33 protein-coding genes, 1 other RNA gene and 1 pseudogene (1 of these 35 cut by a window edge) are annotated in these 44,032 nt (G+C 40.4%); 7 read left to right on the forward strand and 28 right to left on the reverse strand.

What is annotated here, in order from left to right; translation table 11 throughout:
* Positions 1-506, forward strand: partial view of an NCS2 family permease gene (locus VCHSUH04_RS01455; RefSeq protein WP_105085030.1) — the end only. Its footprint begins 862 nt before the window's first position; only the last 506 of its 1,368 coding nucleotides appear in the window; its start codon lies off the left edge, out of view; its stop codon occupies positions 504-506.
* Positions 507-854: 348 nt separating this feature from the next.
* Positions 855-1,969, forward strand: a pseudogene (locus VCHSUH04_RS01460) (IS1249 family transposase).
* Between the two features lie 89 nt (positions 1,970-2,058).
* On the opposite strand, the gene VCHSUH04_RS01465 reads toward VCHSUH04_RS01460, so the two are convergent.
* From VCHSUH04_RS01465 to VCHSUH04_RS01480, 4 genes are all read right to left on the reverse strand, one after another.
* Positions 2,059-3,387, reverse strand: coding sequence for a hypothetical protein (locus VCHSUH04_RS01465; RefSeq protein WP_105085031.1), 1,329 nt, complete (start codon positions 3,385-3,387; stop codon positions 2,059-2,061).
* 67 nt (positions 3,388-3,454) lie between these two features.
* Entirely contained in the window at positions 3,455-4,120 is a 666-nt protein-coding gene (locus tag VCHSUH04_RS01470; RefSeq protein WP_199176410.1) for a hypothetical protein, read from the reverse strand.
* 89 nt (positions 4,121-4,209) lie between these two features.
* Positions 4,210-4,971 (reverse strand): hypothetical protein, encoded by a 762-nt coding sequence (locus VCHSUH04_RS01475; RefSeq protein ID WP_105085033.1) that lies wholly within the window; start codon positions 4,969-4,971, stop codon positions 4,210-4,212.
* Between the two features lie 233 nt (positions 4,972-5,204).
* Positions 5,205-5,717, reverse strand: coding sequence for a pyridoxamine 5'-phosphate oxidase family protein (locus VCHSUH04_RS01480; RefSeq protein ID WP_105085034.1), 513 nt, complete (start codon positions 5,715-5,717; stop codon positions 5,205-5,207).
* Between the two features lie 289 nt (positions 5,718-6,006).
* Between VCHSUH04_RS01480 and VCHSUH04_RS01485 the strand changes: the two genes are divergently transcribed.
* Positions 6,007-7,449: an amino acid permease gene (locus VCHSUH04_RS01485; protein ID WP_105085035.1), complete on the forward strand. Its 1,443-nt coding sequence runs from the start codon at positions 6,007-6,009 to the stop codon at positions 7,447-7,449.
* Between the two features lie 35 nt (positions 7,450-7,484).
* Here VCHSUH04_RS01485 and VCHSUH04_RS01490 read toward each other — a convergent pair whose 3' ends face one another.
* The 14 genes from VCHSUH04_RS01490 to VCHSUH04_RS01555 all read right to left on the reverse strand — a co-directional run bounded on the left by VCHSUH04_RS01490 (position 7,485) and on the right by VCHSUH04_RS01555 (position 26,927).
* A complete protein-coding gene (locus VCHSUH04_RS01490; RefSeq protein WP_105085036.1) occupies positions 7,485-8,057 on the reverse strand; it encodes an immunity protein YezG family protein in 573 nt (190 codons plus the stop codon).
* Positions 8,058-8,317: 260 nt separating this feature from the next.
* On the reverse strand, positions 8,318-9,442 hold the full coding sequence (locus VCHSUH04_RS01495; protein ID WP_105085037.1) for a cation diffusion facilitator family transporter: 1,125 nt from the start codon (positions 9,440-9,442) through the stop codon (positions 8,318-8,320).
* A gap of 200 nt (positions 9,443-9,642) precedes the next feature.
* Positions 9,643-10,701: an RluA family pseudouridine synthase gene (locus VCHSUH04_RS01500; RefSeq protein WP_105085038.1), complete on the reverse strand. Its 1,059-nt coding sequence runs from the start codon at positions 10,699-10,701 to the stop codon at positions 9,643-9,645.
* A complete protein-coding gene (locus tag VCHSUH04_RS01505; protein ID WP_105085039.1) occupies positions 10,701-13,289 on the reverse strand; it encodes a 3'-5' exonuclease in 2,589 nt (862 codons plus the stop codon). The genes VCHSUH04_RS01500 and VCHSUH04_RS01505 overlap by 1 nt, the downstream gene beginning before the upstream one ends.
* A gap of 9 nt (positions 13,290-13,298) precedes the next feature.
* Positions 13,299-13,553, reverse strand: a complete 255-nt coding sequence (locus VCHSUH04_RS01510) for a hypothetical protein (RefSeq protein WP_105085040.1) — start codon at positions 13,551-13,553, stop codon at positions 13,299-13,301.
* A 1-nt stretch (position 13,554) separates the two neighbouring features.
* Entirely contained in the window at positions 13,555-14,151 is a 597-nt protein-coding gene (gene recR, locus VCHSUH04_RS01515) for a recombination mediator RecR (protein WP_004694915.1), read from the reverse strand.
* Complete coding sequence (locus VCHSUH04_RS01520; protein ID WP_008602262.1) at positions 14,152-14,481, reverse strand: YbaB/EbfC family nucleoid-associated protein; 330 nt, start codon at positions 14,479-14,481, stop codon at positions 14,152-14,154.
* Between the two features lie 50 nt (positions 14,482-14,531).
* Positions 14,532-17,276 carry a DNA polymerase III subunit gamma/tau gene (gene dnaX, locus VCHSUH04_RS01525; RefSeq protein WP_105085041.1) on the reverse strand — a complete coding sequence of 915 codons (2,745 nt, stop codon included), beginning with the start codon at positions 17,274-17,276 and terminating at the stop codon, positions 14,532-14,534.
* A 167-nt stretch (positions 17,277-17,443) separates the two neighbouring features.
* An RNA gene (gene ffs / locus VCHSUH04_RS01530) (signal recognition particle sRNA small type) lies at positions 17,444-17,543 on the reverse strand.
* Positions 17,544-17,654: 111 nt separating this feature from the next.
* On the reverse strand, positions 17,655-22,238 hold the full coding sequence (gene gltB, locus VCHSUH04_RS01535) for a glutamate synthase large subunit (RefSeq protein WP_105085042.1): 4,584 nt from the start codon (positions 22,236-22,238) through the stop codon (positions 17,655-17,657).
* Between the two features lie 297 nt (positions 22,239-22,535).
* Entirely contained in the window at positions 22,536-23,405 is an 870-nt protein-coding gene (locus tag VCHSUH04_RS01540; protein ID WP_105085043.1) for an RluA family pseudouridine synthase, read from the reverse strand.
* Between the two features lies 1 nt (position 23,406).
* Positions 23,407-24,600 carry an enhanced intracellular survival protein Eis gene (eis, locus tag VCHSUH04_RS01545; protein ID WP_105085044.1) on the reverse strand — a complete coding sequence of 398 codons (1,194 nt, stop codon included), beginning with the start codon at positions 24,598-24,600 and terminating at the stop codon, positions 23,407-23,409.
* A 155-nt stretch (positions 24,601-24,755) separates the two neighbouring features.
* Positions 24,756-25,691 (reverse strand): DUF2156 domain-containing protein, encoded by a 936-nt coding sequence (locus tag VCHSUH04_RS01550; protein WP_199176412.1) that lies wholly within the window; start codon positions 25,689-25,691, stop codon positions 24,756-24,758.
* A gap of 99 nt (positions 25,692-25,790) precedes the next feature.
* Entirely contained in the window at positions 25,791-26,927 is a 1,137-nt protein-coding gene (locus VCHSUH04_RS01555) for an efflux RND transporter periplasmic adaptor subunit (RefSeq protein WP_369819970.1), read from the reverse strand.
* A gap of 93 nt (positions 26,928-27,020) precedes the next feature.
* Here VCHSUH04_RS01555 and VCHSUH04_RS01560 point away from each other — a divergent pair, with 93 nt between their 5' ends.
* Positions 27,021-27,872: an aldo/keto reductase gene (locus VCHSUH04_RS01560; RefSeq protein ID WP_105085047.1), complete on the forward strand. Its 852-nt coding sequence runs from the start codon at positions 27,021-27,023 to the stop codon at positions 27,870-27,872.
* 79 nt (positions 27,873-27,951) lie between these two features.
* On the opposite strand, the gene VCHSUH04_RS01565 is transcribed toward VCHSUH04_RS01560, so the two are convergent.
* The 3 genes from VCHSUH04_RS01565 to VCHSUH04_RS01575 all read right to left on the reverse strand — a co-directional run bounded on the left by VCHSUH04_RS01565 (position 27,952) and on the right by VCHSUH04_RS01575 (position 30,404).
* On the reverse strand, positions 27,952-28,290 hold the full coding sequence (locus tag VCHSUH04_RS01565) for a branched-chain amino acid transporter permease (protein WP_105085048.1): 339 nt from the start codon (positions 28,288-28,290) through the stop codon (positions 27,952-27,954).
* Positions 28,283-28,948, reverse strand: a complete 666-nt coding sequence (locus VCHSUH04_RS01570) for an AzlC family ABC transporter permease (RefSeq protein WP_369819972.1) — start codon at positions 28,946-28,948, stop codon at positions 28,283-28,285. Before VCHSUH04_RS01570 ends, VCHSUH04_RS01565 begins: the two co-directional genes overlap by 8 nt.
* A 289-nt stretch (positions 28,949-29,237) precedes the next feature.
* The gene (locus VCHSUH04_RS01575; protein WP_105085050.1) at positions 29,238-30,404 is read right to left on the reverse strand and encodes an iron-containing alcohol dehydrogenase; all 1,167 of its coding nucleotides are present in this window, start codon (positions 30,402-30,404) and stop codon (positions 29,238-29,240) included.
* A 253-nt stretch (positions 30,405-30,657) separates the two neighbouring features.
* On the opposite strand from VCHSUH04_RS01575, the gene VCHSUH04_RS01580 reads away from it, so the two are divergent.
* Positions 30,658-31,476 carry a MetQ/NlpA family ABC transporter substrate-binding protein gene (locus tag VCHSUH04_RS01580; protein WP_060924464.1) on the forward strand — a complete coding sequence of 273 codons (819 nt, stop codon included), beginning with the start codon at positions 30,658-30,660 and terminating at the stop codon, positions 31,474-31,476.
* 119 nt (positions 31,477-31,595) lie between these two features.
* On the opposite strand, the gene VCHSUH04_RS01585 is transcribed toward VCHSUH04_RS01580, so the two are convergent.
* The 6 genes from VCHSUH04_RS01585 to VCHSUH04_RS01610 all read right to left on the reverse strand — a co-directional run bounded on the left by VCHSUH04_RS01585 (position 31,596) and on the right by VCHSUH04_RS01610 (position 39,668).
* Positions 31,596-32,411, reverse strand: coding sequence for a nitroreductase family protein (locus VCHSUH04_RS01585; RefSeq protein ID WP_105085051.1), 816 nt, complete (start codon positions 32,409-32,411; stop codon positions 31,596-31,598).
* An 848-nt stretch (positions 32,412-33,259) separates the two neighbouring features.
* A complete protein-coding gene (locus tag VCHSUH04_RS01590) occupies positions 33,260-34,813 on the reverse strand; it encodes a nitrite/sulfite reductase (RefSeq protein ID WP_105085052.1) in 1,554 nt (517 codons plus the stop codon).
* A gap of 262 nt (positions 34,814-35,075) precedes the next feature.
* Positions 35,076-36,467 carry a cation:dicarboxylate symporter family transporter gene (locus VCHSUH04_RS01595; protein ID WP_105085053.1) on the reverse strand — a complete coding sequence of 464 codons (1,392 nt, stop codon included), beginning with the start codon at positions 36,465-36,467 and terminating at the stop codon, positions 35,076-35,078.
* 277 nt (positions 36,468-36,744) lie between these two features.
* Positions 36,745-37,473, reverse strand: a complete 729-nt coding sequence (locus VCHSUH04_RS01600) for a lactate utilization protein C (protein WP_105085054.1) — start codon at positions 37,471-37,473, stop codon at positions 36,745-36,747.
* Positions 37,473-38,918, reverse strand: a complete 1,446-nt coding sequence (locus VCHSUH04_RS01605; RefSeq protein WP_038124682.1) for a LutB/LldF family L-lactate oxidation iron-sulfur protein — start codon at positions 38,916-38,918, stop codon at positions 37,473-37,475. The genes VCHSUH04_RS01600 and VCHSUH04_RS01605 overlap by 1 nt, the downstream gene beginning before the upstream one ends.
* A gap of 12 nt (positions 38,919-38,930) precedes the next feature.
* On the reverse strand, positions 38,931-39,668 hold the full coding sequence (locus tag VCHSUH04_RS01610) for a (Fe-S)-binding protein (protein ID WP_105085055.1): 738 nt from the start codon (positions 39,666-39,668) through the stop codon (positions 38,931-38,933).
* Between the two features lie 525 nt (positions 39,669-40,193).
* Here VCHSUH04_RS01610 and VCHSUH04_RS01615 point away from each other — a divergent pair.
* A complete protein-coding gene (locus VCHSUH04_RS01615; protein WP_233188222.1) occupies positions 40,194-42,071 on the forward strand; it encodes an S-layer homology domain-containing protein in 1,878 nt (625 codons plus the stop codon).
* 178 nt (positions 42,072-42,249) lie between these two features.
* The gene (locus tag VCHSUH04_RS01620; RefSeq protein WP_105085056.1) at positions 42,250-43,626 is read left to right on the forward strand and encodes an S-layer homology domain-containing protein; all 1,377 of its coding nucleotides are present in this window, start codon (positions 42,250-42,252) and stop codon (positions 43,624-43,626) included.
* A 168-nt stretch (positions 43,627-43,794) separates the two neighbouring features.
* Here VCHSUH04_RS01620 and tnpA read toward each other — a convergent pair.
* A partial coding sequence (gene tnpA / locus VCHSUH04_RS01625) for an IS200/IS605 family transposase (RefSeq protein WP_146104557.1) occupies positions 43,795-44,032 on the reverse strand: 238 nt, incomplete at its 5' end.

The raw sequence follows: 44,032 nt of genomic DNA on the forward strand, positions 1-44,032 counted from the left end.
CAACAGAGGCGAAAATTGCGGATCCTAAATCTGGAAAATTCCCAGGTCTTGGTAAAGCCATGACTGTCGATGCTATCGGTGTTAGTGCTGGTGCATTGCTCGGTACGTCTACGATTACTGCCTTTGTTGAAAGTGCGGCAGGTGTAGGCGCTGGTGGCCGTACAGGCTTAACAGCTGTCACAACAGGCGTATTATTCTTGATCTGCTTGTTCTTGGCTCCAATCGTATCCTTGGTACCAAATGCAGCAACATCTCCTGTTCTCATCATCGTTGGCGCCCTCATGTTAGGCGCTATCAGAAATATCGACTTCGATGATTGGACAGAAGGCTTCCCAGCATACCTAGTTATCGTTTTGATGCCTTTCACATATAGCATCGCTAACGGTATCTCTGCAGGTCTCGTTGCATACCCTATACTCAAGATCATTTCTGGTCGTGCAAAAGAGGTTAACTGGATTATGTACGTATTGGCGGTACTCGTTATCATCCGCTACGTATTCTTCTAATTAACGTATGGCCCATAATTATGCTATTAGTGAACGCTAAGTTATATTAAATGGCTATAAATTCAATACTGTACTAAGAACTAAGTATATGTAAATTACATATACTAAAAGAACCTATCTCCAAAGATATAAAAAAATATCTAGGAGATAGGGCTTATAGGACAAAAAGTGTGTGTAAAAACCCTTATAACACTAGATATTTACTAGTGTTATAAGGGTTTAATCTTTTTCTGGAGAAGTTTGAGGGTGGACAAAAAGTGTGGGTGAAAACATCAATTAACCCTTGTAATTACTGACTAAAATGATGTTATATCTTCCTATATATAAACAAATATGGAGGAAGAGTTTATGCGACAAATAAAATGTCCTGATTGTAATGAAAAATGTATTAAACATGGTGTTTTAAAATCTGGTTCTCAGCGTTGGTTTTGCAAACATTGTAAGGTGGCATTTACCGTTAAAATTAATAATTTAAGTAAAGAGTTAAACCTATTCTTGAATTGGTTATTTAGTACCGATATTCAAGCTGATATGCCTGGTAAAGGTCGTACATTTAGGCGTAAAACCGTTAAATTTTGGTCCATATGGCCATTGCCACCAAAAGTGGAAGAAGTACATGATGTGGTATATCTTGATGGAATTTACTTATCTAGGAATTTATGTGTGTTGATTTGTTGCAATGATACTCATGTTCTAGGATGGTATGTCTGCCGTTATGAGCATGCTAGAGCTTGGCAGTGCTTAATGGAACGGATTGTTGAACCTAAAGTCGTTGTGTCTGATGGTGCTAATGGTTTACCTAAAGCATTACGAAAAGTTTGGCCTCATAGTAGCCACCAAAGATGCCTATTTCATATTTTTTGTCAGGTTAGACGATATACGACAAGTAGACCTAAAACGTTAGCTGGGAAGGACCTTTATAGTCTTGCCAAAGCTTTATTTAATGTGAAAACAATGGATCAAGCCTTTATATGGATTAATGAGCTTTCAGCGTGGCGCATGACATATTCTGATTTTTTACGAGAAATGACGATTGATGAATTTGGAAACAAACGCTCTACACATGAGCGTTTGCTTAAAGCTGAATCATCATTATGGCGCCTGATTAGGCAACAAACTTTATTTACATTTTTGGAATGCATTGATATTACAGTACCTACAACAAATAATCGTATTGAAGGTGGAGTAAATGCTCAACTAAGAAGCATGTTACGGGCTCATAGGGGTCTTTCACTTGAAAGAAGACTAAAAGCGGTCTATTGGTGGTGCTATATGCACTCACCAAGACCGCTTTCTATTTCAGATATATTAAATTGTATGCCTACAGATGAATCGATTGCTGCTATCTACAAAACGGTTATCTGAATTATTGCCAAATAGATCGTTCAATCCCTCAATGGGGTGATGCTCCTGTTTGGAATGAGCTACATATGTCTACAGATTTTCCAACTTATTGGGATTAGTCACACACACTTTTTGTCCTATAACCCGAGATAGGTCCTTTTTTTATGTACTCTTTTCTTAGGAAAAACTAATACCAGGTACTAACGAATTATTTTACACCGATTAAATCTGTACGATTTGGATCGATATCTTTTAACGGCACTACATGATCTCTATAAAAGTCTGCTTCAGATGCTTTCACAGGCACTTGGAAGAACAAGAAATACGCCATATTATCCTTGTACCACGTAACACTGCGCACTAAGCCCTTATCTACATCACCTGTATAGTGAACGTCGCCTATTGGAGTAGAGTCAGTCCACTGTACGTCATGATACTCCAATGGAATATATTCTTCAGGCCAAACCGTATCCATAGAGTAACTCATGCGGAAGACCATAGTATGAGTTACCCAACGGCCACTGCGTTCTTGGTACTCTTCACCTTGCTTCCAATATACAGTTTCTAATACATCATTATCATAAAAATGTGTAGCATAGTATGTATAGCCAAACGGTAAATAACTTGGTACAGACACGTCATAAGACACCTTATGAGATGCATTAATTACACCGCTAGGTAAACCGATGGATTTGCTCGTAAGTATAGGCCACACAGAATTCGTATGTGTACGCACTGGTAAAGGAATCGATTCATAAGGAGGCCAATCTACTTTAACATTTTGTTTACCCTGTTCTTCAACATTTTGTTTAATAGGTTCTTCAATATTTTGTTTATCATTTCGATCACCACGTAATCGAGTATCATCAGCGGCTACGTTGCTCAAAGGACCTACAGAGTCTACAATTTTGCTTACAAAGTTTGGGTTTCTTGATGAAGCAAAGTAGAGCATATGAACTTTATTATCTTTTTCCCAGTAAGCAATTTGAATAGCGTCTTTTCTAGAGCCTAACGTATATACAGAAATCCCATTAGGGGTAATAAAGCTAACTGCATCCTTAGCTTTATAATTTGTCTTTTCTAATATAGGTGTTACCACTGTATCGATAGCCCACCCCATACGATATACAATATCTGTATTAGAGAAGGTTAATTTCGGACCATATTCTCCATCACGGCCCGTTTCTGTATATACGATTTCTAATACATCATGGTCTTTGGCCTTTACATCCCGTACTGCATAGTCTTTAGGCATATAAGATGGCACTTGTAATGGATAACCAAACTCCTGCACGGCACTCTCAATATTAGTTTCAACTATATCATAATCATCAACTTGATCATACCAGCGATAACGATCCATAAGTTTTTGATTATCATCGATAGTTTTCTGATTATCTACATCTCGTTCAACAGGAACAGTGTTACCATTTTTATCGATTAACGGGTATGTAGCACTCACTGGCTGTCCCCCAAACATACTGACTGCTGTAGCCATCGTGGCACATAAAATGGCAGCTCTTATTATTTTCTTCATATTCTCTCCTCTTTGAGCGGTTACACACGTTTCCGCTTTATTTCAAGTCAATCACTACGTAATCTATCTATATTTTTACAGGCTCCACATGTTCCTTATAGAATTCAGCATCCACAGCTTTCACAGGTTCTAAGAACAATAAGGAGTATGCCATACCGTCCTTTGTCCACGTAATGCTGCGGATCAGTTGTGCTGCTGGATCACCGGTATAAAAGACTTCACCGGATTCACCTTGTTCAGACCATTCAAAGTCCTTATACTCAGCAGGAACATACGGCACATCTTTTACATCGTTCACGGAATAGCCCATTCTATAAACAAAAATACTAGCGAGATTTTTCTTACCAGCTCGATATGTTTGGGAATTTTTTATAAAATATACAACCTCTAATACATCATTTTTGTCTTGCCGCACTGTATAGATTTCATAACCATAAGGGATATAGCTAGGGGCCTTAACCTCATATGGAAGCTTCTGTGCTGCCTCTCTTAGATGTCCGTTAAAAGTATGCGCCTTTTGTGTATTCTCTATAGGCCACTCATGAAAGTGCCACTGTAAACTGTCAGTTCTAGGCTCTACATTTTTAAAATTATGTCCTAGCTTAAGTGTATTAGTAAATACAGACTGATTTGTAGTATCAGGAGTATCTACAGTTTCTGCTGTTGCCATTCCTACAGATAGTAACCCAGCAGCAATAACAGCTAAAACGGACTTATACATTATTTTTCTCATATTATTTCCTCGTTAAGCAGTTAGAAATTTCACCGCTATTACATAATATATTGTTCTAGATACGGTTTGTATAATATCCAGCTTATCTGCTAAGGAATCATTCGTTCTCTATCATATTCAGCTCTTGTTTTGTTTGAAATCTTCGTAACCGGATAGTTTCCTAATAATTCATAATGTGAGCTATCTATATTTTTTACAGGCACCACATGTTCCTTATAGAATTCAGCATCAACTGCTTTCACAGGTTCTAAGAAGAATAAGGAGTACGCCATGCCGCCTTCCGTCCACGTAATGCTACGGATTAGTTGTACGCCTGGCTTACCTGTATAATACACCTTGCCAGATTCACCTTGTTCAGACCATTCATAGTCCTTGTACTCTGCAGGAATATACGCTGTATCTCTTACGGTATCCAAGGAATATCCCATTCGATAAGCCATAACATTAGTAATAAATTTATTCCCATCCTGGTAGATAGGCCCGCCTCTTTTGTAATATACAACCTCTAAGACATCATTTTGATCGTGACGCGCTGTATAAAGCTGATATCCAAAAGGTATATAACTAGGTACTTCAGCCTCATAAGGCAATTTCTGAATAGCCTCTGCTACCCCCTTAAAGTTACGAGCACTGTCTTGAGTCATCATAGGCCAGCCTACTAATTGCATTCTTGGTATTTGTATAATTGCAGAAGCATTATTCATGTTTGGCGTAATATTTTTAGACTTAGATACGGTCTCAGAATTATTATTAGATACAGACTGATCAACAGTATCTGCGGATACATAGCTTATAGATACTAAACCAACAGCTATAGCAGCTAAAATAGATTTACATATTAATTTTTTCATATTCTCTCCACTTATAACAATTTATAATATGCTCCACACATATAATGATATATTTTCTTATTTATATCAGAAATACCATTTCTATTCTGTTGCCCATGCTACATCATAAAACTTTTATAAAACCTATCCTGAAAGTAAGTTCTCTTAATTAGAGAGCTATATTGTATTTATTTTACATAAAAAAATCCTACTGAACACTATATGATAATAGAGTTCAATAGGATGTTGTATCGTTATTTAGTTAATGGAGGCATAATAACATCTTGCTCAAATTGTCTTCTTCTTTTTGCAGTATAATCTACCACTTTAATTTGAACTACACCTACAGAGTTTACCATGGCTTCCGTAAAAGTAAACTCCCGAGTTGTCTGATGTTTCATCAATACTTGTAAACCATGAGTCTTTTCATCAATAGCCTCTAAATAGGTAGCCTCTCCTCGCCCCATCACACTAGAGTATACCGAGCTATATTTACATGGTATATCTCCACCTGAAACGAGGGCTTCATCACTACCATCAATTTCAATAAATACATGTGGATTCGCTTGAATCAAACTAAACTTTTTCCCCTCATAATGGCCATGTACATAGATATAAAGTACCTCATCTATAAATTCATATCCAAAATGTAGGGGTACTACATAAGGGTAATCACCATCCATCATGCCTAGGTGAATAATACGAGTACTATTTAAAATGCCCTTAATTTCATCTATATCTGTAACTATGCGATCTTGTCGTCTCATAATAATAGCCTCCACGATTTTAGTAAAAGATAATCTATGTATTATTATAGCAAATTTTTTAAACCTTTTAAGGCATAGTATCCTTTTAAAAATTATGAATAATTTCTCTTTTATTCGTATATTAATAATACTTTTCTTTCTATATGTCTACTGTATAAATACATTTGACTTTTTACAATAGATACTGTATTATAAGAAAATAGTTTTATAGATTCTATAGATTATAAAAGCTATGGTAATCCATGGCTTTTTATATTTGTAGATGGTTTGTAGAAAAGAGGTCTTTACTATGTCTGATACGCATCAGTTAAAACGGGGCCTTAAGAACCGGCACGTACAGTTGCTCGCCATCGGCGGTGCCATCGGTACAGGCTTGTTCTTAGGCTCCGGCCGTGCCATTCACTTGGCAGGTCCATCCATTATTTTCGCCTACCTTATTACAGGTATTATCTGTTTCTTCATCATGAGAGCATTAGGTGAATTATTATTGTCTAACTTGAACCACCACTCTTTTATCGATTTCGTAGAAGATTATTTAGGTGATCGAGCAGCCTTTATCACAGGATGGACATACTGGTTCTGTTGGCTTTCACTAGCCATGGCCGATTTAACAGCCGTAGGCCTCTATATGCAGTTCTGGATACCGTGGCTGCCTCAATGGATACCCGCCCTTGTCGTCTTAGTGGCATTGCTATTAATGAACTTAACAGCCGTAAAGTACTTCGGTGAAATGGAATTCTGGTTTGCCTTGATTAAGGTAATTGCTATCATCTCCCTCATTATCATCGGTATCATCATGATTGTCACAGGTTTTACTACAGATGCAGGCGTTGCCGCCTTTAGTAATATGTGGAATTATGGGGGCTGGTTCCCGAACGGAACGATGGGCTTTATCTTATCATTCCAAATGGTTGTTTTCGCTTTCACAGGTATCGAGCTCGTAGGTTTAACAGCTGGGGAAACAGAGGATCCTGAAAAGGTTATCCCTATGGCGATTAACAACATTCCATTGCGTATTATTTTGTTCTATGTGGGCTCTTTGGCCATCATCATGAGCATTTATCCTTGGACAGCCGTTAACCCATCTGCTAGCCCATTTGTGGCCGTATTTACAGCAGTTGGTATTGCAGCCGCTGCAGGTATCGTAAACTTCGTAGTTCTTACATCTGCTGCATCTGCTACAAACTCTGGTATCTTTAGTACAGGCCGTATGATTTACGCCCTTGCAAAACGCGGTCATGCGCCAAGCTCTATGCGTCGCTTAACACACAGCAGCGTACCATATCAAGCAACAATCTTCTCTGCTGCTGTACTATTGATTACAGTTGTACTCAACTATGTAATGCCAGAAGCAGTATTCGTTATGATTACATCTATCTCTACATTCTGCTTCATCTTTATTTGGGCGATGATGGTTATTTGTCACCTTAAATACCGCAAGAAAAATCCTGAATTAGCAGCACAATCTAAATTCAAAATGCCTCTATACCCAGTGATGAATTACATTATCCTTGCGTTCTTTGTTTTCATTCTAGGTATTCTCGCCTTAAACGAAGATACTCGAATTGCCCTCTTGTTTACACCAATTTGGTTCGTTATTCTCTGGGCCTTCTACTCCATGCTTAATACAGATGATGAAGACGCTCTCAGTGAGGAACTTATCGAGATGGCTGGTGTAAAAGAAATTTACAAAAAACCTAAAAAAGAAGATTCTGACGATTACATAATCTAACACAAAAAGCCCGTGCTATGGCACGGGCTCTTTTCTTACTTCATAGTAGGGAAGTTTTGTTGTTCATACTGTTGTTGATAAGCAGGTAGATTACTCGTATCTTCGCCATAATTAAAGATCGTCTTCGTACGATATCCGCCTTGGGTAATGATAAGATCAATGGAGGATGGTACCTCTTGACCATTTTGTTGTAAATGCTTTACTAATTCTTGTAGCGCTTCAACTTGTCGCAATGAGCCAGTCATATATTTACCTTTGGATAGACCTGTATTTCTAATGACTTGACCATTATATACTTGACCATTTTTATCTGTGTAATAGAATCGTACAGCTGATTTATCTCCTGTAGGTACCGCTTTAATATAGATGGTTTTCCAATTTTTCTTAACCATCACTCTTGTAGCATCTGCTAACTTGTTAGATAAACGTTGTGTTTCTTTATTTGCAGATTTAGATACACCATTGACTTGCTGAATTTCATCATTCATAGGCATATCAATAAGTGCCATATTAGGATCTTGTTGTACCTTCTTCGCATCTGCAGGCTGAACCGCCAACACACCAACGGCCGCCATTACAGCTAACGTTGTAAGAGCAAATTTCTTCATTATATCTCTCCTCAGGCAGGATTCCCTAAACAAATTATATTTTATACAATACATTATACGCATTAGGCTATTTATTATCAAGCCTATCTTATTTTTCAGGACCATTATTCTTAATTATTTGATTCCATCCCAACATAAAATCACCTCTCTCTTATGTATAGTATAACTAAATCTCTAACCTAATAAAAGAAAAGGCTTCAACCAATGCTCGACAAAGCTTATTCTGTCGATGATTGATTGAAGCCTTTATTTTTATACTATTAGTTACTAAAGTCAGTATCTACAATAGCAAATTGTGTATATTCAGGGCAGCGTTTTTGCATTTCTGCTTTAATTTTTTCTAATGTACCATGTGGATCTTCTTCGTCAAAGTCAAAGATAATATCGTAGTAGATAACTTTCTTTTCTTCGTGTACATAAAAGGCATGTATTTGTACTACATGTGTATATAGACTCACAACTTGGTCGAGTGCTTGTCTTATTTCAAGCACTTCTACACTAGGTTGGTTTTCAGCATATACGCCAACGGTCATAGCAATACCAAATTTTTTATAGAGATGAACAGCGATACCTTTTGTCAAAGGATGAATATCTGCCATAGTCATCGTATCCGGTACAGTAATATGAACGGAGCCAATTGTTTCACCAGGACCGTAGCTATTTAATACTAAGTCATATACACCGCCCACATTTGGATGTTGAGCGATAGTTTCTTTAATTTCACGAACTAAGTTATCATCTGCACGAACACCAAGCAAGTGATTATACATTTCTTTTAAAATGTCATAAGCAGCTTTCAAAATTAAAACTGAAATCGCTGCGCCCACATAACCTTGGATATCAAAGTTAAAGAAGAATACTAAGCCCGCAGATATCAAGGTAGCAAAGGTGATTACCGCATCAAAGAGCGCATCGATACCAGATGCTACAAGAGCATCAGATTTGTATTTCTCACCTTGCGCCTTAATATAACGGCCCATTACAACTTTCACCACAATAGCAACAGCGATAATGACCAAGCTTGGAACATCAAAGGTAGATACCTCAGGGTGAAGAATTTTATCAATAGATTCCTTGAGGGATCCAATGCCTGCACCTAGAATGATAAAAGCAATGGCCATGGTAGTCATATATTCGATACGACCGTGACCAAATGGATGCTCCTTATCGGCACCCTTAGCGGCTAATTTTGTACCAACGATGGTCAATACAGAGGACAAAACGTCTGTTAAGTTGTTTACCGCATCAAGGATGATAGCGATGGAGTTAGACGCAAGGCCTACAATCATTTTAAAGATAACAAGAACAACGTTACCTATAATACCTTTTATACTAGCAAGCGTAATCCCCCGATTACGTGCTGCACCATTTTCTTGCAAAATCATATTATACTACACCTCTTACATTCATTTCACTAAGCTATAAATCGAAGCCTATCGATTTATTTATATTCCTATTATAGCTTATCGATTATCATTTGTCATTATATTTTTTGAAAAATTTTTATAAAATCATTGATATTACTAAGTTATCAATAATTCTCATTTCTCAATTAGAATGTTTGATGTATTGTGACTTCACAATTTTATGAGGTAACCGTAATACGCTCGCCTGTGCGCATGTGTGTAAATACAACCTTTTGGGCACGCAATTGGAATGGCTGCCCTGTTCGTTGTGCACCATATAAGGTGTCCCCCACAAGAGGGTGACCTATATGGCTAAAAGCCACACGAATTTGATGTGTTTTTCCTGTGTACAAACGGACTAAAACCTCTGTATATCCACATTCTTGGGAGTTATACACAGATTTATCCACATTTCGACTACTTTTATCCACATCTGATAGTTCTATATCCACATTTTTTGATGCTATATCCACAGAATTTTGGGACTTATTCACAGAGTTATCCACAGTCTGTGATTGATGTCTACATAGGACGGAATAATCGGTACGAGTCTCTTTCCCCTTAGGATTTACTTCGTAATGAATCCCATCAGCACTGCGTTCCATAGGTAATACCAAGGAATCCTTGTCAGCTTCTACGATGCCTTCTACAATAGCCATATACCACTTTTCAAAGGTATTGTCATCCATTTGCTGTTGATAAAGACTTTGGGCTAAGCCACTTTTAGCAATCACAATACAGCCCGTCGTATCTCTATCTAAGCGATTCAAGAAGCGTACCTTCCGCTTAATGCCATGTTCTTTAAAGTAATAGGCCACACCATTGGCAAGGGATACTTGGTCTTTAGAGTTTACCGTCACACCAACCGACTTATCCACAATGAGGAGATCGTCATCTTCATATAAGATAGGTAGATCCATTTCTATGGGTTCGTAATCTATTTTTTCCTTCGCCATGGCAATCCAAATCTCGTCACCTTCGGAGATAACATCCTTTGGCGTCGCCTTATGTCCGTTGATATGGATTAGCTTTTCCTCAAATAGCTTTACAAGAGACTTCCGTGGATATCTCGTATCAAGGACTTCGCCTAGCGAGATAGACACAGTATCACTCATTTTGACCGCTTCTTGTTTCTTAGACGGCTGTACTACAGCAAGCTTGTTAGTATGTACAGCCTCTAAATCCGCAGCAGTTACAGTCCACAAAATATCGTCGGGACGATGTGTTTTTCTCGCCATTAGTATCTCCTTTCTACGAGCTCATTGTCTCGTGGCATATAGTTTAGTAGCGAGCTTGGTTGAACAGCTCGGCCACGTATATTCGTTTGTTCAAAGGTAATGGTCAGCTCTTGCTTAGGACGCGTAATAGCCACGTAGAACAAGCGTTTTTCTTCGTCTTCACGGCCTTCTGCAATGGCAAATGGGCTTGGGAATGTACCTTCGTTGAGGCCTGCTAGGAATACATGGTCAAACTCGCTCCCCTTTGCTTGATGAATAGTAATGATTGGAATTCGATCCTCATTGCGCACCTGTTGAGCTGGCTCACCTGCGGTAAGGGCCGCCATCTGCAAGATTTGATTTAATCTCGCTAAACCAGCTGGTCCTTCATAGGCAGCATCTAGTTTTTCCATAATGCGATACAAATCGCGTATATGCTCTACCTTTGCCGCTTCTCCATGAGATTTATAGTATTCTAGAACCCCCATTTGGTTCATAATGTACGCCAATAACTTCGTTGGCAGCTCCGTATAGGCCTTTCTACGTAACGTCGCCATTTGGGACGCAATGTTAGTGAAAGCCGCTTTATACTTATTGATTGCCACCATGCGACCAGTCGTTGTAGGCACGATATTTTCTTTTACTGCATAGATTAAAAGCTGTGCAGTGGCTAAGATATCGTCCATCGCATTGTGCGTAGGCTCATGATTGATAGGAAACTCTGACGCAAGGAAGCCCAATTTATGATTCGGCAAATTAGGATAGAATCTGCGATAGATGTCGAGTGTATCATAAATAGCCTTGAACTCTGGATTACCTAAATTATGGCGTGCCAATTCATTAGTAAAGATGGTTACGTCATAATTTACATTGTGGCCTACAATAATAGCATTCTTGGAGAATTCCTTAAAGGCTTGTAGCACTGTAGCTGGCTCTTCGCCGTGTTCATGTAAATACGCATCAGAGAAGCCGTGTACCTCTTCGGATTGTCCCACAGGTACGCCAGGGTTGATAAAACGTTCAAAGGTCTCTAAGACCTGCCCATTTTCATCGATGCGGATAGCCGCAATTTGAATAATCCGATCCTGGGACGTATCGGTGCCCGTACTTTCTACGTCGTACACTACGACCTCATGATTTTCTAAGCCACTGACGAGCTTGGCATAAGGCTCGGCTTCAAAGATAGGCATATCCATAAAGTCCGTCAACTTTAGGCCAACTTGACGCGTCTCAGGACTTTCAATAGCGGCGATACGCGCGTCACCGATGCCCGCAACATAGCGTTTTATAATACGCTTAGCGCTGACGGAGTCATTCGGATTCATAAGCAATTTAAAGTAAGCCATAACGTCTTTGATTTCTTGACGTCTAAAGAATTTAAACTCGTCAATAATCATAAAGTGACGGCGCTCCTCTTCAGGTTTTTCATTGTTAAGGCGTTCAAAGGAGTCGCTCAGCCGTTGCGCCTTTTTATTATCTCGTACGAGAACACCAATATTGGCATTCTTTGGCAAGGCGCAGATAGCTTCATAAATATATCGGCCCTCAAGATAACTATTTTTACAGCCTTTAATGAGAACAGGCTTGCCCTTTCTTTCACTATTGGCGCGAGGCAATTCAGTATAGATAGATCCTACGAGATCAGGGAACATATTTTGCAATGTTTTAAACGCCATCGTGAAGAGTGTCCAGTTAGAGCGGTAGTTTTCGTAGAAAATGATTTTTAGAGGCTTAAAGTCCGAATCAAACTGCTTGAGCAAGCGGAATGGATCAGACCCGCGCCATTCGTATATGGTTTGGAAATAGTCCCCACATAATAGGACGTGATTACCTTCCCAAAGCATTTCTAATACCTTGTACTCTAGTACGCCTGTATCTTGCATTTCATCTACAGAAATATAGTTGTAACGGCTACGCCAACGCTCCCGAACTACAGAATCTTGAAATAGACGATGAACACCGCAAATAAGATCTGTAAAATCTAGCCCATGTACAGAGGCTAAGCTTTCATCATAAGCGGCAATCCATTCGTGACCATGGTTCAAAAAGTCATGGAGCTCACTATAAAGAACATTGCCAAAGCTAGAGAACTGTTGCTCAATAGCAGGACGCTGTTCCTTTTGCAAACGATCAATAGTTCGTTTATAATCACCTACAAGGTCATCGGAATAGAACCCATATAAGGAACGATATTCTTTCACCATGGCGATGATGTTGGCAAAGGACATTTCTCGCAATTTTCCTGGACGATATGGTTCAGACAATTCCTTGCAATCCTCTTCATCAAAGATCGTTACATCCGTATACAAGGTTTCATTGCGCTTCCCCTCTTGTTGGAGCACGAAAAAGCAAAAGCTGTGGAACGTACTAACCTCCACAGCCTTTGCAGGACTGCCTACGAGCGATTGAATGCGGTCTTTCATCTCGTTTGCCGCCTTGTTCGTAAAGGTCATGCACAAGATATTCTCCGCCTTCGCATAGCCGCCCTCGATGAGGTGAGCCACTCGATAAGCAAGTGTATTCGTTTTTCCCGTCCCAGCGGACGCTAACAAGAGGATATTCTGTTCAACTTCATCAATAACGCGTTGTTGTTCACGATTGATAAGCATGAGGTCCTCCTATTTTAAAAAGCCGTACCATCCGGCAGCAATGAGCATTGGAATAGGGCCTAGAATTGCTGTTAAAGCCCATACGCCCAAACCAATATCCATAGGAATATTAAGGATATGAACGCATACTAAATACGTCAAAATACCAGTTACTGCATTCATAAATACTCGTTTAAGAGTAAAAAAGGCTACTTTGAAAGCAATGTAGGCTACAGCAACGGATACAACCGCCGAAATAATCGGTGATGCTAATAAAGCTCCCATATTATCCTTTCATTTCTTGGCGGTTCACTACAGCACCGCCTAACGTTAATTCATCGGCATATTCGATATCGCCACCTACAGGAACACCGCGGGCAATGCGCGTTACCTTAATGCCACTTGGACTTAATAAACGCGCCAAATAGAGAGCTGTCGCCTCCCCTTCTACATCTGGGTCAGTAGCGAGGATAACCTCTTGTACGACACCATCCCGAAGGCGGGCAATCAATTCTTTTACGCGAATATCGTCAGCACCGATGCCCTCCATAGGGGATAAAGCGCCTTCCAATACGTGATATAAGCCCTTATAGTCACCACTGCGCTCGATAGCAATCACATCGCGAGATGTTTCAACGACCATAATCGTCGTTTGATCGCGATTCGGATTGCTACAGAATTCACAAGGGTCTTGAGCTGATAAGTTAAAGCAAATAGAACAGTGACGCGTAGCCCCCTTCGCTTCTACGATGGTTTCCACGAGACGGTCTACCTCTTCCTTCGGCATTTCTACCAAATGATAGGCCAAGCGTCTAGCCGACTTGGAGCCGATTCCCGGCAAGCGGCGCAACTGCTCTACGAGCCGTTCTAAAGCGTTTGTCATTTAGAATAAACCTGTTGGCAAGTTAAGACCACCAGTTACTTTGCCCATTTCTTGAGCCAAGAGGTCGTCTACTTTTTTGCTAGCTTCGTTTACAGCAGCCATCACTAAATCTTCTAACATTTCTACGTCTTCAGGATCAACTGCCGTTGGGTTCAATTTTAAAGACTCGATGATTTTTTCACCGTTCATCACAACTGTTACAGCACCGCCACCAACGGAAGCCTCTACTGTACGAGTTTTCAATTCTTCTTGCATTTTCTTCATATCTGCTTGCATTTTTTGAACTTTTTTCATCATGCCAGCCATATTGCCCATACCTTTACCAAACATTGTAATTCCTCCTTTTAGGATCTACGTCCTATACTAATATTCTAATTGATTTATTCTTCAATGACCTCGACGATGATGTCGTGATCTTCAGATAGTTTCTCTAATGTTTCTGCCAAGAGAGGATTGTGTCGTTCCTCTTCTGTCATATGCTCTGGATCCCATGCATATTCACGAGCTACCGTCACGCTATCGATAGGCGCAACTTCAATAGGTGCTTGTGAAAGCATTGCATGTTCATCACTTTGATAAGGGGTTCCCTGTTGCTGTTCGCCCCCATTAGACTTTGGGACAGCTTCCACCTCAATATGTGCACCGCTATCCATAGGGCGTTCTAAGACTTCCCCATCTTCACTGATAACAGTGACACTATCTAATGGATGTGGTGGCATATCATCTAAAGATGATACGTAAGCTTCCTCCATATCGTCTACAGGTACATCGTCAAAGGAATGAACTGGAATATCATCGCCTTCCATAGAACCTGCTAGAGACTCGATAGGGATTTCTCCATCTGGAACTGGTACAGACGGACTGCCATCAAAGGATGTAATCGGTACATTTCCACCAGTTGGTGATGTTTCTACTCCGACCTCACTCGTATCAGCACCTGTTGAGGCACTTACAGCAGCACCGCCCGTTTTCTTAGCTAGGAATGCTAATGCTGCAGCCTTTGCCGCATCTACCGCTCCGGAATCAGGCTTACTTGGTTGCTCATCAGTTGTAGGTCCAACTTGAGTCCTCTTTCCGTTCACCTCTTGTGCATAGCTAGCACCTTGCGAAGAGGACGAATTTGTTAAGTCCATCTGTGTCAGCTGTGCTCCAGATGTTGTACGTACATCAACCATTGGTTCTGGTGGACGTTGCGGCGCTTTCACTTGGTGCTGCGTCGTACTACCAGAGGCCTTTTTATAGTCTTTGTAAACTTGTGTAAGGGCATCAACGATTTCTACATGTACTGGATAGCCTAGCGTATAGGTGAAAGCATCTGCCGCTTCGGCTAAGTTGACTTCGTTGGTCATTACATTGAGGTGCAATGTATTTTTAAAGGCCATTACCGCTTTGCTTTGGTCTACGTATACAAGCTGACCTTGGCCAATTACGGTAGAGGTCATATTGCGATTGCTGTCCTTCAAGTATTTAATGACATTAGACTGTACATTACGATACTCTTGAGCAGACAAGATTTGATCACTAATGATAGCCTGTGTGCTAATACCTTTTTTACCACGACCTTTGGCTTGATTTCTAGCAGGTCGTTGTGGTCCGCCTCCTGTATTTGGTGGTGGCGCCATACCAACACCGCCCATCGGCGGAGGAGCCATGCCCACTCCATTCATAGGAGGAGGTGTGCTACCAGGAGCTCCCAGCGGTGGAGGCGTCATGCCTACATTAGTAGGCGGCGGTGTCATACCTACATTAGTAGGCGGTGGCATCATTCCTACCCCACTTGGAGGTGGTACTGTACCAACAGTAGTATCTTGATTACTACTCATGGGAGCACTCTGTATAGTAGCAGTATGATCTACAGGAACAAAGCTATTGGCATAACCACTTGGCGGTCCAAAGGAATTAGCACCGTAAACAGGTGCATTTGCGACAGCTGGACCTCGTTGTTCTAATTGAGCCATGCGGTTCAATAAATCGTTTCGTTCAGATCGTTCTGAAGACTCTAATGCATACACACGGTCTTCCAAGCTTTCATCAACAGAACCTAATTTAGCACATAAAACGAGTAAGCCCATTTCGATGATGGTTCGTGGATTATCCACCTGTTTTGCATCATTCATGATGGATTGTGCACTGCGCACATACTGGTTAAGCTCATTAAAATCGATGCTTTCAGCTTGAGCTAGGAATTCATCCTTAAAGGCATCGTATACCTTGAGCTCGTCCGCATCAGGTGCTACCTTGCCTACAAGCAAGGCCCGCACGTGCTGGATGAGGGCTTCTATAATCTGTGTCGCATCACGACCTTCAGCTAAGGCATCGTGAATATAGGACAACAATTTAGGACCGTCACCGTTGCGTAACGCATCGAGGAAGTGAATAATCCATTCCTTACTGACAAGACCAATCAGTTCTTCTACTACTTGCGGCGTAATAGAGCCTGTCGCCATACCGGCACATTGGTCTAAAATACTCAAGGCATCACGCAAACCGCCGTCTGCATGAACCGCAATGAGCTGTGCTGCTGCAGGATCTAAGCCAAATCCTTCCTTTTCTGCTACATAGGATAAACGTTGTGCAATATCGTCTGACGTAATCCTTCTGAAGGTATAGCGCTGACAACGAGACACGATAGTAACAGGTAACTTTTCAATTTCTGTAGTAGCGAAGATAAACATAACGTGAGCTGGTGGCTCTTCGATAGTTTTTAAAAGCGCATTCCACGCTTCGGTCGTAAGCATGTGGGCTTCGTCGATGATGAATACCTTTTTACGGCCCTCAACAGGCATGAATTTGACGCTTTCACGAAGGGCACGCACCTCATCGATACCACGATTAGATGCGGCGTCGATTTCAAGAACGTCCATGGACTGGCCGCTCAAAATCGATTTACAAGCACTACACTCGTTACAAGGATGATCCGTTGGCCCATGCTCGCAGTTGATAGCGCGCGCGAAAATCTTGGCCATACTCGTCTTACCAGTCCCTCGCGGGCCGGCAAACAAATACGCATGAGCCACCTTATCCTCACGAATAGCGCGCATCAATGTATCCGACACCTGATGCTGACCAACCACATCGGTAAACGTCTGCGGACGGTACTTACGATATAACGCAATATATGCCATTGGAACACCCCCTTTTTCCGAAAATTACAATACTTTATTATACCATATTCACGGAAATCTTACTCATTTTATAGAGTTCTATCATTAATTTATACAACCCATTTCCCTCTATCGATTAGACATAAAAAAAGCGGCCCCACAGGCCGCCTTGCAATATTCGATCACGACAGCCCCCGGGTTCCCCGTGGCACATGAAGGTTACCGCTTAGTGCTGCTACCTCTCAGTCCTGACACGATTCACAGGCCCCCATTGCACGGGCCCGAGAACTGCCATGATCCAATATTGCAATACAAATATTATACATGAAAATACCTCTATAGTCAAAGTTATAGAGGCATTTCATATGTCTTATCTAAAGGATACAGTTAGATGAGAAATTATTTTGCATATTTTTCTTTGAATGCAGCTAATTGTGCTTCTTCCAAGGATAAACCTTGTTCTTTATAGCGTTCAATAGCAGCATGCATTTCTTCGTATGCTACAGGTACAACTTTTGTAAATCTGTTTACAAAGTTATTCCAGTTTTCAAGGATGTGACGGCCTTTAGCGGAATTAGTGTGCAATACATGTTGTTCTACTAATTCTTTAATGCGTTTAAGGTCATCATTATTAGCAGGACGTAATTCTACGAGGCCTGTATTTACATAGCGTTCATCGCAATCGAGGATGTATGCATAGCCACCAGACATACCTGCTGCGAAGTTACGGCCGATTTTACCAAGTACGAGTACTTCGCCACCAGTCATGTATTCACAACCATGGTCGCCTACACCTTCCACAACAGCAGTAATACCACTGTTACGAACGGCGAAACGTTCACCAGCTACACCGTTGATGTAGGATGTACCAGAAGTAGCACCATAGAAAGCAACGTTACCGATAAGGATGTTTTCGTCCGCTTCGAAAATGGATTTCTTAGGCGGATATACAGTGATTGTACCACCGGACAAACCTTTACCGAGGTAATCGTTCGCATCCCCTTCAAGTTCTAATGTCATGCCTTTAGGAATGAAAGCACCGAAGGATTGGCCTGCAGAACCTTCAAAGTTCAACTTGATTGTGTTATCTGGCAAGCCGCTTTCACCATAACGACGTGTCACCTCAGAACCAACCAATGTACCTACAACACGGTTAATGTTGTTGATAGCCAATTTAGCGCGAATTGGTTTTTGGTCCTCAATGGCAGGACGGCACATACGCAAGAGCTTGGACATATCCAATGTGCGTTCCAATTCATGATCTTGGTCAATCATGTGCATATGACCTACAGATGCATCGATATATGGGTGGAACAATACGCGTTTAAGGTCAACGCGAGACAATTTGAAGTTATCGTCTTGAGATTTTTGACGAACAAGGTCGATACGACCTACAAGTTCAGCTACGGAGCGAATTCCTAAGCGAGCCATAATTTCACGCAACTCACGAGCGATGAAGATCATCAAGTTTTCTACGTACTCAGGTTTACCTGTGAAACGAGCGCGCAATTTTTCATCTTGTGTCGCTACGCCATAAGGGCATGTGTTGAGGTTACATACACGAGCCATTTTACAGCCTACAGCAACGAGTGGCAATGTACCGAAACCGAATAACTCAGCGCCAAGCATAGCTGCTACAGCTACGTCGAAACCAGTCATCAACTTGGAGTCTACTTCCAATTTAACGCGGTCACGCAATCTGTTGAGCATCAATGTTTGATGTGTTTCGGACAAGCCTAATTCCCAAGGCACACCAGCGTGTTTTACAGATGTACGGCCTGCCGCACCTGTACCACCATCGTAGCCAGAGATTAAGATATTATCTGCTTTTGCTTTTGCCACACCAGCAGCGATAGTACCAACGCCAGCTTCAGATGTTAATTTAACGGAAATACGAGCATCTTTGTTAACGCATTTCAAATCGTAAATCAACTCAGCCAAGTCTTCGATGGAGTAAATATCATGATGTGGTGGTGGAGATACGAGTTCAACCCCTGGAGTGGAGTGACGAGCTTTCCCGATTTCAGGATATACTTTCTTACCTGGTAATTGACCACCTTCGCCTGGTTTAGCACCTTGAGCACATTTAATTTGCAATTCTTTTGCGTGGATGAGGTAGTTCGCAGTTACACCGAAACGACCAGAGGCGATCTGTTTTACTTCGGAGTTCATGCTGTCCCCATTTGGCAATGGTTTGAAGCGGGCTACATCTTCGCCACCTTCACCAGAGTTAGATGTGGAACCAAGACGGTTCATTGCGATAGCAATCGTTTCATGAGCCTCTTTACTGATGGCACCATAACTCATAGCACCCGCTTTAAAGCGTTTTACAATGGATTCTTCAGGTTCAACCTCTTCGATAGGAATACCGCCGCCTACTGGGTAGTTCAATTCCATTAAGGAACGCAATGTTACATGATAATCGTTGCGAATCGCTTTAGAGTATTCTTTATATTTTGCGTAATCACCGTTGATAAGAGATTCTTGTAAAAGATCAATTGTTTTAGGGTTGAACAAATGCTCTTCCCCATCTTTTACAGGACCATACCAACCACCTGGTTCAAGCACAGATTCGTCAGATTTGAAAGCACGGTCATAACGAGCCAACGCTTCATTGGCAACGCCTACAAGACCAATACCGCCAATACGAGTTGGTGTATTTACAAAGAACTTATTAATAAAGTTGGTGTTCAAGCCCAAAGCTTCGAAGATTTGGGCACCATGGTAGGAACGAACTGTGGAAATACCCATTTTGGACATAACCTTCATAATACCGCCTACAGCTGCTTTAATGTAATTCTTTTCTGCTTGTTCAGGTGTAATATCACCAAGACGTTTACGAGCTTGTAAATCGCGTACAGTTTCAAGAGCCAAGTAAGGATTGATAGCTGTTACACCATAACCGATCAATGTACAGAAATGATGTACTTCGCGAGGTTCACCAGATTCGAGGATAAGACCAATTTCTGTGCGCAATACTTTTCTAATTAAGTGATTATGAACAGCTGCTACAGCTAGCAACGCTGGAATTGGTGCATGATTTTCATCGACTCCACGGTCAGATAAAATCAATACATTTTGCTCTGTACGTGCTGCTTCTTCTGCTTTTTCGCACAATTCATTCAATGCATCACGCAAGCCATCCGCACCCTTAGTTGGATCGAAGAGGATTGGCAATGTAACAGATTTCATTCGACGGCAGTCAAGAGCCTTAATGGACGCCAATTCTTGGTTAGTAAGGATTGGTGTACGCATAGACAATGCATAGGTACCAGCTTTGTTAGGGTCTGTTAAGTTACCAGAGTTACCAAGCATAACGCGTGTAGATGTAACCATTTCCTCACGAATGGAGTCGATTGGAGGATTTGTTACTTGCGCGAACATTTGCTTGAAGTAGCTGTATAACAATTGTGGTTTATCGGACAAGATAGCAAGTGGAGCATCGGCACCCATTGCACCTACAGGGTCTTTACCATCTTTTGCCATAGGTACGATCATACGTACAAGGTCTTCTTGAGTATAACCAAAGGCTTGTTGCTTTTTGAACAAATCTTCTACTTTTGGAATATCACTTTCATCAGCTTGAGTAATTTCAGACAAGTGGATAACATGTTCTTTTACCCATTCATCATATGGCAATTCAGTAGCAACCCGTTGTTTGATTTCTTCGTCGGAAATAATGCGTTGTTCCTCTGTATCGATGAGAAGCATTTTGCCTGGTTCCAAACGACCTTTAGCACGAATATTTTCAGCGTTTTCGTTTACTACACCCACTTCAGAGGCCATGATAACGCGATCATCAGTTGTTACATAGTAACGAGCAGGACGCAAACCATTACGGTCAAGTACGCCACCGATAACAGTACCATCAGTGAAGCCCATTGCAGCTGGACCATCCCATGGTTCCATCATGAAGCTATTGAACTCATAGAAGTCATGTTTTTCTTGGCTCATGAGATTATTGCGTTCCCAAGGTTCAGGAATCATCATCATAATAGCATGAGGCAAGGAACGTCCTGTCATGTGCAAGAATTCCAAAGTATTATCGAACATAGCGGAGTCAGAACCGCTGTCATCTACTACAGGGAATACTTTTTTAATATTTGGGAATAATGGAGATTCTGCCTTACCTTCACGAGCATTGATCCAGTTTACGTTACCACGGATCGTATTGATTTCACCATTATGCACTAAGAAACGGTTAGGATGCGCCCGAGCCCAGCTTGGGAATGTATTCGTACTGAAACGGGAGTGAACCATAGCCAATGCAGATGTAAAGTCAAGGTCACTCAAATCAAGGTAGAAGTCACGCAACTGACCAGGTGTTAACATACCTTTATATACAATTGTTTTAGAGGACAAAGATGCAATATAGAAGTCGCTAGATAATTCTTTGCTCAACGGAATGATCCGTTTTTCCGCCAATTTACGGATGATGTACAATTTACGTTCGAAGTCTTTATTATTCGTTACATCTGGACCTTTACCGATGAGGATTTGAATCATCCACGGACGAATGGCAGCAGCTTCATGACCAACTTTAGTACCATCAACTGGTACTTCACGCCAACCTAGAACTACTTGACCCTCTTCGCGAACAACCTCTTCAAAAATGCGTTTTTGCTCGTTACGGAGGCTTTCATATTTGTGGGCGAATACCATACCTACGCCGTACTCTCCAGCTGCAGGTAGATTGATACCAAGCACTTCGCATTCGCGTTTGAAGAACTCATGAGGAATTTGTACCAAAATGCCGGCACCATCTCCTGTGTCCTTATCGGCACCTGCACCACCGCGGTGCTCAAGACGCTCTAAAATACGCAAACCATCATCGATAATATCATGGGATTTTTTACCTTTAATATTAACAACAAAGCCCATGCCGCACGCATCCTTTTCAAATTGGCTGCTGTACATACCATTGGCTTCTAGTCTAGCTTGATCTAGACGTTGTTGCTCAATTGTGCTCTGATTCATATCCATAACGTGCACTCCTTCATATCACTTGATCACCCCAAGCGCAGCGGCATCGTTCCGTTCGGGCTTGGTGAAAGTATAAACTATAAACTACCTCTAAAGAATCCATTCTGTAGTGATATTATCGGCTGTGACCGTCCATAACCTCATCTAAGTTTTAAATTCTATAGAATTTTTGTCTATACATAGTATACTCCTGTCCACTGTGAATTGAAAATACAAAAAAAACATAGTCTATGACTTTAAGTCATAGACTATGCATTTTTATCACTATTGTTTTTTGTATACACAAATACACAATCACTACTTCTCACGACCAAAGTTGTCCCCTACTTCACAGGTTACAGTAATAGCCTCGTCCTTACCATAGGGTACAAAGGTGATTTCTGACGCATGTAAGCATTGACGTGTATAGGGTTTATTGCGTGTCCCATACATGGCATCTCCCACAATAGGATGACCAATGTGTTCCATGTGCACGCGGATTTGATGTGTTCTGCCGGTTAATAATTTGAACTTCAATAGCGTATGTTTGACTTCGTGACCAAGAACTGTATATTCCGTTTGAGCTGGTTGACCAAATTCATCGATGACACGGCGATTATCAAATACTGGATCAACACCAATAGGTTCATCAACTACGCCATCTTCGTTAATACAGCCTTCTACTAAGCCTGTGTAGATACGGCCGATACGACCAGCTTGCAATTCATCAGTGTAATATTGCTGAGCTTCCTTTGTTTTACCAAATAGAATACAACCAGATGTGTCTCGGTCAAGACGATGTACAGGGCGCACCTTGTGAACTACACCTTTTTTCGCATAATACCCAGCCACATAATTACTCAATGTACCAGATTTAGTTTGTCCCGCTGGATGAACAAGCATGAATGGAGGTTTATTAACTACTAGGGTATGCGCATCTTCATAGAGAACAGTAATCGTCCCTTTTTCTACATCGACGCCATAGTCTTTATCCTGTGGTAATTCCAAGGTTAATACATCACCCTTTTTGAGGGAACGCTGGGAATGGGCTACACGGCTATTTACTTTCACCCGTTTCTTGCGGAACATCATTTGAATATCTCGAGAGGATAATGAAAAGCGTTCCTTTACATATTTAGATACCGTCAATTCTGTTGGTTCTTTCACTGTATACGTTTTCCAGCTCATATTACCACCATTCGTTAATATATGTTTTTTGTTCAGGATAGAGAATATCGAAGAAGTCTAGCCATTCCTCATTAGCTAAAAGTTTACCTTCAAAAGCAAGATTACGAGCGGTTAATGTGCCCATTAAGAGTTGGCTCAAAGCACCGACTTCAACAGTAATATCTACGTCCCCATCTAATGTGTCAGACACCTTTTTAACCGTTGGAGTCAATGCGCCACCATATTGAACTTCATAGCGACCTTCATTCCACTCACAAAGGCTATCTTTCACACCAAAGGTCATTGTAATAGGCATCATCAAAGCCTCTGGGTTTACAGGGATGGATTCGAAGGCAGCTTTCACATCCACAATACGGCTCATCATGTACGGCATGGTAGCATGTCCGCTTTTACCATCTGGATAGAAGCGATAGTATGTATCGTGAAGGCCTTCATTCCAGCGAATAGTAGTGCCTTGAGAGCGGTGATTATAGAAGTAGTTCAACAATGCTCGTTGTGCACGACGTGTAGTATAAACTAATTCGGATACAGGAATTTCTGGTTGACCTAAGCGATACACTGCATAGCCTTCGATAATTCCTTCATCATTGCGCACTACAGCGATATTCACACCTTCTGCAAAGAAGCTGCCGAGCAAGCGTTTCCATTCCTTTTCACCCCGCTCTGCATAACCAGAAAGACGAGCTGTATATGTTTTATATACAGGATCAAGCAATGTCCATTGGTCAACGCTATTAAGTAAACCAAAGCTCAAGGATTTATCAGTCATAGGGCGCAAGTCTTCAAGAGACATAGTGTTCACCCATTGATGAGCATAGAGTTCCCAACCATATTGTTGGTAGAATGCAGCCTTGGAAGGCATCAAAATCGTCAATGCTTGACCTCGGTTGCGAAGTTCTTCAAGAGAAGCCTTTAACAACGCACCACCTACGCCACCACGACGAGCTGCTGGGTGTGTAGCTACGCCAACCATATAGCTAGTAGGCAGTACAGCACCACGAACATTGATATTATATTGACGCAAATGAACAGTGCTCAACAATTGGTCTTGTTCAAGACCCACCACTGTATTTTCAGGTTCATAACAATTTGTAAAGTAATATTGGAAGAATGGATCTTCCTTTGGTTCAAAGCAGTACGCCCAAAGGTTTTCCACATGTGGAGTATCTTGAGCTGTTGCAATTCTAAATTCCATAAGTATATCCTCGTTTAGTATAAAAAACGCTCTCTATCGCTTACATCGCATCGCATCGCCATGATGATATATAATGTACAGTCAAATAGATAGGCTAACACCTCTATTATAACAAAAATGAGCTATGAAGCACATCGGCCTCATAGCTCATATTTTTATTTACCGCCTGTTGCATTATCTGCTTCATTAGCATATACTGCATCATATTTTTCAGCAAAATGATCTGGATTATAAGATTCTTTTGCTTGGCGAAGACCAGGAAAGCCCATGTCTTCTTCACGGTTGATGAATTCTACTTCGCTAAATTCATGACGAATGAATTCATTATTGATTGCTTGATACAAACCACGGATATCTGGATTTGCTTTTTCAATGTGAATCAACGCCATTTTATCATTCAATAATTCACCGATACTGAAAGCTTCAACGCGGCCAAACAATTTGATGGCGCCACCTTTAAGGCCTAGTGTTTCCCAATTATCGAATAATAAGTTAATAGCTACCAATTCATCTTCGATACCTTCTTCATGATGAGTTTCTACCCAAGATGCTGCTGTTTCGCGGCACAATGGAATGATATCTTCTGTAATTGGCATATATTCATAGTTAGAATATTGCATACGGAATTGGTTCAAATGGTTTTTCTTTTGACGGAACTTCTTACCAGATAAGTTGATAAGATCTTCAGATTTGTAAATGTATTCGTAGTTGTCGCGGTCAGGTGTAAATTCATAACGACCAGGACATAACTCTTCCATACGCTCTTTTACAACTTTGCTAACACCTTTGAAACGGAATGGCAAATTATTTTCTACGAACCATTCTTTAGCGCGTAACAAACCATCAAGGAACTTTGCATCTTTACCGGCAAACGGAGGCAATAGGAATGGTTCACGTTTACCGCCACCTTGGATGTACAATACGCCGTTTTCCTCAGCCCAACGAATACCATATGCCTCTTGCCACATAAATAATGTAGTAAAGCAATTATCGGATGCTTCGTAATGATGTTGTTCAAAATATTTATCGATTAATGGTTTGTCTCTTAGTTCAAAACGTTTAAATTCTAAAATAATAATCCCTCCTATCAGATTCCCCTTACGAGGTTGCTTTCACAGTCTGTGAAAGTTTTCTTGTAATCATGCATTCAACATAAATAAAAACTCTAGTAAAAACCTTATGGTTCGTAATTACAATTTTACAGATTCTCCTAATTCAAAGGTGCCATCTGTAGTGATGACCTTATCACCTTCGTTCAGCCCAGAAATGATTGCTACATCATCATCTACTGTAGTGCCCACTTCAACAACACGTACATCGACGGTATTATTTTCAGTTAATACATATACGTACTTGCCATCTTGGTTTTCACGAACAGCTTTACTTGGAACGGTTAACATCTTCGCCTTTATATCAGACTCGATGATGAGCGTATAGAACTCACCAGCCTTGATGAGGCCCTTGTCATTATTGAAAGTAGCTTTCACAAGGACACTTGGTACATTTTCTGGCTGAGTCACATCTACATAGGTCAATTCACCTGGTAACTCTTGGTCACCTACCTTGAGGAGTACCTTAATACCCTTTTTGGCATCTGGTGTACCCAGTTTCATCGCCGCATCACGAGGGATGCTAAGAGAAGCTACCATTGGTGTAGATTGTTGAATCATCATGAATGGACGATCAGCAATGGCCATTTGACGGTCTTCATTATAAATAGCAGTCACTGTACCAGCTATAGGCGCTACGATTGTAGATGCTGCCATTTGTGCAGATACTTGAGCAATTTGAGCTTGGATAGCTGCCGTATTGGCACCACCGCCGCCACCACCAGTTGTTACCGTCGTAGTTTGTGGTTGAGACCGTTCTACAATGCGATCATATTCTTTTTGTGTAATCATACCTGCTTCGCGCATCTTCTGAGCCTGTGCTAATTGACCACTATCTACAGAGGCTGCCGTCGTAGTTGTAACGGATGTCGCATAGGACTGAGCTTGCGCTTGCGCTAACTGGCCTTGTAAGGATGCTAGCTGTTGCTGTAAAGCCGATGTATCTACAGTGGCCAAGGTTTGACCTTGCTGTACTTGGTCGCCTACTTTTACAGCATATGCAACCTGCCCTGTCAACGTCGGTGTTACCGTCGCCTTATTAAGAGCTGTCACATTGGCATCATTATGAATCTGCAGCGGCATATCCTTGTATGTTACATCAGCAACGGATACAGTTTTTGTACCGCAACCAGCAATGGCCAAGGCCATCATCACAACACCAAGCATAGCAACTACAGAATAAATTCGTTTTAATTTCATTCTGTCACTTCCTGTCATATTGATTTTTATCAATACCTTAGTATATCATAAAATCAATTAGAATTGTATGAAAGCTAATTCCTTTAATTTATGGATATAACGGAGGTTCTTATGGAAGAACGGATGGACTTTAGAATATTAAATAACGGCAGCTTTATTCCTTCTATCGGTTATGGTACTTATAAAACAGGCACCGAAGGGGAAACAGAACAAGCCGTTGCTAATGCACTTGGCGTAGGTTACCGCTTGCTCGATACAGCCGCTTACTACGGTAACGAAGAGGCAGTTGGTAAAGGTATCAAAGCATCTGGCGTTAATCGTACAGATATCATTATTACTACAAAAATTTGGCATACCGATGCAGGCTATGATAATACAATGCGAGCTGTTGAAAGCTCTCTAAAGAAATTAGACACTAATTATATCGACATCATGCTTGTACATCAACCCCTTGGCGACTACTATGGTTCTTGGCGCGCCATGGAAGAGTTATACGATCAAAACGTATTGCGTGGGTTAGGTCTATCTAACTTTTACGAAGATCGCTTAATCGACTTGCTATATCACTGCAATGTAAAACCTGTGGTGAACCAAATCGAGTGCCACCCGTTTAACCAACGTCAGTCCTTATTACAATTAATGCGTAAACATCAAGTAGTAGGCATGGCGTGGTCTCCATTTACTCGTGATCGCCAACCGATTTTCGACCACCCGATCATTAAAAGCTTGGCCGAAAAATACGGTGTCACAAAACATCAAATCATCTTACGTTGGCATATCCAACGAGGCATCATTCCATTGCCAAAGGCAAACAATGTAAGCCATATGGAAGCTAACTTTGATGTATTCGACTTCAAGCTTACTAACATCGACATGGACGTTATGGAATTATTAGATCAACAAGACTTCTTAGAAGATCATCACACGGCGCCAGGTCTTGAAAGATTATTACAACTAAAATAGAATATAAAAAGAAAACCACTTATATCATCTTCCTTTAGGAATAGATATAAGTGGTTTATTTAATTTATTATACTTTATTCTATTTAGGTACATTAAATACGGCTTGTATAAGTATCATATAGATAACTGTTCCTGCCGCAATCGATACGAGCATATTACGTTTCCATAAATGTAATCCTACCGTAACTAGTAAGGCAATAAGCTCAGGAATACCATATGGATACGATAAAACAACGGTCTCCTTAAAGGTATATACCACAAGCATACCCATAACGGCAGCCGGCAAAGCCTTGCCTAAAAAGAGCACAAAATCCGGCGCCTTTTTTCCTGGTGGAAACACGAGGAAAGCTCCAAAACGAGTAAGTAATGTACCTGCCACAACAATAGCAACAGTAATGACCATTTCTGTACTAGTCAAGATGTACACCTCCCCACTTGTACGCAATATAGCAGGCTACCAACATACAGCTCATAGATAAAAGCATAAAGAGTGATTTTCCCACCAACAAGAGCATCACGATCGCCATAGCTGCACCAGCTACACCAAAGGCTCTAATTTTGTTATTCTTTGCATTAAGTAGCATTTCAAGGAATACCACAATGAATAGTCCAGGTAATACAAAACCAATACCACGCAAATCTACAGATGCTAATAAATCACCAAACAATCCCCCTACAAAGGTACTCACCACCCAAAAGGTATAATTAAGCCACGATACATGGAAGTAGAACCATTTTTCATCCACATCATCGGGCAACTTCGTAGATACATTAATTGCAAAGCTTTCATCACACATCCAGGCAACGGTAGGAAACCATTTCCACCCCATATTAACATATCTCTGTAATGCAGATAAACCATAGAAAAAATGGCGCCCATTAACAAATAAGGTCAGTATAAAAGCATTTACAGGATCAAAGCCTGCCATGAGCAGCCCAATAGTTACGAACTCCATAGAGCCTGCAAAAATTGTACTAGCCAAAACAGGGGCGGTCCACCAAGGTAATCCCTGACTGGTAGCATACAAGCCAAAACCTAATCCAAGGAAGAAGAAGCTGAGCCCCATAGGAACCATAATAGGAAATGCAAAAGAAAAGGCACTTTGACGCTTTATTTCACTCATGGGCTTACCTCCTTTCTTTAATAGGTTAATCAGTACATTATGAGATGGCATTACCATCTATTACGCAATAATTCGCACCTAACCCTAGCATCACACTAACAATAAAAGACACCCTGAGGTGTCTTTTATTAATTTATTATATTATACATGGTAAAGATTGACTGTCAAAAGTTAAATTATTTGCTCAATCAATCAATCAATCAATCAATCAATCAATCAATCAATCAATCAATCAATCCGATTATAAAGCGCGCGTTAAAATTTCACGAGCTACGTCTGGTGTTACATCGCCTTTTTCACCAAGTCGAGTCATGCCATGGTCTTCTAATTGTTTCACAACTTTATCAACTGCTTCTTCGCCTAGACCATAGTCTTTCAAATGTGTAGATACGCCAAGGGACTCGAAGAATTCACGCGTTTTAGCGATAGCCTTATCTGCTTTCTCTTCTTTTGTACCTTCCGTAATATGCCATACACGTGTAGCATATTGTGCCAATTTTTCAAGCTTATCTGCTTTTTTCACTTCTAACAATGCAGGCAATACGATTGCTAATGTAATACCATGGTCAAGATGGTACGCCGCAGTTAACTCATGACCGATAAGATGTGTTGCCCAGTCTTGTGGCACACCGGCACCAATCAAGCCATTTAATGCCAAGGTAGACGCCCATACGTGGTTAGCACGAATATCGTAGTTTTCTGGATTTTCTACCGTTTCTTTGCCGATTTCAATCATAGTTTTCAAAATGCCTTCGCTAAAACGATCTTGAATGCGACCTTCAACAGGATATGTTAAATATTGCTCTGTGGTATGCACAAAGGTATCAATAACACCATTCTTAACTTGTTTTTCAGGCAATGTGAAAGTCAATGTTGGATCAAGCATGGAGAACTTAGGAAATACTAAGCTACTGAATACAGGGTATTTACCTTCCCCATAAGTAATAACTGCACCATTGTTCATTTCGGAACCTGTGGCAGGAAGCGTCATAACTGTACCAAATGGTAATGGATTTGGTACCATCTCTACCGGAACCTCTGGCACACCAGCTTTCATAACCTCAAGGACAGGGCCATCATAAGTAGCGCCCATAACGATAAGTTTTGTAGCGTCTACTACAGAACCGCCGCCTACAGCGAGAACGAAATCTACACCATGTTCTTTAATGAAAGCTACCGCACGTTCACACGTTTCAAGAGATGGGTTTGGCTCAATACCGCCGAATTGCTCTACCTTACGATTACCAAGTGCCTTTACAATGCGGTCAATAAGACCACTGCGCACAGCAGATCCACCGCCGTAAGTAATGAGCACCTTTGCATCCTTTGGAACCAATGTATCTAATTCACCTAATCGATTTTTACCAAATACGATATGTGTAGGGTTATAAAAATCAAAGTTAAACATGGGGACCTCCTAAGTATTATATTTATGTTCCACCATTTTAATTGTATAAAACTTATCTTTATTATATCATATTTCGATTTTTTTAGATATATCTAGATAATGCTACTTTCAGTTACTTAATAACTCTACTTTACAATCATCGTAAAAGCCATAGTTTTAATCTATATCCAACCCCTATGTTTTTATCTATATACAAAACCCCATTTATATGATAGGATATAACCATTATATGTATATAGAAAGGGATGTTCACATGAAATTAAAAAAATTTATTGCCCCTCTTCTCGTTGGCGTTTTAGCATTCGCCATCGCAGGCTGTGGCACAAATACAAATCAATCTAGTCAGACACCAAAGGAAATTAAAATCGGTGCTACTGCTGGTCCTCACGCTCAAGTAGCTGAAGCAGTTGCAAAAGAGGCTAAAAAACAAGGTATCGACCTTAAAGTTGTAGAGTTCTCCGATTATGTAACACCAGATAAAGCCCTCGCTGATGGTGACATTCAATTGAATGCGTACCAACACGTGCCATTCATGGAAAACTTTAACAAACAAAATGGTTCCAACTTAGTAGCAATCGGTAAAACCCTTTTAGTGCGTATGGGATTATATAGTAATAGTGTACATAGCGTACAAGATGTACCTGAAGGCGCTACGGTTTCTATTCCAAATGACCCTACTAATGGTGGTCGTGCATTAGTATTATTAGCTAAAGCTGGATTAATTACGTTAAAAGATGGTGTCGGCTTCAAAGCAACTGTTGCAGATATCACATCTAACCCGAAAAATATAAAGATTCAAGAATTAGAAGCAGCTCAATTACCTCGTAGTCTAGATGATGTAACAATTGCAGTTATTCCAATGAATTATGTACAAAGTGCTGGCCTTAGTGTAGAAAAACAAGGTTTCTTCTTCGAATCCAAAGATGAACCACTAACAGTCATCGTACTTGCGGTACGTAGTGAAGACAAAGACAATGAAACTTACAAAAAAATTGCAGACATTTACAAATCTGATGCAATTAAACAATTCATCAACGATACTTTCAAAGGTAGCATTACCTCTGCAAACTAAATAAACAAGAACCGACCTCTATCAAATTAGAGGCCGGTTCTTTTATTTATAATGCCAAAAAGCGATACCCTAACTTTTTAGAGTATCGCTTTTATTTTATTCTTTAGTATCAATCACGTTTATTCTTCAGTGTCGAATGTAACGTCCAATGGTTGGCGTTCCACAATATTGCGGTAACGAACCTTTGGATAGCCCATCAAGATACCACCAGCAATGATTTTATCCTCAGGTACACCTAATAGGTCCAATAATGGTTTATATTCTGCTTCTCCAGCATGTTCAAAGAAGCCTGCCCAACAAGTGCCTAAACCTAATGTTGGTGCATACAACTCTGCATAAGACAAGCAAGAATGACCACTATCGTGAGTACGATGAATATCCTTTTTAGAACCGATAGCCACTACTAACGCAGGAGCATCGCGCAAGATGTATTCCTTACCTTTATCAACTTCAGCTTGTGCTGCACGAGCATAAAGACGCATAATGGGCACAGTTTTTGCAGCTAAATGCATCCACTCAAGAACGAGATCTGCAATGCGGCGCAACTTTTGTTTATCCCGAATAACAATATAGGAAATACCTTGTGTATTTGTCGCTGTTGGAGCCATTCTCGCAACATTTAATACCTTGCGAATAAGCTCAGCAGGAACTGGTTTATTTTGATAATTACGAATAGAGCGACGGCTGCGTAAGAATAACTCAGCTTGCTCTGGTGTTAATTTTTGTTCTTTTGTGATATCAATTTGCTCTTTACGTGGTGTCATATCACTATCAAGAGCAAGTGTAGGGCATACAGAAATACAATGCCCACAGGAGATACAACCTCCTTTGCCAGTTACAGGTCCATTTTCGGACATCACTAGCAAGCCTGTCGGACAGTCAGCTACGCAAAGGCCGCATCGTGTACAGACTTCTGTATTGACGGTAAATAACATCTGATAAATCCTCCAAAAACTACTATAAAATTCATTATAACACAATTAATCGAGGGTTATCTAGGCGACGTACTCTTTTGAACATCAGCCAACCTATTTTGATGGGGCCCCGTTACATTTCGACAACCTAGTAAAAAAAGTACCAATATACTTGCTTGCTCCGTCCTTCGCAAAGTCGCTGCACAAGTATATTGGTACTTTTTTATTACTATATTTATAAAGATGTCCCATCAAAATAGGTATATCGACCGTTAAATACGTAACCCCTAGATAAGCTGATTAATTCCTATAAAAAAGGTTTATAGTAGTGGCGCCACGCCCACCGTCCGGGAGAAACTAGCCTGCGGTTAGTCTTTATAGTAGTGGCACTACGCCCGCCGTGGAGGAAATGGCTAGCCTAAGGCTAGTCCGCGGATTAGTTTTAAGCCTAATTTAGTCAAAACTACCTAGCGTTCTTTCCCTAGCCCCACCAAAAGCAGATTGAGTAAATGTCAGATGCAGCTTGTGATGGGGAGTCAGCAATATATAGAGGGAACTTAGTCGCTTGCTATGGGACTAATTCACAACAGGTGTTATAAAAATAAAACTAGGTATTTCTGCAGCGACTTTACGAAGGACGGAGCAAGGAGATACCTACGTTTCTAAACACTTTCCCCCATCACACAAAAGCATATTGAGTAAATATCATATGTAGCTTGTGATGGGACTAGTTAATAGCAGGCGCTCAAATAATAAAAAGAGTTCCCTATGCAGCGACTTTGCGAAGAACGGAGCAAAGAGGGAACTCTTTTTATTATTTATTGAGTTGTCGCAATCTAACCGGGCCCCATCACAAGCGGAGAACGTATTTACTCAAATGCTTTTATTAGTTCCATGTATTCCGCTTTGTGTGTCATTCTCCAGGTACCAAAGTCTGGTTCTGGAGATTGGTTAAGAATGTTAGCCAAGGCTTCTAAGAATTCTGGAATTTTTGCGGCTACAATATTGCCTGCCATTTTACCAAAATTTTCAGAACCCATGTGTTCGGAGCCACCGTCTACGAGGATGAAGGCTACTGTAGGTTTCTTGTCTACTAGTTTTACAGCACCATGAAAGCCAATTTCACCGATTTGGTGTGTACCACAGGAGTGTGGACAGCCAGAGATGTGTAAACGGGGTAGTTTTCTTGTATCTACGCCTTTTTCTTCAAGGTGTCCGAAGATATCTTTCAACAGACCATTGGAGTCTTGCATACCGATTTGACAAACCGTAGAGCCTACACAGGATACGGAGCGGCGGAAGTCATTTTCTGCACTGTCATCTGTTAATTCTGCAATTTTACGAGCCTCATCAGCAGTAAGGTTGATGAAGAACAATGCTTGGTCTGGCGCAATACGAGCCTCCACTTGATCCAGTGTTACTGCATAGTCGAGAGCAGCCAATAGATGTTCTACATTAGCATCGCCACCTGCCGGATGGTATTCTACATAGTATAAACCTTCTTGTTTTTGACGATGAATACGATCATTTTCCACAGAATTATCACGCTTACCTGTTTTCGTAATTTCATACGCATAGTCAGCTGGATTAATGGTTAATTGCTCAACTTCTTTCACCATTGCCAATGTTTCTTCATAAGTCTTGATGAAAGCTTCAGCCCCGCCCATTTCAGCAGGCATGTAACGGGTACGAGCCTTACCGCGGTTTTTGAAATTGCCATGGTTAGCAAAAACCATAAGCATAGCTTTCACATGATACAATACATCCTCAGGTTGCACATCATGTGCCACAGGAATACCAATGCGAGGATTTGGGCCAATACCACCACAAGCGTATACATCAAAAGTATTATGTTTCGTTAAATTGAAACCAAGGTCCTTGAATGTAGCATGAGGCGTACTATCAAAGCCATTGTCGATGCCCATTTTAAACTTGCGAGGGATTTTGATGTAGAACATTTGCTCTAAAAGGAACTCGCTAATAGCCGTTGCATACGGCGTTATGTCGAGGGTTTCACGAGGATCAATACCGCGCAAAATACTAGCCACTACATTCGGATTGTCTCCACCAGCACCGCGATTATAGATACCATGGTCATAGCATTCTTTATAGAGGTTTAAAATAGTATCGCCATCGAGGCCATGCATTTGTAAGCATTGGCCGGTAGTGAAATGTACGTGTTGTAAGTTATATTTACGAATAGCATCTGCTAAGAACTGCATGTGCTCGCGCGTCATACGGCCCCCATTAAAGCGCCAACGGCTCATACCGGAGTTAGCACCGCGTTCGGCGTAACTACCATAAGCACCAGATTGGCCTTTATAGTCCGCAATAGACATTTCTTTCTTATAGAATTTGTGCGTCATATCTTCAAACTTTGGATAATCTGCAATTAATCGATCTTTCAATTCTTGTGTAATCATACTATTACCCTCTTGGCTTATATCTATTAAGCATAATACAAAACTTTGTATTGGTTAGTATACCATATACGCATACATATGTTAGTAGCCAAGCTCACAATTTTAATATCAATTACAAATAATATGCTTTACAATCTGTAATAATAATCACTTTTAATTAGGGTATTGAAAAATCCTAATCACATAAAAAAAGAACAGCCCAAAGGCTGTTCTTTCATTATTATTAAATTGTACTGTGTAGAGATAATTCTAAGTCTACCTATTAAACTCGACCTTCATTAGGATTGTTATAGGCATCTTTATCGATAGTGCCCATGATTTTATCTACTACAAGCGCATTTGTTAAGGAACCAGATACGTTCAAGCATGTACGGCCCATGTCGATTAATGGATCGATAGCAAGGATTGGGCTGATAGATGTGAAGTACGCACCAAGGCCTGTACCACTAAGGGATACAGATGCAGCCATTGTAGCAGTACCAGGAACACCTGCGATACCAACGGAACCGATAGCGATAACGATAACACTCATGATGTACATAGTCAAATCAAATGGAATATTTGCTACATTAGAGATATATACAACTACGAGTGCTGGGAATACGCCGGCACAACCTTGCATGCCCGCAGTAGTACCAAAGGATGCTACTGTATTAGCTGTTGTAGCATTTACACCAAGACGTTTTGTCAACGTTTCAACAGTCAATGGCAATACGCCCATAGAGGAACGGGATGTGAAAGCTAACAAGAGTGGAGCTTTTGCTTTTTTGAAGTATGTAATTGGGTTGTAACCAAAGCTAGCAATCAAGATAGCTTGAACAACGAACATAATCAAAAGACCAACGTAAAGCAATACTACGAATAGACCCATGTCTAAGATAGCTTGCAAGCCACGTGTTGCCAATGTAGATGCCAACAATGCAACTACGCCGTACGGCATAAGACCAATAATGAAGTCTGCTACCCAAGAAATCAATTGATGAAGTTCATCAAATAACTTAGTGAAGATTTCCATGCTATTTGTGCCTGTTTTCTTCAACAAACGAGCAACACTACCCAAGATAATAGCAAATACTACGATGCCAATAACATTAGTTTCAGCAGCTGCTTGAATTGGATTGCTTGGAATCAAAGCACGGAATGTATCAACCATTGGTTTGATTTCACGAATCTTTTTACCAGATTCAACAATATCGAACCCTTGTCCTAAACCGAAAGCATTGCCCAAAACAAGGCCTACGATAGCAGCAACAGCTACCATGCCAAGGTTTGTAGATACCATGGCAACTACTAACTTTTTAAGGTTAGCACCCGCCTCCATGTGCAAGATAACATGGACGATAGAAATAAATACAATAGGAATAACAAGCATACGAATCAAATCAATGAACCCGCCCCCCACTAGAGAGAACCACTTAGTACTTTCTTTGATGTAAACCACTTTAGATGGATCATCTGGGAAGCCCGCAATGATTTGAACTGCAATACCGAGTACGGCACCAACAATGGTACCAATAATAACGAGATTACCAAAGGATGTACCCTTGCGTTGCAACACATAAATACCAATTAACGCAAGCACAAACACTGCGATAATAGCGATACTTATTGGATTGCTTAACATGAGGTAATCTGTAAAGAATGGAATGTTCATAATACACCTCTTTTAATTCATATCACAATAATAGGTTATTAACTAAGTATAGCATATATCGAAAATTTTACAAGTAAAATAATTCGAATTTTATAAGTTTATCTATACAGAATCTGCAAGCTCCATAAACACGTTAATCTCCATAGTTCTACAGCTACCTATACAGTCCCAAGAGAGCTCTACATCACAATAGAAATTAACACATATAAAAAAGGTGACCTTCCTAAGGAAGATCACCTTTAAAATTATTCAGTTATAGCTATACCTAGTTAATGTATTAGCGATTAACCAAAACGTAAGTTACTTGGATAGGACCATGAGCACCATCTACAGTAACCAACTCAATATCAGCTGTACGGGAAGGACCAGAAATCAAGCAGATATTTGTAGGGAATTTGGATGGATCGTTATGATAACGTTCAGCCAAATGTTCCATAGTTTGAGTCATACGTGGGTTGATTGTATCAGTGTACAATACAGCAATATGTGTTGTAGGCAACAAACTGATAGCACGACCAGATTCTTCACCAGATGCTTGTACTACAGTAGCTGTTTCAGCAATACCGCAGTATGGGAATGTAATACCGATATCTGCATTGGCAGTGTTGGAGATACATTCTTCACGGCCTTTAGCTGGGTCCCATTGGAAGTATGTACGAGTGCCACCATTATTAGCTGCATCTTGTTCGAATAATTCTTTTAATTTATATTCGTCTACTTCAGGAGTGCTTGGGAATACAATCTTACCATTGCCCCAGTCTTCAATAGCTGCCAAAATTGTTTCACCTAATTTATCAGGTGTAGTTTCAACGAATTTTGTACCAACACGTTGACATTGTTCCTTAAACATTGTCAAAATTTGATCTTGATTCAAATCTTTGAACATAGTTTCTTGAGGACCATGGCTGTAATCAAAGCCCTCTACAAATGCAGGGCACATTTCTTGATCACGGCCTAATGCACGAGATAAACGTGCAATAAATTGTTTACGTTTAGCTTCATCCATTATTTTTTCTCCTTCTTCTTGTTCTTTTCATGTTCAGCATATAAGTCACGGAATTTCTTAAACTTCAATGTACCCATTTCTTTAGATTTAGTCCAGCCGTTCATAACTGGAATAGCTTGAGTCCATGTAGGCATATTGCCTTCTTTGTTACTAATCAAGTTCATGCCGATAGCGCCAGCTTTTGTACCAAGGTCGAATAATGTGGAGTTACCAAACATCTTAGCCGCTGCAGTGAAGATTGCTTCTTCTGCTTTCGGACGAGTTTTTTCGATGTCAGCCATAATATGACGGTGTTCCATCAATAATTCATGCAATGGAATAGCTACTGGACAGTTTTCTGTACATGCACCGCACAATGTGGAAGCATATGGAAGATCGCCTGCTACGTCGTAACCTTTGAACAATGGAGTCAATACAGCACCCATTGGACCTGGATATACGGAGCCATAACCATGACCAGAGATGTGACGGTATACAGGACAGATATTCATACATGCACCACAACGGATACAACGTAACATTTCTTGGAATGTACCACCTAAGATACCGGAACGACCGTTATCGATAATGATGATATGAGTTTCTTCAGGACCGTCAGCTTCGCCAGCACGACCAGGACCAGTCATCATGGAGAAGTAGTTGGAAATTTTAGCACCTACTGCAGAGCGGTTCAACATTTCCATCATTACGTCAAGAGCTTTGAAGTCAGGAACGATACGTTCTGTACCCAAGAAGATTACTTGAGTCTTAGGAATGGAGCTAGCCATACGACCGTTACCTTCGTTGGAAACGATAGTACAAGTACCGGATGCAGCAACTGCAAAGTTACAACCGTTAACGCCTACGTCAGCTTTCAAGAAGCGTTCACGTACATAACCACGTACGAAGTGAGTCATTTCAGTAGGGTTTTCAGTACCTGTATAACCTAATTTTTCAGCGAAGATTTCGCGGATTTTATTACGTTCAAAGTGAAGGCCTGGTACTACGATGTGAGATGGTGGGCTCACTGCAGTTTGCAAAATGAATTCCGCCAAGTCAGTTTCGTTTACTTCGATACCAGCTTCTTCAAGAACTTCGTTCAAACCAATTTCTTCAGTTAAGATAGTTTTGGATTTAACGATCATTTTGGCTTCCCGTTCACGAAGGATATCCAAAGCGATTTGAGTTGCTTCTTTATCGTCAAATGCAAAGTGAACTTTAGAACCAGCTTTTTCAGCGTTTTCAGCGAATTGGTTTACATAGTAATCCAAATTGTTAAGAACGTGATCGCGAAGTTTAGCTGCTTCTGCGCGGAAATCTAACCATTCAGGAACGTCCGCAACTACTGTATTACGTTTATCATAAAACACGTCTTGTGCTTTTTTGATAGCTGCAACTTTGAAATCATCAGCCAAACATTCTTTTATACGTGTTTTATAGGGGCGATTGTCATATATAAGTGCCATGTCGTCTCCTCCTTAACGGCAGTTTAAGATTTCAGCAATATGCATTACTTTGATACGGCGATCGATTTCGCCTTCTTTGTGAAGACGGTCAAGCATACCAGCGATGTTCATCAAGCACGCTTGGTCAGAACCGGAAATAACGTTAGCACCTGTGCCAGCGATTTCCAATGCTTTTTCGCGTGTCATAACTTCACTAATTTCAGGATTCTTAACAGAGAATGTACCGCCGAAACCACAGCAACGGTCTGCACGTGGTAATTCAATCAAGTTGATATCTTTAACATTTTTAAGGAGTTTGAATGGAGGTTCTTTAACGCCCATCAAACGAGTAACGTGGCAAGAAGTATGGTATGTAACGGATTCGTTAAAGCGTGCTCCAACATCCTCTACACCCAATACATCAGTAATGAATTGAGTGAATTCATAAATTTTGCCGCTCAATCGTTCTGCGCGAGCCAACCACTCAGGTTGATCTTTCAAGAAATGATGATATTCATCACGGATTGCAAATGCGCAAGAGCCGGACATGCTGACTACATATTCAGCGTTTTCGAAGCATTCGATTGTATTCTTAATTGCATCCATAGCTGCTTCATTGTAACCAGAGTTAGTGAACATTTGGCCACAACATACTTGTTTCTTAGGCACTACGAGCTCGCAGCCTAATCTTTCAAGTACTTCTACACCAGCCATGCCTACATGTGGGTAGAACATGTCAATCAAACACTGTTGGAAAAGATGAATTTTCATATTATCGTCCTCGTCTTTTCTAGTACTTAACCTAATAAAAAATTTTGATATGTATGTGTTATGGCAAGAATTCTAGTGAAAGTTTTTCAATAATTTTCCGCCCGAAACATTACTTATGCTTTCAAATAAATATTCAAAAGCTTTATCGATATAATTATAAATTAATCATATAGAAAATGTCCAAAGGATTGCTATATTAGTATGTACCCTTTTATTTCTCATATCGTTATGACTTTTTGTAATAACAAACATTGCATTTTATCACAAACGCCTCCTTATTTATAAATTATTCTTGTAAAAGTCCCTTAAATTCTAGATTTTGGGAATATTTATCATTTTGCAATTTTCAATGGTTCTCATATCGTTATTTACTTATAATTCATTGAATATTTATATAAATAGGCTTTAAATTTCAAATTCATGTAATTTTTATCCTTATATATTACATTTTCTTATAGTAGTGTATAAATTTAAAAAGTGTTATAATTTATTTTATATAAGTATAGTTTGAAAGGAGCCTTTTCAATGAAACTAAATAAATTATCTTTATCCTTGGCAATTACATTAGCCCTCGGTTCCACATTCGGCATGGCTCACGCCGAAACAACTGCGGCTCATGTAAAATCTGAAATATCTAGTACAGCTACAAAAGCTGAAGTAGCTGCTAAATCTGACGAACATCGCGTTGATACATCTGTTAAAAATGATGCTAAACGTGTAGATACATCTGTAAAAAACGATGCTAAACGTGTTGATACATCTGTAAAAAATGACGCTAAACGCGTTAATACTTCCGTAAAAAACGATGCTAAACGTGTTGATACATCTGCTAAAAATGATGCTAAACATGCAACTACAGTTGTAAAACACGATACTAAGCATGCTCATGCATCTGTTAAAAGCGATGCAAAACATGTTGATACGTCTGCAAAAAATGATGCTAAACGCATAGATACATCTGTAAAAAACGACGCTAAACGCGTAGATACTTCCGTAAAAAACGACGCTAAACGCGTAGATACTTCCGTAAAAAACGACGCTAAACGCGTTGATACATCTGTAAAAAATGATGTTAAAGAAGATGTTGCGAAAGTAGAAGGTAAAAAAGCTGTAAAAGCTAAAGAAAACTTACCTGCTGGTGTATATCCTGACACTAAAGATAACTGGGCTCGCGATGCTATCCAAGCAATGACACAAGCTGGTTACCTTTCTGGTTACGCAGATAACACATTCAAACCTGGTGCTCAAATCACTCGTGAACAAGCAGCTGCTATTTACGGCAAAGTATTACAACATAACTTAAATGAACAAGAATTAGCTGATATCGTAACAAAAGAATCTTCTACATCCTACTCTGACGTAGAAGCAGATCGCTGGTCTAGTTCCGCTATCAAATTAGTAAGTGCTGCAGGCGTAATGGAAGGCACATCTAAAACAGCTTTTTCACCTAGCAAAACTATGGACCGCGAACAATTCGTAGCATCCGCAGCAAGCTTGGCTAAGAAGTTAAACCTTTCTACACCTGTAAAAACAGAAAAGGTTACTTTCAAAGACGAAGCTAGCATTTCCTCTGCTTACTTGGCAGATATTCAATACATGGCACAACGTGGCATTGTAGCATCTGGGGCAACAGAAAACTTTAACCCTAAACAACCTGTAACAAGAGCACAAGCAGCTACAATTTTGAACCGCATGCTTAACGGTGCTGGCCTTGCAACACCAAAACATACTGCAACTGAAACAAAAACTGAGCCAGCTGTAAAAGAAGATGTAAAAAAAGCTGATACAACAGAAAAAGATGCATCTAAAGTAAACAAAGATGCTAAAAAAGATGTAGCTAAAGCTGACAAAACAGTAAAAGCTGATGCAAAAAAAGCTGAAAAAGATGTAAAAGGCAACAAAAATGCTGCAGTAGCTCAAAAAACTGAACCTACTCGCACAGTTCGCCCTGTTCGTCGTAGCACTTTAAAAGCACTTGATCAAAAACAACAAGCTGCTTTAGAAGATAAAGTATTCAATGAATTGAATAAAACATATAAAACAGAAGAAGCGTTCCAAGATTACGGTGTAATGTACTGGCGCGATAATCAATTGCACGTAGCATTGAAAACAGATAGCGATATCTCCACAGTAAAAGCTAACCTTGCTGCACGTGGTGATTCTACTGTAAACAACTATGTTGTAGTTGAGCCATCCCAATACAGCCAAACTGAATACGATGCAATCGATGCGAACTTCCGCAACTACTACAACAAAAATGAAAAAGCTGGTACTATCCTAGCTACATTCCCTGATGTAGAAAACAACCAACTTTATGCTGTTGTAACAACTGCATCTAAAGAAACTCAACAAGGAATGTCTAAATTATTCGGTTCCAAAGTAAAAATGACAGTAAAACGCTAATCGGCGTTCACTCAACTAGCCAAGGCAGCGTATACGTTTAGTATTACGCTGCTTTGTTTATATCTCTATGCATGCCTTATTATTCGCTATATAATGGATATAGATTTTTTTGTTGGTAAAAGTTTATATTCTTCGGCTATAAAACGTTAGCCATTTACCATAATTAGGAAGGATTTTTATGTACAAGAATACCCCTTATGTATTACGTGCCCTTGTTTTAGGCACACTATTAGCTACAACAGGCCTTAGTTTTGTTTCTGCTAATACTACAACTCATGCTCCTGCAGTAGCCTCCACTAAAGCTGAAGCGTCTACCGCAGACAATACAAAAGCAGTTACACCAAAAACAGATGTTACTAACGTAGAAGCAACTAAAGTAGAGTCTTCTAAATTTGATGCTGCTAAAGCTGCCACACCTATAGTTGTAAATACATCTATTGGTACGCCTCAAGATATTCAAAAAATCCGTGCCCACATCTTCTCTGATGTACCTAGCGATTTCTGGGCTGCCAACTCTATCAGTACTGTAACAAAAGCAAATCTTATGAAAGGTTATTCTGACGGTACATTCCGACCTAACCAACCTATGACTCGTGAAGAAGTAGCTGCTCTCTTCAACAACATCACAGATGATGGTACAGCAGCCTTCTTATCTAGCAAATTTAAAGATATTACATCTGATCGTTGGTCCGCTCTTGCCATCGAATCTGTAGCGCGCAAAAATATTATCAGCGGTTATGGCGATAACACATATAAACCTGAAAAATATATGTCTCGCCAAGAATTTGCTGTAGTAGCAGACAACTACATTCACTACTTAGGATACACAACAGAGGATCCAACAGCACTTGATAGTATTGCTTATGGAGACCAAAAATTCGTAGCTCCTTGGGCTCAAGATGCAGTTCGTGAACTTGCATACCTTGGCTTCACAAACTACGCTCCTGGCACATTATTCAACCCTGAAAAATATGTAACTCGTGCTGAAGCAGCTGAGATTGCATACCGCATGACACAAACAGAGCAAGCACTTGCCTTCCACAATACATTGTTCAAACAACAAGTAGAAAGCAAAACAGCTACTATTATCGACAAAACATTAGGCTATGGCAATGACTTCACTAAATTCCGTCAAGACGGTGCCCTCTTCTGGGATGGTGGAAAATTACATGCTTCTTTAACAGATAAGAAAAAAGCTGATGCTGTGGCTCATGCAATTTCTGAAACTCAAGATCCACAACTTGAAAGTGCTCTTGTAGTATCTCAAGGTAAATTAAATCAAGCGCAACTTGAAGATTATCAATCCGATGCTCTTGATTTATACAAAGCTAAAGAGCCAAAAGGTAATATCATTTCCATACGTCCTAATGACGATACAAGCGCTCTTATCATCACAGCAGACTCCGTTCAAAAGGACACTGTGAAAGCTTTCAAAAAGAAATTTAAAAACAATGTAGTCGTAGAATTACCAGAACCAGAGACAGTAAAAGCGGATGCAGCGATCCAATTCCCATTGCCTCCACGCGTAAACTACTACGATACAACAAATAAATAATTAAATAAACTCAATAATAAAAAATAATCAGAACCACCCGTAAAACGGGTGGTTTGCTCACGAGCTATAAGCCCGTAGTACTAGGCCAGCGTCTAAAGGCGCTGGCTTTCACTACGTTCAAGCCGCATAGCCATTGACTCGTAACGCTCCCCTTAAAGGGGATATGTATTACTTGCTACCCTTAAAAGGGTCCTCATATTCTTTTACACTAAGTTTATCTTTCATCTGGTCATGTAACTCTTGCTCACGTATATATTTTTTTACGGTAGCTTCATTTAAACCTACCGTACTTACATAATATCCCTCGGACCAAAAGTGTCTATTTCCAAATTTATACTTTAAGTTTGCGTGTTTATCGAACATCATTAGTGCACTTTTACCCTTTAGATATCCCATAAAAGATGAA

It is taken from the genome of Veillonella sp. T14073-2 (assembly GCF_002959875.1).
GTDB lineage: Bacteria > Bacillota > Negativicutes > Veillonellales > Veillonellaceae > Veillonella > Veillonella infantium.

Excerpts from the sequence above, each read along its gene's own strand:
- VCHSUH04_RS01520 (WP_008602262.1), bottom strand. The coding sequence starts at position 14,481 with ATGTTTGGTAAAGGTATGGGCAATATGGCTGGCATGATGAAAAAAGTT.
- recR (WP_004694915.1), bottom strand. The coding sequence starts at position 14,151 with ATGACAAACGCTTTAGAACGGCTCGTAGAGCAGTTGCGCCGCTTGCCG.
- dnaX (WP_105085041.1), bottom strand. The coding sequence starts at position 17,276 with ATGGCATATATTGCGTTATATCGTAAGTACCGTCCGCAGACGTTTACC.
- VCHSUH04_RS01555 (WP_369819970.1), bottom strand. The coding sequence starts at position 26,927 with ATGACAGGAAGTGACAGAATGAAATTAAAACGAATTTATTCTGTAGTT.
- VCHSUH04_RS01605 (WP_038124682.1), bottom strand. The coding sequence starts at position 38,918 with ATGGCACTTATATATGACAATCGCCCCTATAAAACACGTATAAAAGAA.
- VCHSUH04_RS01610 (WP_105085055.1), bottom strand. The coding sequence starts at position 39,668 with ATGAAAATTCATCTTTTCCAACAGTGTTTGATTGACATGTTCTACCCA.
- VCHSUH04_RS01490 (WP_105085036.1), bottom strand. The coding sequence starts at position 8,057 with ATGAAGAAATTTGCTCTTACAACGTTAGCTGTAATGGCGGCCGTTGGT.
- VCHSUH04_RS01505 (WP_105085039.1), bottom strand. The coding sequence starts at position 13,289 with ATGCTTATCAATCGTGAACAACAACGCGTTATTGATGAAGTTGAACAG.
- VCHSUH04_RS01510 (WP_105085040.1), bottom strand. The coding sequence starts at position 13,553 with ATGGGAGCTTTATTAGCATCACCGATTATTTCGGCGGTTGTATCCGTT.
- VCHSUH04_RS01580 (WP_060924464.1), top strand. The coding sequence starts at position 30,658 with ATGAAATTAAAAAAATTTATTGCCCCTCTTCTCGTTGGCGTTTTAGCA.
- VCHSUH04_RS01595 (WP_105085053.1), bottom strand. The coding sequence starts at position 36,467 with ATGAACATTCCATTCTTTACAGATTACCTCATGTTAAGCAATCCAATA.
- VCHSUH04_RS01465 (WP_105085031.1), bottom strand. The coding sequence starts at position 3,387 with ATGAAGAAAATAATAAGAGCTGCCATTTTATGTGCCACGATGGCTACA.
- VCHSUH04_RS01495 (WP_105085037.1), bottom strand. The coding sequence starts at position 9,442 with ATGATTTTGCAAGAAAATGGTGCAGCACGTAATCGGGGGATTACGCTT.
- VCHSUH04_RS01485 (WP_105085035.1), top strand. The coding sequence starts at position 6,007 with ATGTCTGATACGCATCAGTTAAAACGGGGCCTTAAGAACCGGCACGTA.
- VCHSUH04_RS01590 (WP_105085052.1), bottom strand. The coding sequence starts at position 34,813 with ATGATTACACAAGAATTGAAAGATCGATTAATTGCAGATTATCCAAAG.
- VCHSUH04_RS01480 (WP_105085034.1), bottom strand. The coding sequence starts at position 5,717 with ATGAGACGACAAGATCGCATAGTTACAGATATAGATGAAATTAAGGGC.
- VCHSUH04_RS01560 (WP_105085047.1), top strand. The coding sequence starts at position 27,021 with ATGGAAGAACGGATGGACTTTAGAATATTAAATAACGGCAGCTTTATT.
- VCHSUH04_RS01620 (WP_105085056.1), top strand. The coding sequence starts at position 42,250 with ATGTACAAGAATACCCCTTATGTATTACGTGCCCTTGTTTTAGGCACA.
- VCHSUH04_RS01600 (WP_105085054.1), bottom strand. The coding sequence starts at position 37,473 with ATGGATGAAGCTAAACGTAAACAATTTATTGCACGTTTATCTCGTGCA.
- VCHSUH04_RS01585 (WP_105085051.1), bottom strand. The coding sequence starts at position 32,411 with ATGTTATTTACCGTCAATACAGAAGTCTGTACACGATGCGGCCTTTGC.
- eis (WP_105085044.1), bottom strand. The coding sequence starts at position 24,600 with ATGGAATTTAGAATTGCAACAGCTCAAGATACTCCACATGTGGAAAAC.
- gltB (WP_105085042.1), bottom strand. The coding sequence starts at position 22,238 with ATGGATATGAATCAGAGCACAATTGAGCAACAACGTCTAGATCAAGCT.
- VCHSUH04_RS01575 (WP_105085050.1), bottom strand. The coding sequence starts at position 30,404 with ATGTTTAACTTTGATTTTTATAACCCTACACATATCGTATTTGGTAAA.
- VCHSUH04_RS01615 (WP_233188222.1), top strand. The coding sequence starts at position 40,194 with ATGAAACTAAATAAATTATCTTTATCCTTGGCAATTACATTAGCCCTC.
- VCHSUH04_RS01570 (WP_369819972.1), bottom strand. The coding sequence starts at position 28,948 with ATGGTTCCTATGGGGCTCAGCTTCTTCTTCCTTGGATTAGGTTTTGGC.
- VCHSUH04_RS01470 (WP_199176410.1), bottom strand. The coding sequence starts at position 4,120 with ATGAGAAAAATAATGTATAAGTCCGTTTTAGCTGTTATTGCTGCTGGG.
- VCHSUH04_RS01500 (WP_105085038.1), bottom strand. The coding sequence starts at position 10,701 with ATGGCGAGAAAAACACATCGTCCCGACGATATTTTGTGGACTGTAACT.
- VCHSUH04_RS01475 (WP_105085033.1), bottom strand. The coding sequence starts at position 4,971 with ATGAAAAAATTAATATGTAAATCTATTTTAGCTGCTATAGCTGTTGGT.
- VCHSUH04_RS01540 (WP_105085043.1), bottom strand. The coding sequence starts at position 23,405 with ATGAGCTGGAAAACGTATACAGTGAAAGAACCAACAGAATTGACGGTA.